42 protein-coding genes and 2 tRNA genes are annotated in these 51,262 nt (G+C 39.9%); 8 read left to right on the top strand and 36 right to left on the bottom strand.

Going from position 1 to position 51,262, the window contains the following annotated elements; translation table 11 throughout:
* Positions 1–24: 24 nt before the first annotated feature.
* Positions 25–912, top strand: coding sequence for a U32 family peptidase (locus tag FNZ24_RS13750; RefSeq protein WP_153915227.1), 888 nt, complete (start codon positions 25–27; stop codon positions 910–912).
* A gap of 11 nt (positions 913–923) precedes the next feature.
* On the opposite strand, the gene FNZ24_RS13745 is transcribed toward FNZ24_RS13750, so the two are convergent.
* Entirely contained in the window at positions 924–1,373 is a 450-nt protein-coding gene (locus FNZ24_RS13745) for a hypothetical protein (protein WP_153915225.1), read from the bottom strand.
* Between the two features lie 779 nt (positions 1,374–2,152).
* Here FNZ24_RS13745 and FNZ24_RS13740 point away from each other — a divergent pair.
* Both FNZ24_RS13740 and FNZ24_RS13735 read left to right on the top strand, forming a co-directional pair.
* Positions 2,153–3,430 (top strand): YjiH family protein, encoded by a 1,278-nt coding sequence (locus FNZ24_RS13740; protein ID WP_153915229.1) that lies wholly within the window; start codon positions 2,153–2,155, stop codon positions 3,428–3,430.
* A 259-nt stretch (positions 3,431–3,689) separates the two neighbouring features.
* Positions 3,690–4,049 carry a PilZ domain-containing protein gene (locus tag FNZ24_RS13735; RefSeq protein WP_153915223.1) on the top strand — a complete coding sequence of 120 codons (360 nt, stop codon included), beginning with the start codon at positions 3,690–3,692 and terminating at the stop codon, positions 4,047–4,049.
* Between the two features lie 102 nt (positions 4,050–4,151).
* Here the strand turns inward: FNZ24_RS13735 and FNZ24_RS13730 are convergent, their stop codons facing one another.
* Together FNZ24_RS13730 and radA are read right to left on the bottom strand one after the other, a co-directional pair.
* Complete coding sequence (locus FNZ24_RS13730) at positions 4,152–5,012, bottom strand: transporter substrate-binding domain-containing protein (RefSeq protein WP_153915221.1); 861 nt, start codon at positions 5,010–5,012, stop codon at positions 4,152–4,154.
* A 531-nt stretch (positions 5,013–5,543) separates the two neighbouring features.
* Positions 5,544–6,917 (bottom strand): DNA repair protein RadA, encoded by a 1,374-nt coding sequence (gene radA, locus FNZ24_RS13725; protein ID WP_153915219.1) that lies wholly within the window; start codon positions 6,915–6,917, stop codon positions 5,544–5,546.
* Between the two features lie 208 nt (positions 6,918–7,125).
* Between radA and FNZ24_RS13720 the strand changes: the two genes are divergently transcribed.
* Entirely contained in the window at positions 7,126–9,510 is a 2,385-nt protein-coding gene (locus FNZ24_RS13720) for a PilZ domain-containing protein (protein WP_153915217.1), read from the top strand.
* Between the two features lie 173 nt (positions 9,511–9,683).
* On the opposite strand, the gene FNZ24_RS13715 is transcribed toward FNZ24_RS13720, so the two are convergent.
* Both FNZ24_RS13715 and serB read right to left on the bottom strand, forming a co-directional pair.
* Positions 9,684–10,586 (bottom strand): alpha/beta fold hydrolase, encoded by a 903-nt coding sequence (locus FNZ24_RS13715; RefSeq protein WP_153915215.1) that lies wholly within the window; start codon positions 10,584–10,586, stop codon positions 9,684–9,686.
* Positions 10,587–10,836: 250 nt separating this feature from the next.
* The gene (gene serB, locus FNZ24_RS13710; RefSeq protein ID WP_153915213.1) at positions 10,837–11,823 is read right to left on the bottom strand and encodes a phosphoserine phosphatase SerB; all 987 of its coding nucleotides are present in this window, start codon (positions 11,821–11,823) and stop codon (positions 10,837–10,839) included.
* 87 nt (positions 11,824–11,910) lie between these two features.
* On the opposite strand from serB, the gene FNZ24_RS13705 reads away from it, so the two are divergent.
* Entirely contained in the window at positions 11,911–12,744 is an 834-nt protein-coding gene (locus tag FNZ24_RS13705; RefSeq protein ID WP_153915211.1) for an AhpA/YtjB family protein, read from the top strand.
* Between the two features lie 84 nt (positions 12,745–12,828).
* On the opposite strand, the gene deoD is transcribed toward FNZ24_RS13705, so the two are convergent.
* From deoD to prfC, 8 genes are all read right to left on the bottom strand, one after another.
* The gene (gene deoD / locus FNZ24_RS13700) at positions 12,829–13,539 is read right to left on the bottom strand and encodes a purine-nucleoside phosphorylase (RefSeq protein ID WP_153915209.1); all 711 of its coding nucleotides are present in this window, start codon (positions 13,537–13,539) and stop codon (positions 12,829–12,831) included.
* Between the two features lie 125 nt (positions 13,540–13,664).
* Positions 13,665–14,879 carry a phosphopentomutase gene (locus tag FNZ24_RS13695; RefSeq protein WP_153915207.1) on the bottom strand — a complete coding sequence of 405 codons (1,215 nt, stop codon included), beginning with the start codon at positions 14,877–14,879 and terminating at the stop codon, positions 13,665–13,667.
* Positions 14,880–14,891: 12 nt separating this feature from the next.
* The gene (gene deoA / locus FNZ24_RS13690) at positions 14,892–16,223 is read right to left on the bottom strand and encodes a thymidine phosphorylase (RefSeq protein WP_153915205.1); all 1,332 of its coding nucleotides are present in this window, start codon (positions 16,221–16,223) and stop codon (positions 14,892–14,894) included.
* 185 nt (positions 16,224–16,408) lie between these two features.
* Entirely contained in the window at positions 16,409–17,182 is a 774-nt protein-coding gene (gene deoC / locus FNZ24_RS13685) for a deoxyribose-phosphate aldolase (RefSeq protein ID WP_153915203.1), read from the bottom strand.
* Between the two features lie 449 nt (positions 17,183–17,631).
* Positions 17,632–18,492 carry an outer membrane protein OmpK gene (locus tag FNZ24_RS13680; RefSeq protein ID WP_153915201.1) on the bottom strand — a complete coding sequence of 287 codons (861 nt, stop codon included), beginning with the start codon at positions 18,490–18,492 and terminating at the stop codon, positions 17,632–17,634.
* Between the two features lie 363 nt (positions 18,493–18,855).
* Complete coding sequence (locus FNZ24_RS13675) at positions 18,856–20,118, bottom strand: NupC/NupG family nucleoside CNT transporter (RefSeq protein ID WP_153915200.1); 1,263 nt, start codon at positions 20,116–20,118, stop codon at positions 18,856–18,858.
* Between the two features lie 182 nt (positions 20,119–20,300).
* Positions 20,301–21,062, bottom strand: coding sequence for a TatD family hydrolase (locus FNZ24_RS13670; protein WP_153915198.1), 762 nt, complete (start codon positions 21,060–21,062; stop codon positions 20,301–20,303).
* Positions 21,063–21,536: 474 nt separating this feature from the next.
* Complete coding sequence (gene prfC, locus FNZ24_RS13665) at positions 21,537–23,120, bottom strand: peptide chain release factor 3 (RefSeq protein ID WP_153915196.1); 1,584 nt, start codon at positions 23,118–23,120, stop codon at positions 21,537–21,539.
* 262 nt (positions 23,121–23,382) lie between these two features.
* Between prfC and FNZ24_RS13660 the strand changes: the two genes are divergently transcribed.
* Entirely contained in the window at positions 23,383–24,036 is a 654-nt protein-coding gene (locus FNZ24_RS13660) for a LuxR C-terminal-related transcriptional regulator (RefSeq protein WP_102526908.1), read from the top strand.
* Positions 24,037–24,052: 16 nt separating this feature from the next.
* Here the strand turns inward: FNZ24_RS13660 and FNZ24_RS13655 are convergent, their stop codons facing one another.
* From FNZ24_RS13655 to pnp, 8 genes are all read right to left on the bottom strand, one after another.
* Complete coding sequence (locus FNZ24_RS13655; RefSeq protein ID WP_153915194.1) at positions 24,053–24,964, bottom strand: hypothetical protein; 912 nt, start codon at positions 24,962–24,964, stop codon at positions 24,053–24,055.
* On the bottom strand, positions 24,954–27,410 hold the full coding sequence (locus FNZ24_RS13650; protein WP_153915192.1) for a fimbria/pilus outer membrane usher protein: 2,457 nt from the start codon (positions 27,408–27,410) through the stop codon (positions 24,954–24,956). Before FNZ24_RS13650 ends, FNZ24_RS13655 begins: the two co-directional genes overlap by 11 nt.
* A 2-nt stretch (positions 27,411–27,412) precedes the next feature.
* Positions 27,413–28,222 carry a hypothetical protein gene (locus tag FNZ24_RS13645; RefSeq protein WP_153915190.1) on the bottom strand — a complete coding sequence of 270 codons (810 nt, stop codon included), beginning with the start codon at positions 28,220–28,222 and terminating at the stop codon, positions 27,413–27,415.
* Between the two features lie 60 nt (positions 28,223–28,282).
* Entirely contained in the window at positions 28,283–29,020 is a 738-nt protein-coding gene (locus FNZ24_RS13640) for a molecular chaperone (protein ID WP_153915188.1), read from the bottom strand.
* A 55-nt stretch (positions 29,021–29,075) separates the two neighbouring features.
* The gene (locus FNZ24_RS13635; protein WP_153915186.1) at positions 29,076–29,564 is read right to left on the bottom strand and encodes a hypothetical protein; all 489 of its coding nucleotides are present in this window, start codon (positions 29,562–29,564) and stop codon (positions 29,076–29,078) included.
* 97 nt (positions 29,565–29,661) lie between these two features.
* A complete protein-coding gene (locus tag FNZ24_RS13630) occupies positions 29,662–30,165 on the bottom strand; it encodes a hypothetical protein (protein ID WP_228768490.1) in 504 nt (167 codons plus the stop codon).
* A gap of 586 nt (positions 30,166–30,751) precedes the next feature.
* Positions 30,752–31,660: a lipoprotein NlpI gene (gene nlpI / locus FNZ24_RS13625; protein WP_153915182.1), complete on the bottom strand. Its 909-nt coding sequence runs from the start codon at positions 31,658–31,660 to the stop codon at positions 30,752–30,754.
* Positions 31,661–31,962: 302 nt separating this feature from the next.
* Complete coding sequence (gene pnp / locus FNZ24_RS13620; RefSeq protein ID WP_153915180.1) at positions 31,963–34,065, bottom strand: polyribonucleotide nucleotidyltransferase; 2,103 nt, start codon at positions 34,063–34,065, stop codon at positions 31,963–31,965.
* A 380-nt stretch (positions 34,066–34,445) separates the two neighbouring features.
* Between pnp and FNZ24_RS13615 the strand changes: the two genes are divergently transcribed.
* Positions 34,446–36,482 (top strand): putative bifunctional diguanylate cyclase/phosphodiesterase, encoded by a 2,037-nt coding sequence (locus FNZ24_RS13615; RefSeq protein ID WP_153915178.1) that lies wholly within the window; start codon positions 34,446–34,448, stop codon positions 36,480–36,482.
* Positions 36,483–36,618: 136 nt separating this feature from the next.
* Here the strand turns inward: FNZ24_RS13615 and rpsO are convergent, their stop codons facing one another.
* The 14 genes from rpsO to rlmE all read right to left on the bottom strand — a co-directional run bounded on the left by rpsO (position 36,619) and on the right by rlmE (position 49,990).
* Positions 36,619–36,888 carry a 30S ribosomal protein S15 gene (gene rpsO / locus FNZ24_RS13610; protein WP_055023715.1) on the bottom strand — a complete coding sequence of 90 codons (270 nt, stop codon included), beginning with the start codon at positions 36,886–36,888 and terminating at the stop codon, positions 36,619–36,621.
* A gap of 126 nt (positions 36,889–37,014) precedes the next feature.
* Positions 37,015–37,959 carry a tRNA pseudouridine(55) synthase TruB gene (gene truB, locus FNZ24_RS13605; protein ID WP_153915176.1) on the bottom strand — a complete coding sequence of 315 codons (945 nt, stop codon included), beginning with the start codon at positions 37,957–37,959 and terminating at the stop codon, positions 37,015–37,017.
* Entirely contained in the window at positions 37,959–38,399 is a 441-nt protein-coding gene (gene rbfA, locus FNZ24_RS13600) for a 30S ribosome-binding factor RbfA (RefSeq protein ID WP_153915173.1), read from the bottom strand. The genes truB and rbfA overlap by 1 nt, the downstream gene beginning before the upstream one ends.
* A 61-nt stretch (positions 38,400–38,460) precedes the next feature.
* Positions 38,461–41,109 (bottom strand): translation initiation factor IF-2, encoded by a 2,649-nt coding sequence (gene infB, locus FNZ24_RS13595; RefSeq protein ID WP_153915171.1) that lies wholly within the window; start codon positions 41,107–41,109, stop codon positions 38,461–38,463.
* Positions 41,110–41,134: 25 nt separating this feature from the next.
* A complete protein-coding gene (nusA, locus tag FNZ24_RS13590) occupies positions 41,135–42,634 on the bottom strand; it encodes a transcription termination factor NusA (protein ID WP_153915169.1) in 1,500 nt (499 codons plus the stop codon).
* Between the two features lie 27 nt (positions 42,635–42,661).
* A complete protein-coding gene (rimP, locus tag FNZ24_RS13585) occupies positions 42,662–43,117 on the bottom strand; it encodes a ribosome maturation factor RimP (protein ID WP_153915166.1) in 456 nt (151 codons plus the stop codon).
* A gap of 170 nt (positions 43,118–43,287) precedes the next feature.
* Positions 43,288–43,364 (bottom strand) — tRNA-Met (locus FNZ24_RS13580).
* Between the two features lie 82 nt (positions 43,365–43,446).
* Positions 43,447–43,531: transfer RNA gene (locus tag FNZ24_RS13575), tRNA-Leu, on the bottom strand.
* 101 nt (positions 43,532–43,632) lie between these two features.
* Positions 43,633–43,965, bottom strand: coding sequence for a preprotein translocase subunit SecG (gene secG / locus FNZ24_RS13570; protein WP_153915164.1), 333 nt, complete (start codon positions 43,963–43,965; stop codon positions 43,633–43,635).
* Positions 43,966–43,969: 4 nt separating this feature from the next.
* Positions 43,970–44,752, bottom strand: coding sequence for a triose-phosphate isomerase (gene tpiA / locus FNZ24_RS13565; RefSeq protein ID WP_153915162.1), 783 nt, complete (start codon positions 44,750–44,752; stop codon positions 43,970–43,972).
* A 177-nt stretch (positions 44,753–44,929) separates the two neighbouring features.
* Positions 44,930–46,315 (bottom strand): phosphoglucosamine mutase, encoded by a 1,386-nt coding sequence (gene glmM, locus FNZ24_RS13560; RefSeq protein ID WP_153915160.1) that lies wholly within the window; start codon positions 46,313–46,315, stop codon positions 44,930–44,932.
* Between the two features lie 68 nt (positions 46,316–46,383).
* Positions 46,384–47,223 carry a dihydropteroate synthase gene (gene folP, locus FNZ24_RS13555; RefSeq protein ID WP_153915158.1) on the bottom strand — a complete coding sequence of 280 codons (840 nt, stop codon included), beginning with the start codon at positions 47,221–47,223 and terminating at the stop codon, positions 46,384–46,386.
* Positions 47,224–47,347: 124 nt separating this feature from the next.
* The gene (ftsH, locus tag FNZ24_RS13550) at positions 47,348–49,315 is read right to left on the bottom strand and encodes an ATP-dependent zinc metalloprotease FtsH (protein WP_153915156.1); all 1,968 of its coding nucleotides are present in this window, start codon (positions 49,313–49,315) and stop codon (positions 47,348–47,350) included.
* 45 nt (positions 49,316–49,360) lie between these two features.
* A complete protein-coding gene (rlmE, locus tag FNZ24_RS13545) occupies positions 49,361–49,990 on the bottom strand; it encodes a 23S rRNA (uridine(2552)-2'-O)-methyltransferase RlmE (protein ID WP_102526889.1) in 630 nt (209 codons plus the stop codon).
* 90 nt (positions 49,991–50,080) lie between these two features.
* Between rlmE and yhbY the strand changes: the two genes are divergently transcribed.
* Complete coding sequence (gene yhbY, locus FNZ24_RS13540; protein WP_153915154.1) at positions 50,081–50,380, top strand: ribosome assembly RNA-binding protein YhbY; 300 nt, start codon at positions 50,081–50,083, stop codon at positions 50,378–50,380.
* A gap of 153 nt (positions 50,381–50,533) precedes the next feature.
* On the opposite strand, the gene greA is transcribed toward yhbY, so the two are convergent.
* Positions 50,534–51,010 (bottom strand): transcription elongation factor GreA, encoded by a 477-nt coding sequence (gene greA / locus FNZ24_RS13535; RefSeq protein WP_153915152.1) that lies wholly within the window; start codon positions 51,008–51,010, stop codon positions 50,534–50,536.
* Positions 51,011–51,262 lie beyond the last annotated feature (252 nt).

The following is a 51,262-nucleotide window of genomic DNA, read 5'->3' as shown; positions in this document are numbered from 1 at the left end:
CCAATGGCAGTAAGGTAAATATTGATGAAGATTTCTCTCGCACCAGTAAGCTATTGCTGGGATAAAGTCACTATGGAACATTTCTATCAACAAGCCGCTAATAGCCAAGTTGATACGATTTATTTAGGTGAAACCGTATGCAGCCGACGTCGTTTGCTCAAATTTAATGACTACCTTGAATTAGCAGTCATGCTTAAAGCGCATGGCAAGCAAGTCGTGTTATCAACGATGGCATTGATTGAAGCTCAATCAGAGCTTACAGAATTAAAAAAATATGTCGAAAATGGCGAATTCAGCATTGAAGCCAATGACATGGCTGGCGTACAAGTGGCTAAACAAGCCAACTTACCTTTTATTTGTGGACCGACAATCAATAACTATAACCGTACCAGCTTAGATTTGTTGCACTCAATGGGCATGAGCCGATTTGTCATGCCATATGAACTTTCAAAAGCCTGGCTCAATCAGGTCATTAATCATCCTAATAAGCCTAATTTTGAAGTCGAAGTGATGGGGCACGGGTTTATTCCATTAGCCCATTCTGCCCGCTGTTTTACCGCTAAACACTTTGGTTTAAGTAAAGATAATTGCGACACAATTTGTCAGCAACACCCCAAAGGCATCTTAGCTCAAACCCAAGAGCAGCAAAACTTATTGCGTCTTAACGGTATTCAAACACAATCGGCAGCCAGTATTGATTTAACGCAAGAGTTGATGGTAATGGAGCAGATGGGGGTAGATTACTTTAGAGTGTCGCCAAGCAGTCTTGAATGCTTAAATATTGTCAATGCACTCGCCAATGAGTTATCCAGTAACACTGAAGACAAAGTATGCTCACCTCAGCTATCAACAGCTAACTCTCAAGCTTGTAATGGCTATTGGTTCGGCCAAGCAGGATTACAACAAGTATAATTTGAGCCAATCTATTTCTTACCTTGTCGGTGGGGTAAAAAATACCACCGACAAATACTCAGCATCCAAAGCCACATTGAAACAATACTGCCCCAAAATAATATCGATAACCACCACACTTCAGGTTTTGGCGACTGCGATACGATAGCTTGGAATAACATACCGTCAGAAATGGGCTTAGCCCCTAAGCTTTCTCGCCAATATTCATGTGACAATATAGCGCCATGAATAATTAATACTAAACAACTTAAAATAAACGGCATGCACAGTGGTGGTTTTCGTTCTATAGCACATTCGACAACACATAAAGCTGCACTTAGAAAACCAAAGTAAATATAAATAGAGACGGCATGCAGATGTAAATGATGAACATTCAGTGGGAATAAACCAATTGCAGCAAGGGAAATAAAAGTCACAATTAATGATAACCACATCAAACCACTGCTGAAGCGGTTACTCATTTGTAACCCAAACAAACAACTCATGGTTAAACTGAGGCTACCAAAAAATAGTCCTCCATTTATAAGTATTGCTGTCGATGACCGATTGTAGGTCCCCAGTTCACTTAATGAAAACTGAAAAAAACGATATTGTTCCCCGTACTGTATGTATTCGAAAGTAACCGATAACACAATACCAAGAAAAAGGCCGAACAAGCCCAGCAAACCAAAGAGGTAAGCTAATCTAGCAATTTTTTCAGTTTTATTAATTATCACTGCTAAGCAACTTCCTTATAAATTCGCATCTATCATACTTAATCGTAATAGATAAAACCTCTACCGACATCTAATCTATAACAATTATATTTAGTATCTGAATTTAATAAAAATAATCTATTTATTTCGAGATTAACAATAACTCAAACCCAAAACGCCCCAAACAATTAAAGTAACACCAACAAAACCCGCCAAAAACAATTTCACAACCTACTGATTACAAACAAATTAATCCGTGCATTTATCACCAAACCCTATAGAATATAGATACGCAAAATAACTCAATAACTATTCGTTAAAGTGAATAGTTTTACATAGACTAGATAAGCAGGTAACCTTGCCTCGCTTAACGCATCATTGAATGGACATTCAACAATTTTCCCACTGGACGGTAAGACACAATCAGCCATAATGATATGGTCAATTGCTAAGGCATATATAAAGTGACTCAAGAAAAACAAAAACATAACATAAAGACAATACTGACCTTTATCATTCCGTCACTGATCGGTTTGTTATTGTTCATGACGCCTATCAGCTATAACGATGCGATTACCATTCCAATTGCAATACTGTCTAAAGCGGTACAAAGTCAATTCGCTGAGGTTTTGCCATTAATCGTCACTTGTATTGTCGTCTTTATGGCTATCATATCGGTATTGACTAAAGTCATTAAGCCAAAGTTGGTGCAAGAGAAGCCTTTCCTAAATACCCTACTTAATGTGTCGCCATTTTGGTTAATCGTTCGTATTTTAGGTGCTGTATTTATTGTACTCACTTACTTAGAAGTAGGATCAGAGGCTATCTATTCAGCCGATACTGGCGCTTTAGTGCTTAATGATCTGTTGCCAGTACTCTTCTCGGTATTCATTTTTGCCGGAATGCTATTACCTTTATTACTGAACTTTGGATTATTAGAGTTTTTCGGCACTATGCTAACCAAGCTTATGCGTCCAATTTTCAACTTACCTGGCAGAAGCGCCATTGATTGTATGGCTTCGTGGTTAGGTGATGGTAGTGTTGGTATCTTAATGACCAACAAGCAATATGAAACCCGTTTATACACCGAACGTGAAGCAGCAGTGATTGGTACTACCTTCTCGGCAGTATCTATTACTTTCAGTTTAGTTGTTATCTCTCAAGTTCAACTTGAACACCTATTTGTACCTTTCTACTTAACTGTGTGTTTAGCAGGTTTTGTTGCCGCGATTATCGTACCTAAGCTGCCTCCATTGTCGTGGAAAAAAGATTTATATATAGATAACACCCCTCGCCACCCTGATGATGAAATGATCCCACAAGGTCATGGTGTTATGTCTTGGGGCTTTGAGCAAGCCTTAAATAAAGCTTCCCGTGCAGGTGGTGTTAAACATGTACTACAAGAAGGCGTTAAAAATGTCGTAGATATGGTATTCGGTATTATTCCAGTGGTTATGGCTATTGGTACTGTCGCTTTAGTATTGGCAGAAAACACGCCAATATTTGACTACTTAGGTATGCCATTTATTCCTTTACTAGAGTTGCTACAAATCCCTGAAGCAGATGTTGCTTCAACCACTATTGTGGTGGGTTTTGCAGATATGTTTTTACCCTCAATTCTAGCTAGTTCAATCGAATCTGATTTAACTCGCTTTGTGATTGCTGCTTTATCTGTTACTCAGTTAATTTACATGAGTGAAGTTGGTGCATTACTGATTGGCAGTAAAATCCCAGTAAACTTTTTTGAACTGTTTGTGGTATTCATCCTACGTACTTTAGTGACGTTACCTGTTATTGCACTATGTGGTCACTTACTTGTGTAGCATAACGATTATCGTTAATAAAAAAGGAGCCTAGGGCTTCTTTTTTTATGCGGGTAATTTATCAATTTTTATAATTTAGCCAAGAATGTATTGTTTACTCACCACCATAACAATTGATTAAGCCTTTATTGGCATTCATTTTTATATAGCGTATTCTTTAAAGTAACATAGCTAGCTCTAAGCTCTAAGCTCTAAGCTCTAAGCTCTAAGCTCTAAGCAAAAGGCTTGCTCAGCAGCATCAATAAGTGGATATCATTTTATGGATGAAAGAAGAAAATTCACCCGTACTCTTTTTGCGGCAACGGCTTCAGTGAATATAGAAGATAAAACCTATCGTACAGATATTTTAGACTTGAGTATCAACGGGGCTTTAGTTTCCACCCCTGAAGGACTTGAGGCTGAAGAAGGTCAAAGCGTTGCATTAAGCTTCTTACTCCCAGAATCCGATATTGTATTAAGCATGGACACCGTCCTTGTTCATAAAGAGGTAAACCATTTAGGTTTAGAGTGTCAGCACATAGATTTAGACAGTATTAGCCACTTAAAGCGTATTATCGAGCTCAATATTGGTGATGATGACTTACTACAACGTGAATTGGCTCAGTTAATCAGTCTATAGTGCCTAACCTTAGAGATAGACGTTAGAAATTAGACGTTAGAGATTAGAGTGTAGAGATTCGAACATTAAAGGTAACTAGCCGTTTTTTAACCTTCAATACCTCTATAACCACCAGCTGGTGTCGATAGTTGAAGTCATTGGGTAATCATCATTTTGAAGATGAATAATTTTACGCTCAGACAATCTCGCCTTTAAAATAGAGTCACTGTAATACTTCAAAAACAATTCTTGAAAAGACAAATCATCAGTGGCTTTATTCAGGCCTTTTTCTATTCTTTCAGCAAGCTCTGGTAGATCTTTATTTACAAAAACGTACACAGGCAAGTTATAAACAAGCGCGATATTAGGCTCAATCATTAAATCAGGTAGTTGACGATTTAAACGCTGTTTTTCTTCCCATATCTCATTCACACCTCTCGGGAAATAATCAAAACGCTTTGCATCCAACATGCGATGCAAACTCGTTACTGTCCCCACTTCTTGAGTAGGTAAACGGTTTTGGCGCAACACTTCAATATCAGCCCAATGCATTCCAAAGCCAGCAACAAATGAGTCGCTTAAGTCCTTTGTGCTGCTTACTTGTTGAAATTTTTCTAAATTGTCTTGATGTATCAGTAATAAGCGATACCCAAGTAAGCCTTTAAGCAAAGGAATTTTGATTGGAATAAAGTTTTGCTCACGCTCTTTGCTAGAAGCCAAAAAGGCTATATCTACCTCTCCTTGCTCAAGCATTTTTAAGCCGCGCCCGGGTGTGACTTGTTCAGTAAATTGTAATCTGGTGTCAGGGTAATCAGCTGCAGTTTTATCAAGTGCAATTTTAAGCAACTCGATATGATACTCAAATTGAAAATCGGTTTGATATAAGCGTAATACTTGGGTGGAAGTAGACTTTGCTGAGACATCAGCAATAAAAAGGCAAATAAAAGCAATCCAAAAGGCTTTAAAACAATTGTACAGCGTCATGCTAAGTTACATCACCTTTTAAAATATTTTATAAAACCATACACTTTAAATAACTAACTATTACAATCACTTATAATGCATTTGCAGATAAATTGACTGACTAAAGCTGTTAGGAACCTTCTAAATTTTAAGGCTCTCGATCATAACAAGCGCATAGTATCTTTTTTGTACACACCTGCCTAGTTAAAATTAAACAAGTGTATGGCGCTAGCAAAAGGATGTGTCAACGCAAGCTGACACTTTGAACTAGCGCCTTTCGAGAATGGCTAGGGCCTGTTGATCTTTGCTGGTTAAGTTTTGTTCGAAATAAAAACGTTTTAATCGAGGCGGATGAATTGATGCCTAGTCATCTAAGCAAAATTGATCCAACAAAGAGTAAAACGCTTTTAGTCGAACCCTTCGGGCAGCGTTTGTTGGTCATTTTTACTGCGTTATCGACTTTTTATGTAGAATAACTACACCGCAAAGTCTCTGCCTTGTACAAATGACCAACAATTCGCCGCAAAAACAACCTTGAAAGATCAACAGACCCTAATTAATCAATTCGAGTAACTCATGAATTGTTTTAATAGGATGAATTTTAGCCCCTAATCCTTCCATAGATTTATGGTAGTTTCGGTGTGGAATGTACACTTCAGTAAAGCCATGCTGCACAGCTTCCTTCACTCTTGGTACCCCACTATCAATCGGTCTTACATCACCATTTAAGCTGAGTTCGCCCATAATACAAGTCGTTCTCGGCACCACAAAATCATTCAAACTACTTAATAGCGCTGTGACCAAAGCCAGATCAATACAGGTTTCAGATTCATCAATTTTAAGTCCACCCACTAGATTAAAGTAGGTATCGTGAAATATCTTTGTGCGGGTATGCTTTCTAAGGACACCCGTCAGCATTTTAATCCGATTCATATTAAGGCCAACACAAACACGTTGAGGAAATTCCCCTTCGGTTTCGGTCGTCAAACATTGAATTTCAAGTAATAAATTACGGTTACCTTTGCGAATGCAAGTAATCGCAGCGCCAGGAGACTCAGTGGTTGAACCTGAGAGGAAAATCTCACTTGGGTTATCAACACTTATCATGCCGCGCTCAGTCATTTTAAAGATACCCACGGTATCCACATCACCAAAACGGTTTTTGTTTGCCCTAAGGGTTCTTATTTGGCCATCATTACATTCGATGTGGGTCAAACAATCCACAATATGGATCAGGGTTTGCGGGCCTGCTGTCTCATTATTTTTGTTTACATGGGCCACTAAAAACATGGTCACATTATTCTGTTTACAATACTGAGTTAATGCTTGGGCACTGCTTTTGACTTGAGAAGGAGAACCAGGACTGCCATTGGCTGAGTCAGACACAACTGCCTGAATTGAATCGATAACAGCAAACTTAATTTTCTTGGCATCAAGTTCAGCAATAATGGCTTCTACATTCGTCTCAGCCATCAGATATAAATTGTCTTCGTTATAGTTAAGCTTTAAACGATTCACACGATTTTTAAACTGCGACAAAGACTCTTCAGCAGTACAGTAAAGTGACGGCATATTTTGTGACATACGCGCAATTAAATCAGACAACAAGGTGGTTTTACCTGCGCCAGGATCACCTGAAATGATGTTCACAGAACCGGTTGTCAGTCCACCACATAACACCCTATCAAGCTCACCAATACCAGTGAGGTGCTTTTGCGCTTCAAACTCTTCTACATCACCTAGTTTCTTAGAACCGCCGCCCACAGAGCCCGCATAGCCAGCAACAGAAGCTGTTGATGATTTAACCGCAGCAATTCGAACCTCTGATATCGTATTCCATTCTTGGCAAGCACTGCATTGCCCTTGCCAACGAGGAAAGTCTTGTCCACATTCATTACATACAAACGCTGTTTTATTCTTTGCCATGCTTCACTGTCATTACGTTTATCAAAAAAGAGATTTAGGTTAATAATCAACCGAGCTACATTAAAATGGTATTTTAATTGTTATATTACTTGCTTTAACAGACACATAAATTAAATTTGTATAAAGTAAGTATTTCGCTAGCCGATAAGACTACCAGTCAGACTTATATTTAGCACCTAGTTCTCGCATCAAAAACTGAAAAGAGCCAATGAGCATAGAAGACCATAGTCAGCTAATAGAACAACTCAAGCCGCTACTGATGGAGCCAGATTTCAAAGATGTCTTTGAAAAGCTGACTGTCGACGAATCTAATTCGACTCGATTTCTTCTCAAAATGGAGCTTAACCGCCTTTCAGCAATATGCACACGTATTATCGATTTACGTGATAAAACTGAGCTAGAGTGCCAAGAAGTAAACATAGCTAAACAACGTCACTTCCTAGATGAACCCGCCAAAGTTTCATTAGTCCAAGCCCTGCAACTCTATCGAAATAAATACACCATAGGTGTTTATGAGCATGTACTTGATCAACACCGACTACGAAAAGAACAATTACGTAAAAATAAACAAGAACCCGTTATTGAAACTTCGGAGTTAGTGGTACCAGGTGTCGTCATGGGCAGTTACTTCAATCGCAGTGAAGAGCGAATGAATTACTCTATTCGTATCTCAGCCTCTCAAGATGGCGGTGCAGAAGTCATTGGTGCTAGTTTAGACCTGTCTGTGGGTGGCGCTAGAATACGCTTACCCGCTAAACACCGTTTCGAACAAGACAAGCCACTGCGCATTAAGTTATTAGAACTTAACGAAGAATTCTTTTTTGAAGATTTGCAGAACGGAGTTGATTATCAAATTGTTGATATTCAATCTAAAGATGACAGTGCCATCATGCGCTTACGCAGAATTGGTGATAGCGTTGAACTTGATAAAGTGCTCACCCAACTGATCCGCGGCTATAAGTTTCGCTATAAAGTTGATGTAAACGATGTCATCGTTAATGCCACAGGTCTAGGCTTTGAACGTCACTACTTACCGATGTTAGCCCATATGCCTTTGTATATTTCTGTTGCGGACGGTAAGCCTTTCATCAGTCATCAATTATTAAGCCGCGGCAATCAACCGATATTGCAATATTTCATTGACGAAAAAGAAGTTAGCCAGCTTCCAAATATGTTAACGAATAATCGTTTGGTTAACCTTATCAAGTACCCCAATGAAGCGGATCATAGTTTATTTTTTTGTTTCACCCATCAAGCTAAAGGTGTAACTCAGTATTTTTCGGCCTCATTACATGAGCTAAAGCAGCACAATGCAATGCAATTATTTTTTGGCTTTGGTGCTGCCAAAACCAGTTGGCGAATTTTTAAAGTCGCCCAACAAAAAGTTAATCACAAACTGAATTACAAAACCTCGACACTTCCTGGTGATGAAGACCAATACTCAGCATTAACTGAACAGCAATTGGCTAGATTCAGTTATATTTTACAGCTCATTGATTTAACAAATGAAGATGTAAGACCTAATTACCGAGCTTGGTTCAGCGAAGAGGATAACGTCAATGAACTTAAGCTCTTTAATCAAGTTAAGCTTAAGAAAAATACCATAAAGCGCCTATCTATGCCCTTTAGTGAGCGAAGAAGAGAAGCACGTTTCGCTTTCAAAACCATCATTGAAATAGAGCAAGAAGGCAAAAAAAGTCGCGGTATTTCACATGATATTTCAACCCGTGGTATGCAGTTTACTCTGGAGGACCACACTAAGTTCAATTCCCCTGCTGAAGTGAGTTTAAGCTTTCCAAAACTGCAAGCTATTGCAGGTAAAGCTGAACTTAAAAAGCTTCCTTATCAACTGATTAGAAGCAGAAACAACCATCAAACATTGCATTTATCTGCAATTGTTGGTCATGAACCTCACCCAGGAGTCGAGTTTCTTAATAAACTGATCAACCATAATCGAGACAAGTTTGAACAGTTATCAGATGACGAGGGCGAACTTAAAGAGTTAGCTGATGGAATGAAGAACTTACTACTAAGGCAATTAGTTGGAGTTCCTTATTTTGTTGAAAAAACCAAAAAGTCAGCTCAACTTGCCTGTATCGGGGTAGGTACTAAAACGGATGAAATTAGCCATTTGTTTGCAGCTGGCTCAACCAAACCGCTTAACTTTAACCTGACCCCATTATTTGATGAGATTCAGTTTAAGCAACTCATAATCGACCCTATTCGAAGTATGAAACCCATTGATGGCGCTAAGTACTTTGAAGTGTTTATGCAAATTTCACGGCAAGGAAGAGGCGCAATTAACATCCAAACTCAACTGATGGATGAATTTAACAGCCGCTCAGCACAAATCAAGTTTATAAGCCATGCGCAAGCTGTTGGCCGCTTTATGGCACTAAGGGTTTATTTTGGTGCAACAGACAAGCCTGATATGAGCTATATTCGCCGAGAAATGGAGTACATTACTATTCATGCAAGTCACCGAGCAAAACAGCTTGAAGAGCGATTATGGCAGGTCATCGGCAGTGGAGAGTTACTGGATATTACCGCCGAAGTGGAAGTCAGGTTTCCTGAGCTTCATATTAATACTTAGAGCTAGATAGTTAGTAATAGAGTTTAGGCCAAAGTACTTAAACCAAAACACTTAAACCAAAACACTTAAACCAAAGAATTAAAAATAGTCATTAAGCCTTCAAAGACGTTCTATCTTGAAGGCGTTTGAGGGCGTTTGAAGACGTTAAAACATCAGTGTTAAATTGTCTCGAGTTAAAAGCGGTTGTACCAATCACTTACCAATGGGAAATGATCCTTCACAGCTAATTTGTCGGTTAGCATTCCACCATGAGTATAATCTCGTTTAAAGCCTTTGCGTTTGGCCAGCAATGTATATTCAGCATCTTGCAAACCGCACTCACTCATCATATCTTTCACATCAGATGGATTTCCCAGCACAAAGTCGTTTTTACCTGCTATGAACCAGCTTTTTGGCCAATGAATATTTTGTACAGCCTCGCTATAGTTAAACTGATCTTCAGCATCAACCCAATCGCCTCTGACCCAGTCAATGGTTTGTAATAACGATAACCGGCTTTCATTATCCATTCCTAGGCGATATTTATCAGCTGCTAGGTAGCCTTGATATTTTGTCATTAACGGTGCGAGACGATTCCAAAATAAATCCACCATCATGGTTTTTCGAAATGACTTCACTTTAATGGTTCGTTTAGTACCAAATGTGACAAATGATGCGACTTCATCGCGTAAACCAGCTAAACGAATGTAACTACTTGCCATTAACACACCACCCCAAGAGTGAGCACACCAATGCACCTTTTGTGCTTGAGCATGGTTCAGCACGAACGCGTGGGCAATTGGCAGTTGCTCTAGAATAACTTCAGTTTGTCCCATGTGGTAATCTGCATCAATTCTTGGCGAGCTTGCCCCTCTTCCTGCAGTATCTAATACATAAACATCATAGCCTTGCTCTGCAAGAAAACAGCCCAAACCTTTTCCTGAAGGGCTATAAAAAACCCGTCCATTGGACATGGCACCGTGAAGCATCAAGATAGGTGAGCGATTACCGCTATCGGACTGTAATAAAGGGTTAGCTTTGATATGTCGAAGATGAAGTTTTCCACTTCGATAAGGAAGGTAATGAGAATGCTGCATACAAGTCTTGATATATCCGTCATCATGAATATAACCACGGTAAACACAGCAAGTCTGAATTACAAGTTAATTAGAGTAAAAAATCTAATCAGCTAAATCTAATTAACTAAATCTAATTAACTAAACCTAATTAACTAAATCTAATTAACTAAGTCGCTCGTGTTCGAGAATGAAATCCACTAGCACGAGCGCATAAGTTTTGCTTAATCAGCTCATCGCCATTAGCAACAAGCCAAAATTATTGTATAGCTTAGCCTTGCAAGTAAAACACCAAACAACGTAAGTCTAATTTTTGAATGCTAGCATCAGCGGCCGCAAGCAGCTTTGGCTTAGCATGAAAAGCGACCCCAAAATCTGCCGCATTCACCATAGGGATATCATTCGCTCCATCACCGATTGCCATACGCTGGCCTATAGCGATTTGCCAAGCGGCACTACTTTTATCGATAACATCGGCTTTATATTGCGCATCTACTACTTCACCAGTGACTTCACCCGTTAACTTACCATCTTCTATCACAAGCTCATTAGCATAAGCAGCATCAAGCTTTAAAAGATCTTTTAAATGCCCCACAAACGGAGTGAAGCCGCCAGAAGCTAGCACAAGCTTCCAATCGTTAGGTTTAAGTTCTGCCACTAAGCTTTCAAGCCCAGGCATTAAAGGTAAGTTTTCGCATAAGGTGGTAATAATATCTTCACTTGCACCAGCTAATTTACTGACACGTAATCGAAGGCTTTCTTCAAAATCAAGTTCACCTTGCATAGCTCTTTCTGTGACTTCAGATACAGCCTCACCAACACCAGCCATCGCTGCTAATTCATCAATACATTCAATTTGAATAGCTGTCGAATCCATATCCATCACTAGTAAACCTGGCTTAAAAAAGCTTGGTAAAGCTTGGGTTACTTCCAATAGCTCGGCATTAATGTCTTTAGGAAATTGTTCAATAAAATCAGTCAACCTTGTAGAGGATGCGATCTCCAAGCCTTTTAAATTGTTGTGGCGCATTAACACCGCAATAGAACAATCTTGTTCTAAACCTTCAAACCACTGACTAATCCCATCAAATGCCGACTCATCAAATATCACCCGAAATCGATGCGGCTGTTTTATCTGAATATTATTAATAAACTCATCTTCAAAATAACGAGTAAGTGTATTGGAGTTAGAGGTAAAAGACGCATCAAATCCTGAGAATAACCATGTTAGAGCTTGTTTATTTTTCTGACTTTCCATCGACTGCATTTCCCCAATGATTGCGACTATCTACTATGATTTATTTCGATTAGTATTAATTAAATAGAAAAAATACCAAGGATTAAAGTGATTTTTGTTAAAGGTCTTAAGAAAAGTCAGAAAATTAGCAGGATCATTCAAATCGTCTTGGCGGTTATATTACTGTTTGGGCTAACACACTTGTGGAAATCTAGCCTCAACAATGGTCAACAGTTGCTTAACTCTCAAACACAGATAATGGCTCGGTTATTAGCTCAGCAAGCTGCAAATGGTGCTGCGCCAGCAATGTTCTTACAGAATGACGAACAACTTCAGTGGCTTGCAAACGCTTTGATTGATGACCCTAAAGTCATGTCGGTTAATATTTACGACGCACAAGGTGTCAGGCTGGCTTTTGCTCAGTCAGTTTCTGAGGAGGACCTTGATGCCGATGACCAAGACTTGAAACAACTTCTATCGCCTTACCCGCCGATGATAGAAAACGTACTCCAAGGCGAAAATAACTTAGGCTATATTGAGGTTCGACTCAATTTACGCATTTTCTTTGATGAAATAAAAACTTTATATCAAGAAAATATGAAGTTACAGCAAACCATGCTTATCGTCGCGGGCATCATTGGTTTACTGTTATCAAGAGCATTATCCTTTAAACGCGCTGATTTTGACCGCCGTAAAACACGCGCAAAACAAGGACGAAAAAATAGTAACCTTCTGCAGAAAAATGCAGTCGAAGATGATGACGCCTCACTAGAAGAAAGTGAACTAGACATCAATGAGCAAAATGATAAATTGAGCCATAATGAAACAGGTGATATCGAGTATCAAGAGCTTTCGAGTCTGAAAAAAGAACAAACTGAGCCGGAAGGCAGCCCACGAGTAAAAAAAGCGAAGCAAAAGCCTATACTCAATGACAAAGAATAATATACTGCTTAATTAATATTACAGACATAAAAAAGGGATAACGCAGACGTTATCCCTTTTTTTACTTAGCAAATTAACTCTATATTAAAGAGTAATCGCTGCATCTAATGTCATAACAATCATGTCATTGAACGTAGTTTGACGCTCGTCAGAAGATGTTTTTTCACCCGTTCTGATATGGTCAGAAACAGTGACTACACATAATGCTTTAGCACCTAATTCGTGCGCTACACCGTAAAGGCCAGCAGCTTCCATTTCGACGCCTAACACACCCATTTTTTCCATAGTGTCAAACATAGAAGGATCTGGAGTGTAGAATAAATCAGCAGAGAATACGTTACCAACACGGATCTTAGTACCGTGAGTTTTAGCTGAATCAACGACAGCACTCAATAGGCCGTAATCTGCGATAGCAGCAAAATCTTGACCTTTGAAACGTAAACGGTTGGCTTGTGAGTCAGTACAAGCACCCATACCGATGATCACGTCACGTACTTTAACGTCTGTGCTGATTGCGCCACAAGTACCAACACGGATCAGGTTTTTAACACCATAATCTTTGATCAGTTCGTGAGCGTAGATTGAACAAGAAGGAATACCCATACCTGAACCCATAACAGAGATGCGAGTCCCTTTATAAGTACCAGTGTAGCCGAACATGTTACGTACATCAGTCACTAGCTCAACGTTTTCTAAGAACGTTTCAGCAATGTATTTTGCACGTAATGGATCGCCTGGGAATAAAACTGTTTCGCCAAAAGCACCGTCAACAGCATTAATATGTGGTGTAGCCATGAAAAACCCCTATATTTTTATCTTAAATCTTTAAAATGAGTAATTAAGTCATCCCCTTAATTACTCAAACCGATTCTACTATATTTATTAACAATAATATTGTTAGAAGACAGTAATGTTCATTGTTAAATGAAAGATTCACCATATTCCATTGGCTCAAGCTCAAAGTAACTCGCAATTGACTGACCTATATCAGCAAAACTATTACGGCGACCTAAAGAGCCTGCAGCTAAACCAGCGCCTAATGCCAACACGGGCACTCGCTCACGAGTATGCTCAGTACCCTGCCAGCTTGGATCACAACCATGGTCCGCTGTAAATACAATCAAATCTTCAGGATTCAGCAAGTCCAATAGCTCAGGCAAACGTTGGTCAAAATACTCTAACGCTTTGGCATAACCCGCGATATCACGACGATGGCCATAATGAGAGTCAAAATCAACAAAGTTGGTGAACACGATAGTGTTATCACCTGCACGCTTCACTTGTTCAAGCGTGGCATCAAATAGCTCTTCAAGCCCAGTTGCCTTAAACTTTTGCGTAATACCGCTGTTGGCATAAATATCGGCAATCTTACCAATACTCACTACTTCACCACCGGCATCTTTAAGTTTATCTAATACCGTTGGCGCAGGAGGTAATACCGCATAATCATGACGGTTGCCTGTTCTAGCGAAATCCTCAGGACCAGTGCCCACAAAAGGACGTGCAATAACACGGCCAATGTTATAAGGCTCTAACTCTTCACGAGTGATTTCACATAAACGATAAAGGTTTTCTAGGCCGAAAGTTTCTTCATGACAGGCAATTTGAAATACCGAATCAGCAGAAGTGTAGAAAATTGGCTTACCAGAACGCATGTGTTCTTCACCAAGCTCTTCAAGTATTGCAGTACCTGATGCGTGGCAATTACCTAAAAATTCGGTTAAACCTGCACGAGCAAGAATTTTATCGGTTAACTCTTTTGGGAATGAGTTAGTTAAATCAGAAAAGTAGCCCCATTCGTAAAGCACAGGTACACCCGCCATTTCCCAATGACCACTCGGAGTATCTTTACCAGAGCTTAATTCATCAGCATGACCATAGGCGCCGATAACGTCTACATTATCGCCGAAAGCATCAGCAAATTTACCCGTGCTTTCAAAACCCGCATGGCCTAAACCAAGCTTAGCCAAGTTAGGTAATTTTAGCGGTCCTTGACGACCAATATCCGCTTTACCTTCGGCACATGCTTGAGCAATATGGCCAAAAGTATCTGAACCAACATCACCAAATTTATCAGCATCCGTTGCAGCACCTACACCGAACGAATCCAACATCATAATAAATGTACGTTTCATAATCTCACTCCCTTATAAATCTGAAGCGCGGATATAGCGATAAACTTCAGGCGTTGTCTCTGGCGCTGAATCTTTAATGTGAATCGCTTTTTGTACCGCCGCTGAAGCTTCTTCAAATGCCGCTTCAGATTGTGCATGTATCATAGCGATAGGTTTATCAGGTGTAATCTGATCACCTAACGCACAAACCTCTGTTAAGCCAACGCTGTAATCTAATTTATCACCAGGCTTTCTGCGTCCACCACCAAGTGTGACAACGGCTAAACCTAATTCGCGAGTATCCATACTATGGGCAAAACCTTGTTCGGTTGCATACACAGGGCGAATGATTTGCGAATGAGGTAAATACTTGTCGTATGACTCAACAAAATCAGCTGGACCACCTAAGCCTGACACCATACGTCCAAAGATTTCTGCAGCTTTACCATTATCGAGTACGGTATTTAACTTATTACGTGCTTCAGCATCATTTTGGGCAATTCCGCCTAACACCAACATTTCAGCACATAAACCCATCGTAACTTCATAAAGACGTGGATTACGGTATTGACCCGTTAAAAAGTTAATCGCTTCACGCACTTCCACTGCATTACCAGCACAGGAAGCCAGCACTTGGTTCATGTCAGTTAATAAGGCAGTCGTCTTAGTACCTGCACCGTTCGCTACCGCAGTAATACTGCGAGCGAGTTCTTCTGATGCTTCGTAAGTCGGCATGAAAGCTCCACTACCAACTTTGACATCCATCGCTAAAGCATCAAGCCCTGCAGCGAGTTTTTTGGAAAGAATTGAAGCGGTAATAAGCGAGATAGACTCAACCGTAGCGGTATTGTCTCGAATTGAATAAAAGCGTTTATCAGCAGGGACAAGATCACCTGTTTGGCCAATAATGGCAACACCCGCTTCTTTAACGACTTTACGGAATAATTCACTAGATGGTTCGGTTTGGTAACCAGGAATTGCATCGAATTTATCTAGTGTGCCGCCAGTGTGACCTAAACCACGACCAGAAATCATCGGCACATAACCGCCACAGGCAGCAGCCATTGGGCCAAGCATTAAACTAATTACATCACCCACACCGCCAGTACTGTGCTTATCGATGATAGGGCCATTTAATGACAATGAATCCCAGTTTAATACCGTGCCAGAATCGCGCATGCCTGTGGTTAAGGCAATACGTTCGTCCATGTTCATATCTTGAAAGTAAACAGCCATACCGAAAGCGGCAATTTGACCTTCTGAAACAGTATTTTGAGTAATACCATCTACAAAAAATTGTATTTCAGCTTTGCTGAGAGCTTCACCATTACGTTTTTTACGAATAATTTCTTGAGCGAGAAACATACTATTTCCTCCAGCACCATGTGAAACTCTAATCGAGTACAGCTTACACACTTTGCCTTTACAAGATGGCACCAATCACAAGAATACGAAGGTGATTGATGCTATCAATTAAAACCGTTAAAACAAGTTTGACTAACTAATGATGATACTAAATCATTTAGCAATCTTTAATCAGCCACGCTTTATTAGTAGCCCTGTGCACCTTGAGGAGCATCAGAAAGCTCAAGTGTGTGCAATAAACTTGTTAGTAAGCTTGAAGCACCAAATCTAAAGCTCGCTGGGCTAATCCAATCAGCACCAAGCAAACGCTCAGCAACACCTAAGAACTCAGCAGTTTGAGCAGCATCACGAACGCCACCAGCAGGCTTAAAGCCTACATTGCGATTCTTCTCACTGATAACAGTCAGCATAATTTCTGCTGCTTCAAGTGTTGCATTTACTGGCACTTTACCAGTAGATGTTTTGATGAAGTCAGCACCTGCATCAATTGACAATTCAGACGCTTTACGAATTAACGCAGGATCTTTTAATTCACCTGATTCGATAATCACTTTTAGAATTGCGTCATCGCCACAGGCTTCTTTACACGCCTTAACCAGCTCAAAACCTAAAGATTCATTTCCAGCCATTAATGAACGGTAAGGGAATACAACATCAACTTCATCAGCGCCATAAGCAACAGCTGCACGAGTCTCTAATACTGCAATCGCAATATCATCATTACCGTGTGGGAAGTTAGTGACTGTAGCAATTTTGATATCTTCACAATTCAGCTCATTTAATGTTTTACGAGCGATTGGAATAAAACGAGGGTAAATACAGATTGCAGCAGTATGGCCAGCAGCTGTGTTAGCCTTGTGGCATAAATCAATCACTTTTTGATCAGTGTCATCGTCATTTAATGTTGTTAAATCCATTAAAGAGATACCTAATTGTGCTGCTTTTTTTAAATCACTCATGTTTGCTCTCCGAAACAAAAACCTAATAAAATCTTGTTTTGGCAATGCGTAAAGCTGGCAGTAGATAAATTGTGAGGCCGGGCCTTCGAACATTGCCAGTAAATTAATTCATAAGTTACTGAACTAAGTATTCAATATGATAACGAGTACCACGACTTGAATCCTTGAAGACCGGAAGAGGTGAAACAATGACATTGTCCCATCCATTCCGCGAAAAATCCCTTTTAGCGCGCAAATCAATCCAAACTCTTAAGTTGAACCATATATGACGAACTCATCAAATATTAGTTCAAATAAACCACGGTTTGGACGTTAATATTTATTTAAATACATTCTAACAAATTTTTCTATGTACTTAAGTAAAGACTAACATATTTTAAGGTTTTTTTTGATATTTAAGAATAAATTTGGAGCCACGTTTATGTGGCTCCAATGCTTACAAGCTAACTTTAGAACTTGTAAGTAGCTGTGAAGTAATGTGCGAAACCTGTAGTTTCTAGGCCAACGATTCCGCCGCCATCTTCAAGTAAGTAAACGTCTTGGTAAGCTTTAAGACCGTAACCTACAGCGTAGTTATCTGAATGCCAGTGCAGACCGAAGTATGCAGCACCACCACTAGTAGTTTGTGGTACAAATTCATTACCGTACTTTTCATCAGCACCGAATTGGTAATCTACGTAACCTTGGAATGATACAAAAGAACCATTATCAAAGTTCATAACTGGCTTAAACCAGTTAGCTGAGAATTGGTAACCATTCCACTCTTTTAGGTTCAAGTCGTAAAAGCCGTATAAGTTCATGCCAGTTTTACCTAACCATGGAACCATAACGTCAGCACCGATACCAACTGAAGCGTTGTTTACGTCATTTGTCTCATTACCAAACTCATCAGTACCACGGATAGCGCCGCCACCCCAGTTAAATAGAGTAGAGATGTAAACTTCTTGAACAGGGCCAAATGATAAGTCTTTACCTGTAATTGCGTCTAAAGAGAAACGAGGAGCAAACTTCATGAACATTTTGCTTGCGCCGTTATTCTTATCACCGTAATCGCGGTTTGTGATATTAAACACATCGACATAACCGTATAAATCAACGATACCAGCGCGACCACCAAATTCCATTTCTAAGTAATCATGGCCATTATCAGTAGAACCATCACGCGGAAGTTCATTTACTGCGTACATTGCATTGAACTGCATCCAGCTGTAATCACCAGCACGAAGATCAGTTCTGTCAGCAGCCATAGCAGGTGCAGACATTGCAGCAACTGTAGTTGCAGCTAAAGCTAAAGTTTTAACGTTTTTCATTATCAACCCCATTGATATATTTATTACCACCTTCGTGGGTGGCGATTTTTTTTAAACGTTCGCATTGTACATCTATTAGATAAAAGCTCAATAAGAATTGGCAAAAATACGAATACTTAATCCCAAAACGTGAACAATATCTCTACTTTTCACTAACAACTTAGAACTTTTATGTCTAATAAACTGCATTTTTCATCTAAATCAATATAAACCACTACCAAAAGACAGCAGCAATCTACATGCCAGACAACTAAGCAAACAGATTAAACTTTGATTACAATCGATAAAAATCTAAAAAAAAGGGTCATTATTACCTCAGTAATAACAACCCTCCTTCAACTCTCAGACAGTGTTATCTTAGGATTAAATCGCTAAGAATAAACCAGCTAGAGTTGCGCTCATTAAGTTAGCTAGTGAACCGGCGATAACAGCACGGATACCTAGTCTAGCTAAGTCATGACGACGGTTAGGAGCCATAGCACCTAAACCACCTAATAGAATCGCGATTGAAGATAAGTTAGCAAAACCACAAAGTGCGAAAGAGATAATCGCTTTGGTTCTGTCTGTCATCATCATGCCAGTCTCTGCTACTACCTGGTAACCTTCAGCAGAAGCGTCAAGTAAGTAAGGAGCAAAGTTAAGATATGCTACGAATTCGTTAACAACAATCTTTTGACCGATGAATGAACCAGCAACGAGTGCTTCGTTCCAAGGTACACCGATTAAGAATGCTAAAGGCATGAAGATGTAACCTAGAATTAATTCTAAAGTAATGCCTTCAAGACCAAACCAACCAGTAACACCACCGATGATGCCATTGATCATTGCAATTAGACCAACGAATGCGATTAACATCGCACCTACGTTAAGTGCTAAGTGCATACCTGATGAAGCACCTGCTGCAGCAGCGTCTAAAACGTTAGCTGGCTTATCAGGATCTTCAGGAAGCTCAGACATTTCGTTCTTAGCTTCTTCAGTTTCAGGATGCATTAGTTTAGCCATCATCAGACCACCAGGAGCAGCCATGAATGATGCAGCAACTAAGTACTCAATTGGTACGCCCATTTGCGCGTAACCCGCTAATACTGAACCCGCGATTGATGCAAGACCACCAACCATGATTGCGAATAATTCAGAGTTAGTCATTGTCGCAATAAATGGACGTACAACTAAAGGCGCTTCTGTTTGACCAACGAAGATGTTAGCTGTAGCAGACATAGACTCAGTACGGCTTGTGCCTAATGCTTTTTGTAAACCACCACCGATAATACGGATGATCCACTGCATAATGCCTAAGTAGTATAGAACTGCAATTAGAGAAGAGAAGAATACGATAACCGGTAAAACGTTAACTGCGAAAATGAAACCAACTTTGAATTGGGCTAAGTCGCCGAATAAGAAGTTAATACCACTTTGTGCGTAACCAATAACGCTAGATACCGCATCTGAAACACCTTTTAAGATGTCTTTACCCACTGGAACATATAGAACAAAGCCAGCAAAGAACGCTTGGATAGCTAAAGCACCACCAACTGTACGTACATTAATTGCTTTTCTATTATTTGATAGTGCATAACCGATTGCTAGTATGGTAACCACACCTACTAGACTCATTAGTATATCCATTAATCATCACCCTTAATTATGTTAACGATTTGTATATTTGTTGTTAACTCACCTATTTTCCGTTAGTGATTATAACTGAGGAGCAGATGAAAATCGTGGATTAGATCATACTTTTAGAGTTTAATTTCAGGATCTTAAGCAACATTAACTTTATTTAATAAGTATGTTTTATAAAAAAAGAATTACAGCTCAAACAGTTGGGAGGCGTTTTTATTCAGCTGTTCTAATATAAAAACAGTAGTTTTTTTCTGTAAATTTGCGATCTCAGAGACGAACTTTGGTAAATGAAGTGGTGTATTTCGTTTTTCGTTAGCATTGTAGGGAGTCATGCTAGGAGAATCTGTTTCAATTAAGAAATGTTCAATATCAATTTCGGTGATCGTTTTTCTTAACTTTTTAGCATTTGGGTTCATTAATAACCCACCAATACCAAGCTTATAACCCAAGTTAATGTATCGCTGTGCTAGTTCAGGTCCACCATAAAAGCCATGGATAACACCTCCTCTTTGATTAGGATGTTGCTGCAGTATTTCAAACAACTCCTGATGACATTTTACAGCATGTAATATGACAGGAAGATTAAACTGGTTAGCTAGGTTTAACTGGCCTGAAAGTAACTCTTTTTGGATAGAAAAATCTGGTTTCAACTTATCTAAACCACACTCACCTAACGCTACAAAACTTGTATTAGCTCGTTGTTGTATGATTGCTTGTTCTAATAACGTTAAAGAGTCTTCAATATTCTTAGGAAGATACCAAGGGTGGATCCCTAGCGCGAAATAACAATTAAACTCTGTTGCTATAGCTATTTGTCTTTGCCATTGATGTTCACTAATACCAGGAATAATTGCACTCGTAATGCCTAGCTCATGCATTTGCATAAACAGCGCACTGCGATCATGATCAAAATCTTCTAAATCAAGATGAGCATGAGTATCAATCATATTTTACCCTTTCAATAAGGTGAGCGGCAGCTTGGCTTCTAACTGATGATAGATTAATTGAATTGTCAGGGTGTTGATTAGCTGACTCTCTATTTATCTGAGCTTTACTGTTACCTAGACAATAATTGCTTAGGGAAGGCTCTTCTAACCTTGGGGCGCAGCTTCTTTTGTTTTCCAAGATTAATCCCATTTTATCGCACACCCTATATTAACCTTTGAAAAGTGAATAACAATTACCTCAGCTTACGCCTTGCATTGTTATCCAAGCTTGTGCATGACAAAGCATCTTGAGGTAACATGGGTATATAAACATTCCAAGGCGCTATGATGCATTTATTCAACACCTGCCACATAACCTCTCCCTTATGAATAAAACGGTTAACAGCACAATAAAAAAACAATTAAATACAAAATTCAGGCAATAAAAAAGGCGGTTACCCGCCTTTAAGATTAACACTGAATTTGAACTAGTTGTTAGTTCTCACGTGTCTTGGCAAACTCAACGTCAGGATAACGTTCCATTGATAAATTAAGGTTTACCATGGTTGGCGCAATATAAGTTAAGTTATCTCCACCATCGAGTGCAAGGTTTGCACTACATTTACGGCGGAACTCTTCTAACTTTCGCTCATCCTTACAGTAAACCCAACGGGCAGTAGAAACGCTAATGCCTTCGTAGATGGCTTCAACGTTATACTCACTCTTCAAGCGACCTACAACCACTTCAAACTGCAACACACCAACAGCGCCAACAATCAAATCGTTAGTATCAAGTGGTCTAAAGACTTGCACAGCGCCTTCTTCAGCTAACTGAACTAAACCTTTAAGCAGTTGCTTTTGCTTCAACGGATCTTTTAAACGAATACGACGGAACATTTCCGGAGCAAAGTTAGGAATACCCGTAAACTTAAGCTTTTCACCTTGTGAGAAAGTATCACCAATTTGAATAGTGCCATGGTTATGTAAACCAATAATGTCACCAGGATAAGCTTCTTCAACTTGTTCGCGGTCACCAGCAACAAAGGTCAATGCATCTGAAATACGTACATCTTTGCCGGCACGAACATGATGCATCTTCATGCCTTTTTGATACTTACCGGATACGATGCGCATGAATGCAACACGGTCACGATGTTTCGGATCCATGTTCGCTTGAATTTTGAATACAAAGCCACTGAACTTTTCATCTTCAGCTTGAATTTCTCTTGCTTCAGTTGCACGAGGCTGCGGTTTCGGTGCCCATTCGGTTAAACCATCTAATACATGGTCAACACCAAAGTTACCTAATGCTGTACCAAAGTAAACAGGTGACAACTTACCACTTAAGAACGCATCTAAATCAAACTCGTGAGAAGCACCAACGACCAGTTCTAGTTCTTCACGTAAGATTTCAGCTAGCTCACTGCCAATAGCAACATCTAAGTCAGGGTTATCGATACCTTTAACGGTACGCACCTCTTGAATCATGTGACCTTGACCAGACTGATACAACACAGCTTCATCACGGTGAATGTGATAAATTCCTTTAAAAGATTTACCACAACCAATAGGCCAAGTGATCGGCGCGCAGGCAATTTTTAACTCATTCTCAACTTCATCCATGACTTCCATAGGATCGCGAATATCGCGGTCACATTTGTTCATGAATGTCACAATAGGCGTGTCACGTAAACGAGTAACTTCCATCAATTTACGGGTGCGGTCTTCGACACCTTTAGCTGAATCAATGACCATCAAACATGAATCAACAGCCGTTAGGGTACGGTAAGTATCTTCTGAGAAATCTTCGTGACCCGGAGTATCAAGTAGGTTGACCAAACAATCACTGTATGGGAACTGCATGACAGAAGTCGTGATAGAAATACCACGATCTTTCTCCATTTCCATCCAGTCTGACTTAGCATGTTGCTTAGAGCCACGGCCTTTAACGGTACCTGCAGTTTGAATAGCTTGTCCGAATAAAAGAACCTTTTCGGTAATAGTGGTCTTACCGGCATCTGGATGCGAAATAATCGCGAAGGTACGACGTTTATCGACCTCGACTGTGTGAGCTGACATGAGTTACTTTGCCCTAGCATGATAAAAATGGCGCAAATTATAGCTTTTCCAAGGATAGTTGGCTAGGTAAAGCGTAATTCACATAAGCAAAGTCTATCTAGATTTATTTTTTCCACAAAGTATCGTGGCAATGTAATTAAATTAAGATATTTTTAGCTCAAAAAAACAACTATAATCACTCTTAGGTTAGAGGATATAACTTCTGTTTGTAATTTAACACTTATAGAGGATATGACTCATTCGACTAATCTATGATACTTAAGTGAAATACAAAATTAAGACTATGACTATCTATACCTTAACCTTGCTGGGCTCCGACAATATTCAAAATAGAATATTAAGCCAATTTATTAAAGATAACCTTAACCAAGTAGTTCGTATCTCAAAATGTGAATTGCTTTTGGCTCAATCGTGCCCTGAAAACAGCTTGTTATTAATTGATGTCAATAACTTAGATGAAGACGAAACCCTTCACTGGCAAAATATTCTAGCCTCTAACACTGGCAACATTTCAACAATTTTGCTCAATACTGATGATTTCCATGACAAACAAAAAATCTTAAGATGGCCTAATTGCTGTGGGGTTTTTGCCAATAATACCCCTCTTAAAGAGTTTATTATTGGTATGGAAAAAATTCTCAATGGAGAATACTGGTTGCCACGCAGTGTCATGACAGAGCTTTTGCAACACTATAGAACTGATTTTAAACCATCCGCACAACCAACAACGGCACTCACATCTCGAGAGCTTGATGTATTGGCATTACTACCGACTTGCAAATCCAACATTGAAATAGCTGATATTCTTTTCGTAAGCGAACATACTGTGAAATCTCATTTATATAAAGTCTTTAAAAAAATTGATGTAAAAAATAGACTGCAAGCAATGAGTTGGGTCAAAGAGAACTTACAGTAAGTACAATAAGTATTTTTTATTCTGCAAAACCGCCAGGACTAATATATATATGTATTTCATCAGTATATATACCACCTAATTTATCTTCGGTCTCACCAATGACAATTTTCAGAGGTAGACGTTCACCTTGGCTTACCGTTGCTGAGTTAGCATAAAATTGATTTTCATTATGAGATAAATCTATCTCAATATTGTTCAATGTAAGCTGATAATCAATATCCCATTGGCTTTGTTGATTTTGATGTTTCAAGACGCCCTTATTCATAGATTCAAAAGATAAAGAATAGTTAGTCGTACTTTTAACAAATAAATTAGGTGAAGCATTGATTACTTTCCCTGTTGATAAATAACCAAGATCAAGATGATAGGTGTTATCTGATACGCCATAAAAGCTCACTTGTGCAGCCTGCTCAATAGAAGCGACTATCAACTGTTGCAGTTCATCGATCACCTGGCCACCGTCAGGTAATTGATGAAGTTTGACTTCCAATAATGCGTCATAGTCACCATATGTACCAAATTGATGACTTGGAAAGCGTAATTGAAATCTGAAGCGGTCACTTGCTGGTGACACTTTACCAAACCATCGATTATTTTGAACACCACTGTCTAATGACTGAGGAACTGGCTCAAAAAATAAACTTTCATTCTTTGAGGAAGTTAATTTAGCTGTTGAATCAAAAGTAGATGCCGAAAAATAAAACAGACACTCCTCCCCTTCTACAACATCTGAAAAAAGCACCTTGGCTTCATATTGTTGAGTTAACCCATATGCTTCTGAAGTAAAAACATCGTAATCATCATAACTTCCAGCTTGAAGGTCTAATGATTGAATCTTCGCAGTGCATGCTAAAGCCGCGACCGGACAACATAGATATGCAAAACACACCAATAACAGATTAAAATGTTTAAATTGCTTAATCGACATAGAGCTTCCCTAAGCGCAATAACGCGCTGCTATCTTCATCAATAACCAGTTCGAAGTATCGTGGTGTAGGCGTATTTAATTTAATTTTATATGTGCCAGGCCTTACACCAGAAATAGCAAAACGACCAGTTCTATTCGTAAAAAACTGTAATGGTTCAAGATCATCACGCCCGACTAAAGTCGCTTTTCCTGCGACTAATGTAATCGGTTGCTGAGTTTCTTTATCAAGCAGTGTCCCCATCAAGGTAATTGCTGCCTCTGAACCAATTTGTAAGTTGTAACCTTGACCATTGCCTGGATAGACAGGAAAAACACCCGCTCCTAAATCATACCCTGCAGGTAAATCTTCAACCTCATAAGAGATAACTTGTTCACTGTATGCAGCAAGATCTGGGATAAGTATTGGGCCTAGCCCATCACTATATGCTCTAGCCCCCATTGAAGAAGGAGAAATTTCTGTTCGGTTATCTTCAATGCTTTTATGCTGCTTTATCACTGCAAAACTTTCTCTAACTGGGCGACCAAAAGCTAGTTGACCGCCTGAGAACGCAATACCTGTAGCGAGCTTAGCTTGAGTAACATGATTATTGGTATCTTCTGAGAAATCGCTATAACGGCTGACATGTTGAGCCCGCAAGGTAAAGCGATTAGCATCGTAATCAATACCGACATCACCATCAATATCATTAGTTTCGGAGTGAGTAGCCCCAGCAAACATAGAAATTCCGCCACTGTTACCTACATTTTTACGGTAAGAATATTCTGAACTAATTTCTTTGTTATCGGTTTTATAGCTTGAAATAACCCTAGACTCACTACCAAATGGCCAACTCAAGGTCAGTAACCCTGAGAATTCACTACTATCATCTAAAAACTCTTTGTGGGTAACTCGTGCACTCCAAGTCGCACCTGTATCAAAGATAGAACCAGATAATGAAGGACTCAAAGTCCAGTAGCGTTGTGCGTCATCGTAAGCATGAACATAATTGCCAGTGAGTGAAACTTTTAAAAACGGGTTAAAAGTATAATTAATACGGCTGGACAAAAAATGTTGATTAGCGTTAATTGGGGCTTCTGGTGTAACCAGAATATCATTCCTCGCACCAATGAAATATTGAGAGTAATAATCGTAATAAATACTAAACTCAAAAGTACTGTCGGTACTTGCACCACCAATTAAGTCATATCCAACACTTGCAGCAAGCCCTTTACCTAACACATCCTGATAACTGTAAGTTGTTTTAATATCAAAAATGCCAATACCTGTAGCAAATAAACTCCTATGGCCTAATTGGTAACTATTATCCCCAACCTGAAAGTTACCACCTAATGTAAAAGCTGGTGTTATCCCGTACTCTAATTCACCATTAATAAGGTATTTTTCTCGTTCATATTCTGGTTCAGCATCACTAATATTACTTTTTATACCGCCATTAAAATTATATTCAAACTCACCTTCTTTTAATAAATCCATCCCTGTAGCGATAGAAAAACTGATCCTTTCTTCTTTTCCTGATGCATCCGTAATGATGAGTTCTAAGTCACTGACTCCTTCAGCTAAAGGAATATCTTGTAAGTTGTAAGAACCTGCGCCCAGGGTTAATCGCCGTACCACAACACCATCAACCAGTAGATCTACAGTAGACGCACGTTGAAGGGTGAATTGTCTTGCTGCTGTCGGTCTGACATTTTTGGTTGGAATAAGAGAAAAGTCCCTAGCAATCCCTATCCCAAGTATGTCGCCCCCATCTTGAAAAGTTGCACCACTGGAATAGAAATCCCCGATGGTTAGTCTGGTTCCTTGCTCAGGAAAATCATAATTAATTCGGGTTCCTTGCCTTGAATATAGTCCTTTTTGGCTTTGATAATCATTATAAATAGACTCATATTCTAATACTGCACGTTCATAATTGAAGCCAGCATCGAGTGTATGACTATACTGCACACCCACATCATTCTCGGGAGTGTTATTCTCAAGTCTTGAAGCTCCAGCGGATAAATTAATATAGCCGCTGAATAAGGAGGGCGTTAAAAATGAACGTTGTGTTGGTTTATCTCCAAAATCAATTTGCCCTACTTTTAAATCTTCAGAGTTTGCATCAAGCACTAACTCCAGCGAAGACATTTCAAAGCTCAACCCTATATTTAGCTTGGTAAACATAGCTTGGCTAATCATGCCATCTAACTGTTGCTCAGACAGTGAACTCAGAACCTCATCCGATAAAGTTGCATTAAGCAATGTGATTGTTGCTTCTGCAGGCATTAAAATGAGCTGTTCTTTGGTTATAGTCACTTCAACTTCACCAATCACAGTATCATGCAACCTTAATAAACTCGTTAAGGTAATATCTCGACCTGTGGGGTTTATTATTTCAGAGCCTATAACTGATGTAGTTAATAAACAAAGCAACATGATTAAAATTGAGATAACGGATGACTTAAACATTCCTAATCTCTTTGTGAATTATTGATTTTGAGTTTAGTACCTTGAACCCATAATTTTTCATAGGGAATAGATACCTTTTTAATCATTTGAGGAGGAAAGAATATATCCCCTAACTGGCTAAAAGCGGCTTCATTTAATAATGGAGTAGTCGAGCCATCTGAGTTTACTACTGCTAAATGGTATGGTTTTAAATAACTGTAGCGCTGACCATTATTTTTCACATCAAAAGCTAGCTTGTGTTCTTGTTCATTGAACTCTATTGAACCTTCAACAACGGTTAAATCAGCTAACAAATCTTTCGCACTCAAATGAACAACCGCATTGAAATGCACAAAAACCTGAACTCCACTTTGCATATTTTCCTGAGAATTATCCTCTGACATAGGCAGCGATAAACTCGGTTGACTAAAACGCACGAAATAACTTACTGACTGCTTCACAGCATGTGTCCCTATCCATTGAACTCTTACTGACTTTACTTCTCCTGGCTCTAATACTAATGCAGGAGGAAAAACCAATAATTCACTATCATTTTCTACAGCTAACAGAGAAAAGGAATTACCTGTTGAAGCAGGATTAAATACAATTTTGTTTAAATTTATTTCAACAGGAACCGTCTTATTTGAAGGGTTTCTAACAAAAATTTTTTGATATTGAGGCCTGGAGTCTGACTTTAACTCAAGTGTCAGTGGGGATATTTCTAATGCGAATGAGTGACTCGTCATAAACAGTGATATCACCAGGCATAAAAAAGTGATTGAGGTGGAAAACGTATTAAGGTTAATCATCTCATCACTCCGTTTAGGGTTCATTATTACTGCTCTTGTGTTATCTAGATCAATGACCTATTTTTGAAATGTTTGAGATTACAATTACTGTTGTAACCATTTAATTTTTACGCTGGCATTAGCCATATCAATTTTATCTATTTGACTGACTGTAAAAATTCGAGACGCATTAGGCATCACCATCTTGCCTACAACAAAGTCCTTAATATTATCGCGATCTAACGTCACTGAATGGTTACCATCTGAAACGACCCACTCCATTTCAGTAATTTTTGCAAAGCGGTTACCACTATTGACAACTTCAATGTTCCAGGTATCTCCGTAAGATTGAAAAGACTTTGCGTTTAACTCAGCCTTTGAATCATCAGGCGTAACATTCAGCATCGTTTTAAAGTTAAATGCGATCCCAAGTTCAGACGCTGAAACATCTTCCATCGCAACAGTAACTTGGTTAATCTCAATAGAATAAGTTTGTGATTGTTCTATCATAGGCTCACCTAAGTAACGAACCATAATAGTTTGTGACTTTCCTGGCTGAACAACCGCTGTCATAGGTATAACGAGTAAATCATTATCTGCAGGAGATAAGGTGTTTTTACCAAACTCATCTTGAGTGACGAGCCATGGAATAAATTCTAATGAAACAGGAAATGAATCAGTATTATCAACTCTAAGAGAATACTGTGATTGCTTTCCAACAGGTTTAATTTCAGCAGACATAGGCTGAACCTGATAAGCAAGCGCGTAAGGATTGATAAGAAACAAAGAAGTAAAGAGAATGAATATACTGAATATTAACTGTTTATTTAATAACTTTTCCATAAGTTTTATTCCGTAATAATGCGGGAGATGTTCTCCCGCATAAGTTGTTAAAGTCTTAAATAGCTGAGATTTGAATTGTTAACTGATCATAATATGCACCAGCCCATGCACCAGTACCTGTAGTTAGCGCACCAAAGTTAATCTCCAATGTGGCATTTGCGCCATCAATTAGCTGTGCACCAGTAAAATCACGAGATTCGGAAGCATCATTAGTACCGGTGTTACCACCTGATGTTAAATCCAAGATTATGTCACCAAAACCACCTACAGAAAGTGTCGCTACATAAGGGATAACTAAATCTTCTGAGTCAATTCCTTGTAATCCACCTTCAGCACTTGTAATCGTAACTGTCGCACCATCACGGTCATTACATACAAAAGAAAAGCCTGGTATTGTAGTAGTTGACATATCATTAAGTGCTGTAGTTGTAGCGCTCGCTTCACAGACTTCTTGAATGTTGCCGCTAAGGTTAACTTCTACTGCGCTTGCTGAACCTACAAATAAAGTTGCTACAGCAGCTGCTGCTAAAGTATACTTTTTCATGGTAAAACTCCTTTTTAATATTCAGATTGGTTTTTTACTACACCGATTTGTTCTCACCAACAAATCGGTGGTTTTCTTCTCTTCATTAGAAGAATTCTTATATTCCGCTATTAACGAAATTCGGATATACATCAATATGCAATGTATCTTGATATTCACCTGCAAACTTCAATGGCTCAAATAAACTCACTTTGATCATTCCAGATGTATTAAATGGAATATCTGCTCCGGTGATAAATCTTTGTTCATCTATTAGCTCTTTAGACTTTTGTTTCAATGAAAAATTTAAAGAGTCGATATTAAGTTCAACTTGGTATTCAGCCACTAAGCTTGTTTCAACTGAACCGTCTATTAACTCCAGTCCGCCATAATCAGAGCGTAATGCTATGAGCATAGGTAAATTACATTCAATTGATAGATTCGCTGTGTGAGATAGCTCAACACTAAAATCAAAGGGAATTGAATCTACAATTCCAACGACACAACGTTCTTCAATTACACCGCTCATGCTTAAAGTTAAAGAGTCGTTAGCGTAAACGTTAGTTAAAGATGTAAGAAATGCGATTAAAAAACAGATTACCGCTTTATCACACCTTTCCATTTTTACCTCTAACTTATAAGCTGTAGAAACATCACGTTTAACTCATCTAGAACTTAATAGTCCTTCAATTTGTCATTAACAAGCTTTGTAAATAACTTGTGAGAATTTTAATATAGAAAATCCAACCTTAAGTCTGATTTAAGGTATGAAGTATTCAACACACTTGTTGGCAAACTTTTCAGTCTCATTCTTTTACTGCTAAAATTTTATTTCTAAGAGCAAGGAAAATGTATCTTTCAAAATTTAACTAATAGTTCAGTTTTTAGTTTCTTACTTATTACTAAGGCAAAGTAAAATCCATAAAATACTGATTATTAGCTTCTTATGCTGACAGCAACGATTAATAATCGTTTTAGAAATTCAGAATAAGAGAAGGTAAATGCAAACTTAACTGTAAGTTTGGCATTAAAATAATGAATGGAAGTATGACAACTGGTAAGTGAAGGGGATGAAGTATGATCATACTTTGCCTATAAAGTATGATCATACTTTTGGCACTATTAGATTACATAAAATAAAAAAGCTAGCCTCTGGATAGAGGCTAGCTTTATTTTTGAAGCTATTACATTAGACCTAGCGAATATAATTAAGGCTGCTTAACTTCCTGCTCAACAAGCTTTTGTTGTGCTTTTGCAAGCTCTATACGTGCATAGCGATGTTCAACGAAATCATAAATGTTAGTTGCTAGCGTTAATCGATAATAATCAATCGCTAACTCATAATCCTGTTTCTCAACTGCTTTTTTAGCTAAGTAAAAGTAGGTTTCACATAATCGCTCTGAGTATTCTTTAGGTTGAGATAAGTTCTCTTTTGCTGCCTCAAAAACCTGTTCTTTAGTCAATGTACCTAAATAGTAATCCACTAATACTGTCGACCAAGCTTGCTCATTGAGTGACTTTCTATTTTCTAGCAAAGCTAATTGCGCATTTTCAGCACTTCTTGGAGAATCAACTAAATACAGCCACAGTGCACGGTAACCATCAGAAGGCTCTTTGCGTAAAAAGTCCTGCATATCTTGGGCTGCGAGCTCGTAACGCTCACCATAATATAATGCTATACCACGGTTTAAATACGCATAATCATATTCAGGAGATAACTCTAAAACACCGTCAAAGGATTCATATGCGCTTTCAAATTCACCTTCTTGGGTATAATAGATCCCTAAGAAATTGTAAGCATCGGCAAGGTTTGGCTGCAACTTGATAGCTTGATGAAAATCGATTCGAGCAAGTAAGCGCAAACCTACACTGTCATAAATCACACCCCGATCATAATGAAAGCGAGCACGCTGCTCTGAAGTCAATTCCATTGTACCCAGAATTTCATTTAGCTTTGCCAAGGTCACTTCTAATTTATAGTCAGGTACATTTGGCGCGACCATCACTTTTCCGGCTACGGCACTATCTGCACCACCTGATAAAGAAGCACAACCTGACAATAACAAACTGGCACCCACACATAATGCGACGGCTGTGGTACGTAATTTCTGTTCCATTTAAATACCTTATCAGGTTCTATAATTACTTTGCATCATAACAACCAATCCCCATTAGGGCTATGGAGATACAAATAATTTTTCATTTACAAATACTATTCTAAAAGAAGTTTATCGACTTGAAAGTCAGATAGCCTATTAATTCAGATTCAACAATCTGACTACCGAACATAAAGAAGAGTTCAATTACATGTCTAAAAGCGAGAATTAACACTTTAACTATAAATTTTAGGCACAAAAAAGGAGAGCCGAAGATCTCCTTTATTCAATCAGAAATTATTGTCAGAAATTATTGTCAGAAATTATTCTGCAGCAGTTTCTTCTTTAGCGTTAGCTTCTTTGATAGAAAGTCTTACACGACCTTGACGGTCAACTTCCATCACTTTAACGTCGACTTCTTGATTCATTTCAAGATGATCAGATACGTTAGCAACACGTTCTTCACTGATTTGTGAAATATGAACTAAGCCATCTTTACCAGGAAGGATGTTAACGAACGCACCGAAATCAACGATACGGATAACTTTACCCTTGTAGATACGACCTACTTCAACTTCAGCAGTGATTTCTTCGATACGACGGATAGCTTCTTTCGTTGCTTCGCCATTTGAAGATGCAATCTTAACCACACCATTGTCATCAAGTTCGATAGTAGTACCCGTTTCTTCGGTAAGAGCACGAATTGTTGCGCCGCCTTTACCAATAACATCACGGATTTTCTCAGGATTAATCTTGATAGTTGTAATACGTGGAGCGTGGTCAGAAATATCTTCACGTGGGCCAGCAATTGCTTGGTCCATTACGTTTAGAATATGAACACGTGCGCCGTATGCTTGTTGCAGTGCGATATCCATAATCTCTTTAGTGATACCTTCAATCTTGATATCCATCTGAAGAGCAGTAATACCGTCACGAGTACCTGCAACTTTAAAGTCCATGTCACCTAAATGATCTTCATCACCTAAGATATCAGAAAGAACAACGAAGTCGTCGCCTTCTTTAACTAGACCCATTGCAATACCTGCAACTGAAGTCTTGATTGGTACACCTGCATCCATTAATGCTAATGAAGTACCACAAACAGAAGCCATAGAGCTTGAACCGTTTGATTCAGTGATTTCAGAAACAACACGAACACTGTACGGGAATTCTTCAGCAGATGGCATTACAGCAGCCATACCACGCCAAGCTAACTTACCATGGCCGATTTCACGACGCTTAGGTGAACCAACCATACCTGTTTCACCAACAGAGTAAGGAGGGAAGTTATAATGAAGCATAAAGCGATTAGTACGCTCGCCCATGATGCTATCAATCTTTTGTGCATCACGTTCTGTACCTAAAGTACAAGTTACTAGCGCTTGGGTTTCACCACGAGTGAACAATGAACTACCGTGAGTACGTGGAAGTACGCCAGCTAGTACATTTAGAGCACGGATCATATCAGGTTCACGACCATCGATACGTGGCTTGCCACTGATGATACGGCTACGAACAACTTTCTTCTCAAGGCTGCCAAGTAAACCATCCACTTCGCGAGTATCAACATCTGGGTTGTTAGCAATCAATGCTTCTTTAGCCGCTGCTTTAACAACACCAACTTGAGCGTAACGGTCTTGCTTAACTTCGATTTGATAAGCAGCAGTCATGCCTTCTTCAGCTAGCTCTTTAATTTGAGCAACTAAATCTTGGTCTTGAACTGGAGCAGTCCAATCCCATGCTGGCTTACCAGCTTCTGCTTTAAATTCAGCAATTGCTTGAACAACAACTTGTTGTTGATCATGACCATAAGTCACAGCTCCTAGCATGATTTCTTCAGCTAATGATTTAGCTTCTGATTCAACCATAAGAACAGCTGATTCAGTACCAGCAACAACTAAATCAAGGTCACTTTCAGCAACTTGATCAACTGTTGGGTTTAATAAGTATTCACCATCAATGTAACCAACGCGCGCTGCGCCGATAGGACCATTAAATGGAAGACCTGAAATAGATAGTGCAGCTGAAGTACCAATCATTGCAACCATGTCAGGTTCAATTTGAGGATCGACAGAAACAACTGTGATGATCACTTGAACTTCGTTTTTAAAACCGTTAGGAAATAAAGGACGAATTGGACGGTCGATTAAACGAGCAATCAGTGTTTCATCTTCAGAAGGACGGCCTTCACGCTTGAAGAAACCACCAGGGATTTTACCTGCTGCGTAGGTCTTTTCTTGGTAGTTAACTGTTAATGGGAAAAAGTCACGGCTAGGATCAGCTGCTTTTTTACCAACAACTGTAACTAATACAGTTGTATCGCCCATGCTCGCTAAAACTGCAGCGTCTGCTTGACGTGCAATAACACCTGTTTCTAAGGTGACGGTATGTTGACCATACTCAAAACTCTTTACTATTGGATTCACTTGACCCATTCCTTAATTATTGACCTTTAAATTACGCGCATAAGTATACTGCAATTTTTTACAATAGTTAAAGCGCATCGCAATATACCACTAAAAAATAATTAAAATTAATCTTCAATAAGCCGATAAAATGACTAATCAGCGATTGAATAGATAACCTACCAACAACCAAGCATGATAAACATCATTTTCTCTGATAAAAAATGCCGAATAGATATCACTTGTAACAGCTATAAATAATGACTTTTAATGTTATTTTGTCTAAAGTTAGGTGTTGTTGTATCCAAATAAAAACAAATTCTAATAGAGTACAACATGATAAATGCACCAGACACGCATCTAAGCTGTAAATATTTACTAAAACAAATGGAATCGTTTGAATGACCCAAAGGTTTAAGTCTCTGACATGGAAACAAACAAACTTAGTGGTATTTACTGCTTTGTTTTTTGCTATCGCCATTTTTGTCGTGGAGATAGCATTGGTTGTCGTTACCACTAAGCAGCAACTTACCGCCTCACAACAAGAACTACTTAACTCCGTTGAACAAACGGCATCTAATGCTGTTTGGGCGCTAGATGACAAACAAACCGAGCAAACACTCGAAGGCATTATCAAAATTGATAATATCAGCTCAGCGGTAATCACTCTTGATGATGGCAGCTTATTCGTTACAGCCAGTAATAAACCAAAGCAATTTTCAGAAAACTATGACAATTTGAGCCACTTTTTATTCAATGATTTAAATGAAATCTCCCGCCCTTTATACAGGCCATTTTATTTTGAAGGTAATAAGAAACAACAACTGATTGGTACCTTAACCATCTTTTACGATACACAAGAGATGACCAATAACCTTTTTAATCAACTTCAATTAGGCTTTATTGCCACACTTGCTCGTGCATTGCTACTGACATTAGTGTTAACCATTGTTTTCCACCGGTTCCTAACCCAACCCATTGCTAGGATCAGTGAAGCTATTGATAAAATTGATCCCGATTTACCTGATGAAAACCTTTTACCTATGTCTACGGCTCACAAAGACGATGAGCTAGGTCTTGTTACCTCGAAATTTAATCAAATTTTATTACAGTTTAGCCAGACTCAAAATAAACTACGAAAAATGGCGACACGGGATCCTTTAACCAGCTTGCCTAACCGTACGCTACTGCTTGAAACTCTTAATGTGACGATTCAGCGAGCAAGGGTTCACAAAAGGCATTTCGCATTATTGTTTATTGATTTAGACCGCTTCAAAAATGTAAATGATTCACTTGGCCATGCTATTGGTGATCAATTCCTTGCTCGTGTTGCCCGAATTTTAGAAACCGTCGTTGGAGACCGAGGCAGCGTAGCGCGATTAGGTGGTGATGAGTTTGTCATCGTCGCTGACGATATTGAAACACCAGATCAAGCTGCTGACTTTGTTGCTCGTCTGCAGCAACACCTTAATGCACCTGTGCAGCTAAATGAACATGCTATTCACCCCGCAGCATCAATTGGGATTTCAATTTATCCAGAAGACGGCCCTGGCGCAGAAGATTTAATTCGCCATGCCGATATTGCTATGTACAGTGCCAAAGCTGCTGGTTCAAATCAATGGGCATTCTTTAAACAGCAAATGACAGAGAACGCAGCGGTTAGACTGAAAACAGAAGCGTCACTGCATAACGCACTTAAAAAAAATGAGTTCTTACTCTACTTCCAACCTAAACTAGACTTAAGAACTAACCAAGTTATTGGCTGTGAAGCACTTATCAGATGGCAAAAAAATGGCGAGCTTGTATCGCCAATGTCATTTATTCCCATTGCTGAAGAAACCGGAATTATCATCCCAATTGGTCGATGGGTCATAGAGCAAAGCTGTAAAGTGATCCGTGAGTGGGAGAAGAAATACAACTACGCTATTCCAATTGCAGTGAATGTCGCTTCACAGCAATTTGCAGATGCCAGTTTAGTGTCAGACATTAAGCAATTGGCTTTACGCTATCAAATTCGCCCTGAATTACTCGAGATTGAAATAACAGAAACATCTTTAATGAACGATGTAGACCAAGCCATTGCCAAACTAGAACAGCTAAAGAGTGCGGGATTTGGTATTGCTGTAGATGATTTTGGAACAGGTTATTCATCGTTATCTTATTTACGACATTTACCTATAACCACCATGAAAATTGATCGTGGCTTTGTTTCCGACTTACCTCATGATGCCGCAATTGCATCTACTATCCTAATGCTAGGACAACAATTGAATTTAGATATTGTGGCTGAAGGTATCGAGAATGAGGAACAACTTGAATGGCTACAGCAACACAACTGCCAAATTGGTCAGGGATTCTTTTTCAGCAAGCCATTACCTCTTGATGAGTTTGAATCAAAATACTTAGTTGAAATGCCGATACCGTTAGAACACGTTTAGCCAATCTAGCTAACTGAAATACTCTAAGTATTCAATTGCAGTTTATTATTTTCACCCAATAAAAAAGGAGGCATAAGCCTCCTTTTTCACGGTTTGAATTTGAGCAAGTAAACCATGCTCAAATTAAACGTCGATATTAACGACGTAAACCTAACTTCTGGATAAGAGCAGTATAACGAGCTACGTCTTTACGCTTTAAGTAAGCAGTAAGTTTACGACGTGCGCTAACCATACGTAATAGACCACGACGTGAATGGTGATCATGGATGTGCTCTTTGAAGTGACCTTGCAGATGGTTAATCTGTGCAGTCAATAAAGCTACTTGTACTTCAGTAGAACCAGTGTCGTTTTCGCCACGGCTATATTCAGCTACGATAGCAGCTTTTTGTTCATTACTTAGTGACATATTTATCTCCAGAAAAAATTAAATTAACTCTAGCCAATCACTAACTCAGCCAGAGGGGGCGACATTCTAACTATATTCAGTCTCTATCGCAATAAAAAATGCAGTTGCATCTACAAAAGCCTTAAGCTACTCAGCACTATGGTCGACAACCAAACGTTTTGGCGCAAGTAAACCATCATCGTTCATGGTACCAATACCGATAAACTGACGCTCTTCACCAGATGTCATCCGCACTAATACACCTGGCTCTAGCCCTGATGCTTGTACTGGCTGACCTTGCATGATGTATTGCACACTTTCGAGAGGCAAATTGACCTCTGGGAAGTTAGCAACAGCCGTATCCATTGGCAGTAACAACTCATCCAATACGGCAAAAGAAGATTCGTCTTCTTTATCCGTTCCTTCAGCAAGCTCTGTTAACTGTTCAAGGGTGACCATTTTGGTATAAGGATATTCAGCAACTTGAGTACGTCTAAGCATGGTGACATGTGCGCCACAACCCAGCATTTCGCCTAAATCATCGATGATAGTGCGAATATACGTACCTTTAGAGCAATGAATATCAAGAGTTAAGTCATCACCTTCAAGGCTCACAAATAACAGTTCGAAAACAGTTATCGGTCTTGCTTCGCGAGGAACTTCAATCCCTTCACGTGCATACTTATATAGCGGCTGTCCTTGATGCTTTAACGCTGAAAACATCGAAGGCACTTGCATGGTATCACCACGAAAATGCTCTAATGAGTCCTCTAACAGCTTTTGTTCAAACTTGACGGGTCTAATTTGGACAACTTCGCCGTCTGAATCACTGGTGTCAGTTCGTTCACCTAACTTAGCCGTTACCAAATAACGTTTGTCAGCGTCTAGAAGATGTTGTGAGAACTTAGTCGCTTCACCTAAACAAACTGGCAGCATACCTGTTGCTAGAGGGTCTAAAGCACCTGTGTGACCCGCTTTATTCGCATTATAAAGACGTTTGACCCGTTGCAAAGCATGGTTTGAACTGATGCCAGTACCCTTATCTAAAAGTACAATGCCATTAATAAAACGACCTTTGCGACGACGAGCCATTAATCTTTATCCTCAGTTTTTTCTTCAGAAGCATCAGCCTCTTCAGAGCCAAACTCTTCATTTCTCGCTTTGTCTTGCTTTGCTTTATCTTGTGTAATCACTTGGCTAACAAGGTTAGACATGCGCATACCTTCTACAAGCGAGCTGTCATAGACAAATCGAAGCTCAGGCATAACGCGCAATTTCATTCTGCTTGCAACGAGTGTTCTTACATAAGGTGAAGCAGCGGTAAGCGCTTCAATTTTTTGATCGACTAACTCTTGATCTTCTTCGAAGAAAGTCACAAAAACTTTCGCAAAGCTTAAATCGCGAGACACATCAACATCGTTTACTGTCACGAAGCCAATGCGTGGATCTTTCATATCACGCTGTAAAATCATCGCTAACTCTTGTTGGAGTTGCTGAGCAATACGTCGTGTACGACTAAATTCTTTTGCCATAACATTAATACCTTATAGCTTTATATAAATAAAAAAGGCGGCTAACGCCGCCCTTTCTGTGTTACAGCGTTCTGGCCACTTCGACCGTCTCGAAGACCTCAATCTGATCGCCAACTTTGACGTCATTGTAGTTCTTCACACCGATACCACATTCCATGCCGTTACGAACATCGTTAACGTCATCTTTGAATCGACGTAGCGATTCAAGTTCACCTTCGTAAATAACCACGTTTTCACGTAGAACACGAATAGGAGCACTGCGTTTGATAGTTCCTTCAGTCACCATACAACCCGCAATAGCACCAATCTTAGGCGACTTAAATACATCACGTACTTCAGCAAGACCAATGATTTGTTGCTTGAATTCAGGAGCAAGCATGCCCGTCATTGCCGCTTTAACTTCATCAATCAAGTCGTAGATAACGCTGTAGTAGCGTAAATCAACACTTTCAGCTTCAATCGTCTTACGTGCTTGTGCATCAGCACGGACGTTGAAACCAACCATGATTGCATTTGATGCAGCAGCAAGTGTTGCATCAGTTTCAGTTAATGCACCAACGCCACGAGCAATAATGCTAACTTTAACTTCATCAGTAGACAGTTTAGTTAATGAATCACAAATTGCTTCAAGTGAACCTTGAACGTCTGCTTTAAGTACAATGTTAAGCTCTTGTACTTCGCCTTCAGTCATGTTGGCAAACATGTTCTCAAGTTTAGACTTCTGCTGACGTGCTAGTTTAACATCACGGAATTTACCTTGACGGTAAAGTGCAACTTCACGCGCTTTACGCTCATCACGTACAACAGTCGCTTCATCACCCGCTGATGGCACACCAGATAGACCTAAGATCTCAACTGGAATTGAAGGACCTGCTTCAGTGATGCTCTTACCATTCTCATCTTTCATCGCACGGATTTTACCGTACTCAAGACCACAAAGAACGATATCACCTTGGCGTAAAGTACCTTCTTGAACAAGCACTGTAGCAACTGGGCCACGACCTTTATCCAATTTAGATTCAATCACGACACCAGCAGCCATACCTTCACGAACAGCTTGAAGCTCTAAAACTTCAGCTTGTAAAAGAATGCCTTCAAGTAACTCATCAATACCGGTACCCGCTTTAGCTGAAACGTTTACGAACATATGTTCGCCGCCCCAATCTTCAGACATCACACCATGTTGAGCTAGTTCACTCTTAACACGCTCAGGATCAGCCTCTGGCTTATCCATTTTGTTAACTGCGATAATTAACGGAACGTTACCCGCTTTAGCATGTTGGATTGCTTCAATCGTTTGTGGCATAGCGCCATCATCTGCAGCAACAACCAACACAACAATATCGGTAGCCTTAGCACCACGAGCACGCATTGACGTAAACGCCGCGTGACCAGGAGTATCTAAGAAAGTGATCATGCCGTTATCTGTTTCAACGTGGTATGCACCGATGTGCTGGGTAATACCACCCGCTTCACCATCAGCAACTTTTGCACGACGAATATAATCAAGTAATGATGTTTTACCATGGTCAACGTGACCCATAATAGTAACAACTGGAGCACGATTCTCTAGTACAACATCATCTTCATCACGATCACCAAGTACTTGATGCTCTAATTCGTTCTCACGAAGTAGAACCACTTTATGACCCATTTCTTCAGCAACCATTTGCGCTGTTTCTTGGTCCAAAATTTGGTTAATCGTAACCATTGAGCCCATCTTCATCATTTGTTTGATGATTTCAGTAGCTTTAATAGACATACGTGAAGCAAGTTCTGCAACAGAAACGGTTTCACCAATACGGATTTCACCTTTAACTACTGCAACTGGCTTGTTAAAGCCATGTGCCATTGATTCTGGAGCCGTGCTTTGATTACGTGCGCCTCTAGAACGGTTATCACGACCGCCTTTGCCACCACGTTTCTTATTCGCATTTTTATTGCGAGTACGACGTCCACGTTTCTCTTCAGCAGCATCTGAGGTATCTTCAGCAGCACGAGCCGCTTTTGAAGTTGTGATATGGTGATCACTGTTTTTCTCAGCTTCAATACGTTGGCGTTCTTCTTCAGCCCAACGCTTTGAGTTTTCTTCTGCAAGCTTACGAGCAGTTTCAGCAGCTTGTGCAGCTTCTTCTTTCTGCTTTTTAGTCATTGCTTCTTCTTGCGCAGTTTTAATGCGGTCAGCTTCAGCTTTTGCAGCAGCAGACTCTGGGTCTTCTGCTTTAGCAGGCTTAGCTTCAGCTTTTGCTTTCGCATCGGCTTCTTTTTTCGCTTTTGCTTCTGCGTCCGCTTTAGCCTTGGCTTCAGCTTTAGCTTTGTCTTCAGCAGCTTTTGCTTCTGCTGCAGCTTTCGCCGCTGCTTCTGCTTCTTGTTGCTGTTTAGCTTGCTGCTCAGCTTCTGCGGCTAACTCACTTTCATCACGTTTAACGAAAGTACGCTTCTTACGTACTTCAACTTTAACGTCTTTAGATTGTCCGCCACCTGCATTAACACTTAAAGTAGAAACAGTTTTGCGTTGCAGCGTCATTTTTTGAGGCTCTTTATCCGCACCGTGTTGCTTCTTCAAGTGATCTAGCAAAGTTTGTTTCTCTGTTTCAGAAACGCTGTCAGTTTTACTTTTCTTAATTCCTGCTTCGGCAAACTGTTGAATCAGTCTGTCTACATTCTTGCCCACTTCCGCGGCCAATTTATCTATACTTGTATCTGCCATCAATTAAATCCCCCTGTTGATCGACTTATGCTTCTTCGCCAAACCAACAGATATTACGGGCAGCCATGATGAGCTCACCTGCTTTTTCTTCTGTCAATTCTTCAATATCGATTAAATCGTCAATACCTTGTTCTGCTAAGTCTTCTAAGGTCGACACACCTTTACTTGCAAGAACATATGCTAAATGCTTTTCTAAACCATCTAACGCTAATAAGTCAGCTGCAGGTTCAGCACCATCAAGTGCTTCTTCTGTCGCTAATGCTCTAGTCGAAATCGCCGCTTTTGCACGTTCGCGCAATGCAGCAACAATATCTTCATCAAAACCGTCAACTTCTAACAGTTCTGCTTCTGGTACATATGCAATCTCTTCTAACGAAGTAAAACCTTCTTCTGCTAGAACAGTCGCGAAATCTTCATCTACGTCTAAAGTTTCAACAAATAAGTTAACTACTTTAGCGCTTTCAGCTTGATGCTTCGCATTAAGCTCTTCAACCGTCATTACGTTTAATTCCCAGCCAGTTAACTGAGTTGCTAAACGAACGTTTTGACCATTACGGCCAATGGCTTGAGCTAAGCTGTCCGCTTCAACAGCAATATCCATTGAGTGGTTGTCTTCATCAACGATGATAGAAGCAACATCAGCAGGAGCCATTGCGTTAATTACGTACTGTGCTGGATTGTCATCCCACATTACGATATCCACACGCTCACCACTTAACTCGTTAGATACAGCTTGTACACGTGCACCACGCATACCAACACAAGCACCGATTGGGTCAATACGCTTATCGTTAGTTTTCACAGCGATTTTAGCGCGAGCACCTGGATCACGAGCTGCGCCCATGATTTCAATCATTTCATCTAAAATTTCAGGTACTTCTACTCTGAACAATTCGATGATCATTTCAGGCTTGCTTCGAGTCAAAAATAACTGAGCACCTTTCGCTTCAGGACGAACGGCATAAAGTAATGCACGAACACGGTCACCTGGGCGGAATGATTCACGGCTAATGATGTCTTCTTTATAAATAACACCATCAGCGTTATTACCTAAATCAACAACAACACTTTCGCGGGTGCTTTTCTTAACAACACCAGTAACAATCTCACCTTCACGTTCGATGAACTGTTCTACGATTTGAGCACGTTCAGCTTCACGTACTTTTTGTACGATAACTTGCTTGGCAGTTTGAGTCGTAATACGGTCAAAAACGACTGAATCGATTTCGTCTTCGATGAACTCGCCAGGTTGAATTTCTGGGTTTTCAAATTGAGCAGCTTCAAGCGTAATTTCACTGTACGGATTTTCTAAAGCTTCGCCTTGATCATCGACGACCATCCAACGACGGAAAGTGTCGTAGTGGCCAGTTTTACGGTCGATTGCTACGCGAACTTCAATTTCGCCTTCGTATTTTTTCTTTGTTGCTGTGGCTAGAGCAATTTCTAGCGCTTCGAATATTTTTTCGCGTGGGACGGCTTTTTCATTGGATACCGCCTCTGCGACTAGCAGAATCTCTTTATTCATTGTGTTGCCTCGTTCACCTTGAAACTATCAAAACTTTGCAATAACGTTGCCTTTACGGACATTATCTAAAGCCACAATCAAATCTTCACCATCTACGGTAATCGTTAGCATTTGCCCTTCGATTGCCGTGATAGCACCTTTTAAATTACGACTCCCTGCAACAGGCATCGTTAACTGTACTTTTGCATCTTCGCCGATATAAGCAGCGTATTGCTCAGCCGTAAATAATGGTCTATCTACACCTGGCGATGAAACTTCTAGTGTGTATTCTGTCGAGATTGGGTCTTCAACATCTAGAACAGCACTAACTTGGCGGCTGGCTTCAGCACAATCTTCAATATTGATCCCACTTTCACCATCAATAAATACACGTAATATTGAATGACGCCCTGCATGGACAAACTCAATACCCCAAAGTTGAAAACCTAACGCTTCAACAGGTACTGTCAGCATTTCTGTCAGTTTAGTTTCTAATGTTGCCAAAAATGACCCCCAAAAACGAAAAAAAGGGCAAATAGCCCCCGAAAAGTCCGTAAAATCACGGAGTTACTAAGCTCCATATAACAGAAAACCCCGTAATAACGAGGTCTTAAATATAGAACCTTTTAATTGTATTTACATTGCAGTACTGCAAATAAGTAAAAACAATAAGCTGGTTGCGGGGGCCGGATTTGAACCGACGACCTTCGGGTTATGAGCCCGACGAGCTACCAAACTGCTCCACCCCGCGACAACTTGCGCAATTATATTAACTTACGTCTTTGCTTGCAATAATTAATCAATTTAACTTCAAAATGATTAATAAAATTTAGTGGTGCGGATGGTGGGACTTGAACCCACACGACCTAAGTCACCAACCCCTCAAGCTGGCGCGTCTACCAATTCCGCCACATCCGCTTACTACTAAATTTTTACAGTCGTTATCATATTTAATTGAGGAAATTAAGATAACTCTATGACTGTGGTCTTACTTCATTTGCTTCTATTAAAGAGGCAAATTAATCAGGGATTTTAGTCTCTGATGTTTCAGCCTGAGTAGGAGCTTGTTCAACTTGCTCTACTGCAGAACCTAAATCGTTCCATGCATCATCCTGTTTTGAATGATTCGCACTTAAGTTACCTAAAGTAAGACTTAAAGCGAAAAATGCAATTGCAAAAACAGCTGTGCTTCGGGTCAAGAAATTACCTGCACCGTCTGAACCGAATAGCGTCCCTGATGCACCAGCACCAAAAGAAGACCCCATGTCAGCTCCTTTACCTTGTTGAATTAAAATCAGTCCTACAAGACCAATTGCTACAACCAAGTAAACTACAATTAAAACTTCATACATAATCTTATGCGCTCATCGCTATGGAACATAAACTTAAAAACTCGCTAGAGTTTAAGCTAGCTCCGCCAATCAATCCACCATCTACATCAGGCTGGGCAAATATATCTGCTGCATTTGATGGAGTCACACTACCACCATATAAAATGCGAATATTTTCTCCAATAAATGGAGACACTTCAGAGAGTCTGTTACGAATAAACGCGTGAACTTCTTGCGCTTGCTCTGGAGTGGCGCTTTTGCCAGTGCCTACTGCCCATAATGGTTCGTAAGCGATGATGGCATTATCAAAAGCCATGGTGCCATTCTTTTCGATCACAATGTCTAACTCTTCAGCAATAACTTCAAAAGTTCTTCTTGCTTCACGAGCTGGACCTGATTCACCAACGCAAAGAATCGGCGTTAAACCATGTTTTTGTGCTGCAGCGAATTTCTCTGCAACGATATTACTTGTTTCGCCGTACATACGACGACGCTCGGAATGGCCGATAATTACATATCGACATCCTGAATCTTTTAGCATTTTACCGGAAATTTCACCAGTATAGGCACCAAAGTCATGTTGACTCAGGTTCTGTGCGCCCATTCTTACAAGCGCACCATCTAAGGTTTGCTTATTTGCTTCAAGTAGCTGCCTAACACTTTCAAGATAAATTGAAGGTGGACATAAAACTACTTCTGCAGAATCATTTTGGAGCTTTGTAGCAAACTTGCTGAATAACTCTTGCGCTAGAGGCGCACTGCCATTCATTTTCCAGTTGCCAGCTACCATAGGACGTCTGAGTGCCATTACTGTCTCCTTTGAAAGCGGCGTGAATAATAACGAACCGCCAAACAAGTTACAATAGCTAAGTCAGGAATATTTGTCATAAGATGACAGAATGTTGCTTTTTTACGCGCTGACTTTAGATATTAATAAATAACCAAATATTAAATAAAACTGCAGTTGATTGTATATTCAACTTTGTTACAAACCTACCTTTTTAACCACATCTGCGATCTGATTAGCAAAGGTTGTGACAAGGTCTATGTCTTGCCCTTCTACCATTACCCTAATTAAAGGTTCAGTTCCCGATTTTCTGAGTAACACACGGCCTGTTTTACCCAGTTTAGATTCGACTTCCTGTTTTACTGATTGAACAGTTGTTGATGTCAAAGGGTTAGAATCTCCTTCAAATCGAACATTAACCAAAATTTGCGGCAACATAGATAATGGTTTAACTAAAGCCGCCAATGATTTTTGCTGATTTTGCATTGCAGCAAGGACTAAAATACCAGCAACGATACCATCACCTGTTGTGCCATGATCTAAATTTAAAATGTGCCCTGAGTTTTCACCGCCGATACGCCAATCATGTTGTCGCATAAGCTCCATAACATAACGGTCGCCAACGTTTGAACGCACAAAAGGAACATTCAACTCTGCAAGAGCCAACTCCAAACCGAGGTTTGACATTAATGTGCCGACAACACCGCCTTTGAGTTCATTTTTACACATCGCATCACAAGCAAGAATATACAATATTTGGTCACCATCAATTACATTCCCTTGATGATCAACCATCATTATCCGATCGCCATCACCATCTAATGCAATGCCAACATGCGCCTGATGTTTTATCACTTCAGTACAAATTGCTTGCATCGATGTAGCGCCTACATTCTCATTTATGTTTAAACCATTAGGTTTATCACCAATGGTAATTACCTCAGCGCCTAACTCTTTGAACACACTAGGAGCAATATGGTAAGTAGCGCCATGGGCACAGTCGACAACCAGCTTTAACCCATTTAGCGTCAGCTCTGCAGGAAAGTGACCTTTACAGTATTCAATATACCGACCTGCAGCATCGTCAATTCTTGCCGCCTTACCCAGTTGGTGAGACTCAACACAAACCAGCTGCTTAGTCAGTTCATTTTCTATTTCAAGCTCAAGTTGGTCATCAAGCTTACTACCGTCAGCTGAAAAGAATTTAATGCCGTTATCGTAATATGGGTTATGTGATGCACTGATGACAATCCCAGCTTCAGCCCTAAAGGTACGAGTGAGATATGCAATGGCCGGTGTTGGCATTGGGCCAACAAGTAATACATTCAGCCCTGCTGCTGATAACCCCGCTTCCAGCGCTGATTCAAAAAGATACCCAGAAATACGGGTATCTTTTCCTATGATGACTTTTTGAGTGCCACTGCGTGAAAGGACACGACCAGCAGCCCAACCTAGCTTTAACGCAAGCTCTGGTGTCATTAATCCTGCACCGACTTTACCCCTTATACCATCGGTGCCAAACAGGTTTCTTTGTTGCTGTTCTTTATCTTGTTGCTTTTTATCTTGTTGATTATGGTCCTGCATTAGTACCTCACATTAAGTGAATTCACACTAATTCTATCCGTTAAAATAGCAGACTCTTAAACGACCAATTACTGATGTAAACTCGCCATAGTTGCTGACATTACCGTCAATACATCTACCGTTTCCTTTACATCATGAACACGTAATATTTGTGCCCCTTGCTGAGCCGCGATCATTGCTCCAGCTAAACTCCCCGCTAAACGTTCATCAACATCACGCTGCAATAAATCACCAATCATGCTTTTTCTTGATAAGCCAACAAGTACTGGTAAATGCAGGCTATGAAGCTCAGGCAGTTTTGCCAGTAATTGATAGTTATGTTCCAAGGTTTTACCAAAGCCAAAGCCAGGATCTAAAATAATATTTTCGCGGGGCATACCTGCTGCTAAGCAATAATCAACTCGCAGCTCTAAAAACTCACTCACTTGCTGCATCACATCGTTATATTGCGGAGCATCTTGCATGTTTTGGGGCTGCCCTTGCATATGCATTAGACACACAGGGACATCTAAACTCGTTGCCATCGCAACCGCGCCTGGTTCTTGTAGTGCGCGCACATCATTAATAATGTGAGCTCCTGCAGCGACAGCTTTTTCCATGACCTCAGGTTTACTGGTGTCGATAGAAATCCAAACATCATGATGTTTGGCCACATACTCGATCACTGGAATAACACGGGCTAACTCTTGTTCAACAGATACAGCATCGGCCCCCGGCCTTGTCGACTCTCCACCGATATCGACGATGAGTGCACCTTCAGCTATGACTTTATCTACATGGGCACAAGCTTGCTCGACAGTTGCATGTTGACCACCATCAGAGAAAGAATCTGGAGTGACATTAATAATGGCCATAACGACAGGACTAGTTAATGATAACGTTTTATCACCAGACTTAATTTGAAACACACAACCTCACTTAAATAGATCTTTTAAAAAGTATCTCTATAGAAATATGACTTAAATATGACACTAGTTCAACAAATATAAAAAAACCCCTTTCGGGGTTTTTTCAAACTTTAAAATCAGCCACTTATTTAGCTGGCGATTCATCCGTTTTAGGTTCGACATCTGGCTTGTCAGCTGAAGGTTCTTCTGAGCTTTCCTCAGTTGATTTTGCTTCAGGAGTCACTGGTGTACCTTTATCTTGATCATCCATAGAGTCATCAGCTTGCCAATCTGCAGGTTGACGAACTTCACGACGATTCATTAGGTCATCAATTTGCTCTGAATCAATGGTTTCATACTTCATCAATGCATCTTTCATTGAGTGCAGAATATCCATGTTTTCAGTCAAGAATTTATTAGCACGCTCATAGTTACTATCGATTAAGTGCTTCACTTCTTGATCAATCATGCCTGCTGTTTCATCAGACATATTCTTAGACTTCGCCATGCTACGGCCTAAGAATACTTCGCCTTCATCTTCAGCATATAAAACAGGACCTAATTTTTCAGAGAAGCCCCATTGCGTAACCATGTTACGTGCAATCGATGTAGCATACTTAATGTCTTGTGATGCACCAGTAGATACTTTCTCGCCACCGTAAATCAATTCTTCGGCTAAACGACCGCCATAGGCAACTGAAATTTGGCTTTCAAGTTTACGTCGACTTTGGCTAATCGCATCAGCTTCTGGTAAGAAGAACGTCACACCTAAAGCGCGGCCACGAGGAATAATAGTAACCTTATGAACTGGATCGTGCTCTGGCACCAAACAACCCACAATCGCATGACCAGCTTCATGGTAAGCCGTCATTTCTTTTTCTTCCTCAGACATAACCATAGTACGGCGCTCAGCACCCATCATGATTTTATCTTTTGCACTTTCAAACTCTTCCATTCCTACTACGCGGCGGTTACCACGAGCAGCAAACAAAGCAGCTTCGTTAACTAAGTTAGCTAAGTCTGCACCAGAGAAGCCTGGCGTACCACGCGCAATAACGCTGGCTTTAACACCGTCACCTAATGGTACTTTGCGCATGTGCACTTTAAGAATTTGTTCACGACCACGAACGTCTGGTAAGCCAACAACGACTTGACGGTCAAAACGCCCTGGACGAAGTAATGCAGCATCTAACACGTCAGGTCTGTTTGTCGCAGCAATGACAATAACGCCTTCATTACCTTCGAAACCATCCATCTCAACCAGCATTTGGTTCAATGTTTGCTCACGTTCATCGTGACCACCACCAACACCAGCGCCACGTTGACGACCAACAGCATCGATTTCATCGATAAAGATGATACATGGTGCAGACTTTTTAGCTTGTTCAAACATGTCACGTACACGAGATGCACCAACACCAACAAACATTTCAACAAAGTCAGAACCAGAAATAGTAAAGAACGGTACTTTTGCTTCACCGGCAATTGCTTTGGCGATCAAAGTTTTACCAGTACCCGGTGGGCCAACAAGCAAAACACCAGTAGGAATACGACCACCTAGTTTTTGGAATCGAGTTGGCTCTTTTAGGTAATCAACTAATTCTTTAACGTCTTCTTTTGCTTCATCACAACCAGCAACATCAGCAAAAGTGGTTTTAATTTGGTCTTCGCTCATCAATTTGGCTTTACTCTTACCAAATGACATTGCGCCTTTACCACCACCGCCTTGCATTTGACGCATGAAGAATATCCATACACCAATAAGCAGTAGCATTGGGAACCAAGAGATAAATATTTGGGTTAAGAAGCTAGACTCTTCTGCTTCCTGCCCTTTCATTGAAATCCCTTTACGATCAAGATCATTAATTAAATCTTGGTCATACATTGGCATAATAGTGGTGAACTTCTCTCCAGAACGTTTGATTCCTTCAATAGTTCGTTGGTCACTTTTGATTTCAACCGAATTGATATTGCCGTTTCGGACGCTATCTAAAAATACGGAATAGTCCATCTTCTGCGATGACGAAGAAGAGGGGGAGTAACCCTGAAAAACTGACATCAGCACAACGGCGATGACAACCCAGAGAATTAAATTTTTTGCCATGTCACTCAAATTTCTAGACCTCTTGAAGACCCACGATAATTAATCGTTAGACTACTATAACTTGTAACCAGTCGCCACTATATACACTTCACGTGAACGTGGTCGCGATGAATCTGGTTTTCGTGTTTTAACTGTAGTGAAAGCTTGTCGAACCGCTTTCATGTATTCGTCAAAGCCCTCCCCCTGAAAGACTTTAACAGCAAAACTACCATTAGGTGCCAAAACTTGATGACACATATCTAATGCTAATTCTACGAGATACATCGCCCTAGGTTGGTCCACACCATCTGAACCACTCATATTTGGCGCCATATCTGAAAGCACTACATCCACTTTATCCTCACCTACACGGTCAAGTAAAGCATCAAGTACTTTCTCTTCGCGGAAATCGCCTTGTAAAAAGTCGACTCCCACGATCGGATCCATTGGTAAAATATCACATGCTACCAACTTGCCTTTTTCTCCAACCAATTTAACAGCAATTTGTGACCATCCACCAGGCGCAGCGCCTAAATCAACAACGGTCATGCCTTGTTTTATTAGTTTATCTTTCTGTTGGATTTCTTCCAACTTAAATGCTGCACGAGAACGTAAACCTCGCTTTTGAGACAGTTTAACGTAGTGATCGTCAAAATGTTCTTGCATCCATCGACTTGAACTAGCCGAACGTTTTTTCGTTGCCATTTAAATTCCGTAACGATTTGGAGTTACATAAAGCTTATATAAGGGTAGAATAGCCGTTTTTCAACAGTAACATTCAAAAAGTTGGTACAAATGAACTTAACAACCAAACAAAAACAGCATTTAAAAGGCCTGGCGCATAACTTAAAGCCAGTAGTGCTGCTTGGTGCTAATGGTTTGACCGAAGGTGTGCTGGCTGAAATTGATAGTGCACTCACTCATCATGAACTAATAAAAGTGAAAGTAGGCTCTTCTGATAGAGAGCTTAAAAATGCTGTCGTTGACGCGATTATTCGCGAAACACAATCAACCAAAGTACAGCTTATCGGACACACCTTAGTTATTTTCCGTCAGTCTGCTGAAATGAAAGTTGCCATTCCAAAAGCAAAATAATTTCGTCAAACAACTTAAGGTCTAGTGTTCATCTTGCAGTCAATACGATTCAAATGTTCATTCTGACCTAAAAAAACCACTGCCATGCAGTGGTTTTTTTATAACTATAAAATATCAATCTTAAGTAGTAATTAATATTGATATTAATTGCGACTAGATATATTCAACCGCAGTAATTTCATACTCTGCAGTGCCGCCAGGAGTCGTGATAGCGACTTCGTCATCGATACTTTTACCAATCAAGCCGCGAGCAATAGGAGAATTAACTGAAATTAAGTTCTCTTTGATGTTCGCTTCATCGTCACCAACAATGCGGTAAGTCGATTCAGCTTCAGTATCAACATTTAAGATTGTTACTGTCGTGCCAAAGATAACACGGCCACTATTAGCCATAGTCGTGACATCAATGATTTGAGCATTTGAAAGCTTACCTTCAATATCACGGATACGTGCTTCACAAATACCTTGTTCTTCACGTGCTGCATGATATTCAGCATTTTCTTTTAAATCGCCTAATTCACGTGCTTCAGCAATGGCTGAAGTGATTAGTGGACGACGCTCAAATTTTAACTCATCTAATTCTTTACGAAGCTGCTCGGCTCCAATAATCGTCATAGGGACGGTATTCATAATGTCTTATGTCTCCTTTAAAAACAAAAGCACCCCGTGTCGACAATTAGTCAACACAGTTCAATCTGGTTAATTCGCATAGCGCACGATCTTTATAACAATATGTCTTAATGATGCGGTGTCTTGCGTTGAGGATGCATCTAATGATGATCCCTTAAGCTTACATAAGCTTGAGTTTAGTTACTAGTGACTGTCAAAAAATAGTAATAAAAAAGGCTRCATTCGTGTAGCCTTTTTTATTACTATTTTTTG

This window comes from Shewanella sp. TC10 (assembly GCF_009663145.1).
Classification (GTDB): Bacteria; Pseudomonadota; Gammaproteobacteria; order Enterobacterales; family Shewanellaceae; genus Shewanella.
Note: the sequence above shows the minus strand (reverse complement) of the source record. Positions and strands in the feature narration are given on the sequence as shown.

Coding starts and splice junctions, on each gene's coding strand:
- FNZ24_RS13730 (WP_153915221.1), bottom strand. CDS start 5,012: ATGACGCTGTACAATTGTTTTAAAGCCTTTTGGATTGCTTTTATTTGC.
- FNZ24_RS13735 (WP_153915223.1), top strand. CDS start 3,690: ATGGATGAAAGAAGAAAATTCACCCGTACTCTTTTTGCGGCAACGGCT.
- prfC (WP_153915196.1), bottom strand. CDS start 23,120: ATGTCAGCTCACACAGTCGAGGTCGATAAACGTCGTACCTTCGCGATT.
- deoD (WP_153915209.1), bottom strand. CDS start 13,539: ATGGCTACACCACATATTAATGCTGTTGACGGTGCTTTTGGCGAAACA.
- FNZ24_RS13615 (WP_153915178.1), top strand. CDS start 34,446: ATGACCCAAAGGTTTAAGTCTCTGACATGGAAACAAACAAACTTAGTG.
- radA (WP_153915219.1), bottom strand. CDS start 6,917: ATGGCAAAGAATAAAACAGCGTTTGTATGTAATGAATGTGGACAAGAC.
- FNZ24_RS13655 (WP_153915194.1), bottom strand. CDS start 24,964: ATGTCGATTAAGCAATTTAAACATTTTAATCTGTTATTGGTGTGTTTT.
- glmM (WP_153915160.1), bottom strand. CDS start 46,315: ATGCAGGACCATAATCAACAAGATAAAAAGCAACAAGATAAAGAACAG.
- FNZ24_RS13745 (WP_153915225.1), bottom strand. CDS start 1,373: ATGAGTAACCGCTTCAGCAGTGGTTTGATGTGGTTATCATTAATTGTG.
- FNZ24_RS13715 (WP_153915215.1), bottom strand. CDS start 10,586: ATGCAGCATTCTCATTACCTTCCTTATCGAAGTGGAAAACTTCATCTT.
- truB (WP_153915176.1), bottom strand. CDS start 37,959: ATGGCTCGTCGTCGCAAAGGTCGTTTTATTAATGGCATTGTACTTTTA.
- nlpI (WP_153915182.1), bottom strand. CDS start 31,660: ATGGAACAGAAATTACGTACCACAGCCGTCGCATTATGTGTGGGTGCC.
- serB (WP_153915213.1), bottom strand. CDS start 11,823: ATGGAAAGTCAGAAAAATAAACAAGCTCTAACATGGTTATTCTCAGGA.
- FNZ24_RS13695 (WP_153915207.1), bottom strand. CDS start 14,879: ATGAAACGTACATTTATTATGATGTTGGATTCGTTCGGTGTAGGTGCT.
- FNZ24_RS13670 (WP_153915198.1), bottom strand. CDS start 21,062: ATGATTGATACTCATGCTCATCTTGATTTAGAAGATTTTGATCATGAT.
- secG (WP_153915164.1), bottom strand. CDS start 43,965: ATGTATGAAGTTTTAATTGTAGTTTACTTGGTTGTAGCAATTGGTCTT.
- rpsO (WP_055023715.1), bottom strand. CDS start 36,888: ATGTCACTAAGTAATGAACAAAAAGCTGCTATCGTAGCTGAATATAGC.
- rlmE (WP_102526889.1), bottom strand. CDS start 49,990: ATGGCAACGAAAAAACGTTCGGCTAGTTCAAGTCGATGGATGCAAGAA.
- tpiA (WP_153915162.1), bottom strand. CDS start 44,752: ATGGCACTCAGACGTCCTATGGTAGCTGGCAACTGGAAAATGAATGGC.
- deoC (WP_153915203.1), bottom strand. CDS start 17,182: ATGAGTGATTTAAAAAAAGCAGCACAATTAGGTATCTCTTTAATGGAT.
- FNZ24_RS13630 (WP_228768490.1), bottom strand. CDS start 30,165: ATGGAAAGGTGTGATAAAGCGGTAATCTGTTTTTTAATCGCATTTCTT.
- greA (WP_153915152.1), bottom strand. CDS start 51,010: ATGAATACCGTCCCTATGACGATTATTGGAGCCGAGCAGCTTCGTAAA.
- FNZ24_RS13645 (WP_153915190.1), bottom strand. CDS start 28,222: ATGAACCCTAAACGGAGTGATGAGATGATTAACCTTAATACGTTTTCC.
- FNZ24_RS13635 (WP_153915186.1), bottom strand. CDS start 29,564: ATGAAAAAGTATACTTTAGCAGCAGCTGCTGTAGCAACTTTATTTGTA.
- FNZ24_RS13640 (WP_153915188.1), bottom strand. CDS start 29,020: ATGGAAAAGTTATTAAATAAACAGTTAATATTCAGTATATTCATTCTC.
- nusA (WP_153915169.1), bottom strand. CDS start 42,634: ATGAATAAAGAGATTCTGCTAGTCGCAGAGGCGGTATCCAATGAAAAA.
- FNZ24_RS13720 (WP_153915217.1), top strand. CDS start 7,126: ATGAGCATAGAAGACCATAGTCAGCTAATAGAACAACTCAAGCCGCTA.
- infB (WP_153915171.1), bottom strand. CDS start 41,109: ATGGCAGATACAAGTATAGATAAATTGGCCGCGGAAGTGGGCAAGAAT.
- FNZ24_RS13650 (WP_153915192.1), bottom strand. CDS start 27,410: ATGTTTAAGTCATCCGTTATCTCAATTTTAATCATGTTGCTTTGTTTA.
- deoA (WP_153915205.1), bottom strand. CDS start 16,223: ATGTTTCTCGCTCAAGAAATTATTCGTAAAAAACGTAATGGTGAAGCT.
- FNZ24_RS13750 (WP_153915227.1), top strand. CDS start 25: ATGAAGATTTCTCTCGCACCAGTAAGCTATTGCTGGGATAAAGTCACT.
- FNZ24_RS13675 (WP_153915200.1), bottom strand. CDS start 20,118: ATGGATATACTAATGAGTCTAGTAGGTGTGGTTACCATACTAGCAATC.
- yhbY (WP_153915154.1), top strand. CDS start 50,081: ATGAACTTAACAACCAAACAAAAACAGCATTTAAAAGGCCTGGCGCAT.
- FNZ24_RS13680 (WP_153915201.1), bottom strand. CDS start 18,492: ATGAAAAACGTTAAAACTTTAGCTTTAGCTGCAACTACAGTTGCTGCA.
- rbfA (WP_153915173.1), bottom strand. CDS start 38,399: ATGGCAAAAGAATTTAGTCGTACACGACGTATTGCTCAGCAACTCCAA.
- FNZ24_RS13740 (WP_153915229.1), top strand. CDS start 2,153: ATGACGCCTATCAGCTATAACGATGCGATTACCATTCCAATTGCAATA.